The organism is Fibrobacter sp. UWB1 (genome assembly GCF_002210325.1).
In the GTDB taxonomy this organism is placed as follows: Bacteria; Fibrobacterota; Fibrobacteria; order Fibrobacterales; family Fibrobacteraceae; genus Fibrobacter.
On record NZ_MWQL01000011.1, the window covers coordinates 1 to 57,671 of the forward strand.

Consider the following 57,671-nt stretch of genomic DNA (forward strand, 5'->3'; position numbering starts at 1 on the left):
ATTCCAAGAAATCTCTTGGACCCGTCACTAAGCACATCTCCGATTCCTTCAATCTACTCAACAACCTCTCGGGTTGCTGTCCCTTGATCGCGGCTTACTTGGTTCTTCGCGTTTAGCGTTTCGTTTTCGGCCGTCCCTCTCAGGAACGACGCCAATTATAGAATTTTCAGAAACATTTGCAAGGGTGTTTTTGCAGAAAAATTCGCATTTTTTTCTTATTTTCGCAAAAAACGGGAATAACACGACTCTTGCGCAGGGAGTTACCCGAGAATTCACAAACTATTCACAACTTTCTTTAAGCGTTTTTTGAAAGATTGGACAAAATCGCCTCAAAAGGGCCATTTTCCATATCAATAGAAGTGCTATCCATCTGGCCGCGGAACCAGGTGAGCTGTCTTTTGGCGTAATTGCGGGTCTTTTTCTTGACTTCTTCGATAACTTGCGCCATTTCGGAGGCACTTTGCGCCTGCAAAAGTTCGCGGTAGCCCAAACTTTGCCATGCCGGAGCACTAAGCGGCACCACTTTAGAAAGTTCACGGGCTTCTTCGACCCAGCCGTCTTTAATCATCTGGTTGACGCGGGAATCGATTCGTTTGTACAATACATCCCTCTCTCGCTGCAACCAAAAAACAGGCAACGCCCCAATTCCGCCTTCACGTTCCTTCTGATAACCAGATAAAGGGCGTCCTGTTGCCTCAAAGACTTCAAGGATCCGCACAAGGCGTTGCGCATTGTTCGGGTCCACATTCGCAGCCGATTCCGGGTCCACCTCGCAAGCTATTTTATACAAACTAGTAGTCCCTTCGCTTGCGGCCATATTCTCGAACTTTTGACGGACTGTCGGGGGAACGGCAGGAATGTTCGGCAAACCGAGTAGAAGACTTTGTACGTAAAGACCTGTACCGCCGACCAAGATGTATTTCTTGTCGGGATTTTCGTCCAGCAAATTTTTTACCTGGCGGCAGAACTCCCCCGCCGAAAATGTTTCGGTAGGAGGCAAGAAATCGACCAGGTGATGCTTGACGCGCTTAAGGCTAGCCTCGTCCGGCTGCGCCGTGCCTATGGAAAAGCCTTTGTACACCTGCCTGGAATCGACACCGATGATTTCGGCATTAAACGATTCCGCAAGTCGCAGGGACAATTCCGATTTTCCGATTCCGGTCGCTCCGACCAAGGCAAACACAATGGGCATACCGGCAATTTAGTTATATTAGCACCTACCATGGGAAAAATGAAGCACATTCTTGCCATAATTATTGTTTTAGTGATTTTAATCGGAGGGTTCATATTCTTACTTCCGAAACTTCCAGAACTATACAAGACAAAGATACAAGGGCTACTCGGCCAAAAGGAATCTACTGCCGAACAGGCTGTAGAAAAGGACACCCGTCCGTTTGAAGAAAAAATGGACGCAGCCTTGTCGCCGCTGCAGGTCAGCTACTCCAAGCGTAAAAAGCGCCACATTTGGACAATGGGTGGCGGCGAAACGGTCATCATGTATTTGCTGCAGGTTAAGCGTTTTGCCGAAAAGAATGGGGGCAAGATTCTTTACATGGAAGAACTCTACAATCTGGACCCTTCTATTTTCCAGGCCGCAAAGGTCGACCTTTTGAACGACAAAGGCGACACTCTCAAACTGGAACTTCAAGTCTCCCGCAACGAATTCAAGCCGGGGGCTTCGTTACTCGCAGTCGCATTCCAGGTGACAAACCTGACGCCCGAACTGATTGTCGCACTCAAGAAACTCGACTACCCGTACGACTTGCTGATTCCGCCATTCGGCTTAAGCGAAGCTGACTACGCGAATTTAGACAACATAAACAACAAGAGCGAAACCCTTTGGCTCACGCTTGAATCGACCAAACTGAACAAGGCTCACAACAAATTAAGACCCTTGCGCATCCACCACACTGAAGAACAAATCGAGACCGTGATTGGAGATGCACATGCCAAGTTCCCGGAAGCAAGGGGCATTGTCTCGCGTTATGGCGAGCAGGCCGTAGAACACAAGCAACTTTTGCAGGCCATTTTGACACCCGCCAAGGACCGAGGTCTTTGGTTTTTGGATATTTCGGCGAACAAGCGTTCCATCGTGATGCAAACCTGCAAAGAAATCGGAATGAGATGCAAGACCGCCACGGCCTACAACCCGGAAAACAGCTCGCTTGACGACTATTCCAAGGCAAAAATCAGGGAAGCAAAGCGCAACGGCCTCGCCGTGATGATTCTTCCCTTGAGCATGAGCTCTATCGAAAAATTGAACGATTTGCCGGCAAAAGCGAAAGCCCAGGGTACCACTCTAATAAATTTATCTACTTTTATGAAGAAATGACAAGGAGCCTTGTATGACCGTAAAACTTGGATTTAACGTTGATCATATCGCCACCATCCGTGAAGCCCGCAAGATTTGCGAACCGGATCCGATTGCAGCGGCGGTACTTGCAGAAATCGCAGGCGCCGCGGGTATCACCATGCATTTGCGCGAAGACAAGCAGCATATCCAGGACCGCGACGTACAGCTTTTGCGCCGCACGGTTACGACCAAGATGAACTTGGAAATCAGCCCCACGCAAGAAATGCTCCAGGTGGCAATCAACAACCAGCCCGACACGGTGACGCTTGTCCCCGAAACCCATACGGAACTTTCGACCGAAGACGGTCTGAACGTTGCCGCCAAGGCAAACGACCTCGTGAAGCCGATCATGACGCTCAAGAACAACGACATTTCCGTGGGCGTGTTCATTGACGCCGAAACCGAACAGGTCAAGGCAGCCAAGAAGATTGGCGCAGACTTTGTCGAATTCAATACCGGCAAGTACGCTACCAGTTTCACTCTCGGAAGCAACGAAGAAGTGGAACGCGAAATTTCGGCACTCGAAGACATGACGGTCCTTGCCCGCAAATACGGTCTCAAGGTGAAGGCCGGTCGCGGACTCAACTACAGAAACGTCGGCGCAATCGCCGCTATCGAAGGCATCGACGAAATTATTGTCGGCCATAGCATTGTAAGCAAGGCTGTAATGATTGGCATTGACCGCGCCGTGCGCGACATGATCGATGCGATTAAGGGCTAGTAGTCCTTATACTCCACATTCTGAAGTACAAGCCCCTGGGGCGGCGCCCATGTGCGTTCGCCCTTAAATTTTTTTTCAAAAATAGTTTGTACGGTTCCCAGCGGAAGCTTGCCGCGACCGACATCGAACAGCGTGCCGACCATGGCCCTCACTTGGCGGTGCAAGAACCGGTTACCCTTGATGTGGAACATGCAGCTCCAGTCATTCAGGCGTTCCAGTCGAAATTCCGTGAGTATGCAATCTGTGGGCTTGCCGTCGTTACGGGGAATACAGAAATCAATAAAATCGTGATGTCCGAGGAAGGACCTGGCCTCTTGCTCCATGGCTTCAAGATCGAGATTCAAGGAGCCGCACTCCCAACCGAAGTCGCGCATAAGGGCGACCGGACGCGTAAAAATCGTGTATTGATAATAGCGGCACAAGGCATCGTAGCGAGAATGGAAATCCGGCGCACAAGGTTCAAGGTCGCGAATGCGGATAAGCCTTTGGGTAAGTCCGTTAATGGAGCGGACAATTTTTGCGCAATCGATTTCGCCGTCGAAATCAAAATGCACGCACTGTCCGCGGGCATGCACGCCCGTATCGGTACGACCAGAGCCGGTTATGCGCACTGGCGTACGAAGAGCGACGCTAAAAGCCTGTTCTAGCGCAGACTGGACTGTAACGAACTTGGTTTTTCCGCCCTCGTTCTGGGCCTGCCAGCCGTAAAAGGCCGACCCCAGGTATTCACAGCGGAAACGATAACGCATTAGCCCATAGCTTCCTTGATGACCGCTTCCACCTTTTCCTGGGAAATCTTCAGGCTAGAGGCGATAGCCGAGGCGGGGAACCCGCGGCGGGACATCTGGAGAATCTTCGTCTTTTCGTTGGATTCGCGATCGAAGCGAGTGATTTCGAGCGGACTTTTGAGGTTCGGGTCGCCGGTGAGGTTGCGGCTCTGGGCTCGCAATTTCATGGTGCGTTCACGAGAAAGGCCGCGAGGGGCGCGCAATACGTCAGACAGATTCTGCATAGCAGAAGTGATACGTTCCTTGGCCGTAGGTCTGAGAGTCGGCTTGTTGTCGGGGATGCCCGTCAAAATCTTGTTTTCGGGGACACCATTTTCGTCTTCGAATTCAACCTTCGGTTCTTCTTCGGGCTTGGGAGCCAGCTTTGCAGCGGCTTCCTGGGCGAGCGTTTCACGCTTTTGAGCGGCATACGCTTCGGCGTCCGCAATAATGGAACGCTTTTCGCGGCGCGGGCGCGGCGGAATCGTCGCATCGTCGAGGACGGCCTTGGGCTCCTTGAATCGTTCGGCCTTGATAGCCTCCATACGGCGGGTAATGATTTCCTGACGCTTTCTGAGAACGAACACCAAAACGACAACGCAGACGGCGATAGCCAAAACGCCACCGAGGATCCACTTGACAATATCGGACGTGTGGGACTGACCTTCGACCGAGGCCCCCTCCGCAGAGGCGGACACAGGAGCGGAACGCATGGAGGAGAGTTCTTCCCATGCAGAATCCAACTGCAAACGGATGTTTACCTGAAGGTCCGGATTCGCTTTTGCATTCCAAAGTTCAAGTTCCAGCGAATCAATTTTAGAGCGTGCTACAAGGTAAGCTTCTGCATCAAAGGAATTTCCCGAACCGGAGAAATCCATCAAAAGGTACACAGCCAAAGCGGATGCCAGGACAAGCAGCACGATGGGAGCTAAAAATTTTTTCATATCCTAAAAATAGTAAAAAAAAGAAAATATGCCCAATGAGAATCATTGAGAATGTTGAAGAATCCTCAACGCTTTTCAACACCATCTAACGAAAAGCCCTACTCTTTTCCCCTCCAAATTCTATCTTAATGCTCAAGAACTCTTTGTTCTCCTCCTAACCCCCAAAAAGCTCAGTTAACGCAAGTTAGCTGAGTTTTTTTATTTCTAGCCTATTCCGGGGACATCGGGCCTTATAATAAAAAGCCTGCAAAGCAGAATTCACTTTACAGACAAATTAATTCAAAAAAAACGTTTACCCGTTTATTTCTTGGGGGGCAGGGCCTCGGCAAGAATCACACGGTTGCCGCCGGACTGGACTGCCATCTGCATCGATTCGCCTGCCGCCTGCAGGAGTCCGCGGGCATCGCCAGCGTGCGCCGGCATGACCGCCACGCCCATACTGAGGGTTGTCTCGAGAACGCTTTCGCCATAGGCAATCTTGAGTTGGGAAATCTCGTTTCGGATCCGTTCGGCACGGGCACGCGTAATCTTGAGGTCTGCACCCGGCAGAATCACACAGAACACGTCGCCTTCGTAGCGGCACGGAATATCTTCGTTGCGGACATAGCCCGGCAGGCGCTGGCCCAATTCCCACAAAAGCTGCTCGACCGCATGACGACCGCGCTGTTCCTGGATCTGGGCCACGGAATCCGGGTAAATCATGACAAGACCGATCGGCGAGCGGTGGCGGGTAGCCGCAGAAACTTCGCGGATCAGGGACTCTTCCATATAGCGGCGATTGAACAGGCCCGTAAGGCCATCGCGAATGCTATGCTGCTTGTAGCGGGCATTCAGGTTTTGGGTCGCAATATAAAGACCAAACGTTGCAGAAACCGCACTCACCTTGGCATGCCAGTCATCCATGGTTTCGTTGTCGGGCAGGGCGTCGGTCTGCAAAGAGAAAATACCGAAATGTTCTTCAACACCTTCGATCGGGGCGCAGAACGAAATTCCGTGCGGGTGGAGGTGCAAGTGCGTGCAACCGCCGTTCACGCTCGGGTTCGAATAATCGGTAATAACGATATCGCCGGCATCGAAGCTTGCGCATTCAACCGGGCGAATCACATCGTCGCTAATGACCGTTTCACCGAAGGAAAGCACCTTGTGCAAATCGGTCTGGGTGCCGGCATACATGTACAGGATACCGGAGGCATTCGGGAACAGCTGCGGAAGCAAATCCTGGAGAGCCTGGATTACTTCGGGAACCGGACGATCCTTCAAGAGGCAGCGAGCATACTTTTTCCAAGCTGCAAGAGGGAACTTCACGCAAATTTCATCCACCTTTTTAGCAAGGGCTTCCTTCGAAGAGATTGCCCCAGTCGGGAGAGGCATGTCTTCGGGTTCCGGCGACGAGGCCAGAGGATCAGGGTCCGGCGTCGAAAGGCCAGACGACATGGACAGCTTAGAGTCCTTGATGGAATAGAGAGCTTCGTTGAAGTCCTCTTCGGCAATATCGAGCTTACGCTTGCACACGTTGTAGAGTACCAGGCCAAGGACCGCGCCCCAAGCCCCGATAAAGACGAACTTGCCACCAATGGGGACCGTCGTTTCGGGCACAAAGAATGCGACGACGACACCCGCGACAAACGTAACCAGCCAGAAGAAATATGTTAGCATGCTCATGTTCTTAAATGTAATTAAAAGGACGCCTTCGGCGCAATAAACTGATTCTAGTTTCTAGTATTTTTTTATTACAAAATGCCGATTACACAAGCTTTTCTAGTAACTTGGAACTCAGAACTGGCTATTCAACCTATTTAAGGCTCTATTTTCTACATTTTGCCCTATGACCATTCTTGAAAAAATTGCGTTAGCTCTCCCTGCCGTCGAATCCCCTGCTAGATACATGGGCGGCGAAGCCAACAGTGTCGTCAAAGACCACAGCCAGATGCTTTGCAACATGGCGTTTGTGTTCCCCGACAAGTACGAAATCGGCATGAGCAATAACGGAATCCGTATTCTGTACCATGTGATCAACCGCGAGAGCGACCTGCTGTGCGAAGTTTCGTTTGCGCCGTGGGACGACATGGCGAAAGAAATGGAGAAGTACGACATTCCGCTGTACAGCTACGCAAGCTACACGCCCGTGCGTGATTTCGAGGTGGTCGGCATGACGCTCCAGACGGAGCTCAACTTTACGAACGTGCCCTACGTACTCGACATTGCACGTATCCCCGTTTGGCAGAAGGATCGCAAGGAAGAAGACCCGATTCTTGTGGCTGGCGGCCCCGCCATGGCAAACCCCGAACCGGTTGCCGACTTCTTTGACGCCTTCATGATCGGCGACGGCGAAGACATGATTGTGAAGTTTTTGCGTTGCGTTGGCGAAGGCCGAAAGGCGAAACTCCCCCGCGCAAAGATTCTAGAGAATTTGTCCAAAATCGACGGCGTATACGTACCGAGCCTACGTCCCGTCATCACCAACGAATTTGGCGACATCGTTCCGGCTGAACCGGCCAAGGGCAGCTACCAGAACACAAACGGCGTTCGCAGACAGTTCATTCCGGTGATGGACCCGAAGAACTACCCCATCAAGAACCTGATTGCGAACATGCAGCTGGTGCATAACCGCTTCAGTGTAGAAGTGATGCGCGGTTGCGCCCAGGGTTGTAGGTTCTGCCAGGCAGGAATCTGGTACAGACCTTGCCGCGAACTCGACCCCGATGATGTTTTGGATATCGCCAAGGCTGGCATCAAGGCGACCGGCGAACGCGAACTGGGACTCCTGAGTCTTTCGACCGCCGACTACAAGCCCGTGGAAGGCCTGACCGACTCCATCATTGACGACCCGTTTTTTGATACCGTGGACGTGAGCCTTCCGAGCATTCGCGTGAACGCTTTCGGCGAAACGCTCGCCCAGAAAATTTCAGCTTTGAAGGGCGGCCGTAGCGCGACCTTCGCTCCCGAAACAGGCTCCGAACGAATCCGCAAGATGATTAACAAGACCATCAGCGACCAGGACATGTACAACGCCGCCGAGCACGCCTTCAGTAGCGGGTTCAACAAAATTAAGTTGTACACAATGATCGGTTTCCCGACAGAAAATGAGCAGGACATGGAAGCGTTCTGCAACCTAATCGAGAACCTCGTAAAAATCGGTCGTAAGTACCTGCGCGGCTGCCAGATTGCCGTGAGTATGGGCATCCTGATTCCGAAATCGTTTACGGGCCTGCAATGGGCGCCCTTCATGGACAAGGAAACCGCCCTCAAGCACATCCGCTACGTGCGCGAAAGATTCTTTAGGCACCCGAACGTGAAGGTGAACTGGGCCGGTTGGGAAACCAGTTTCCTCGAAGCCATCTACAGCCGCGGCGACCGCAGGCTCGGCCCCGTCATTTACGCGGCTTACAAGAAGGGCATTACCTTCGAAAGCGATTCCTACCGTTTCGATTTTGACAAGTGGTTGCAGGTCTGGGACGAATGCGGCTACGACACCAGCTGGGTGTACCGCACACGTGAAAAAGACGAAGTATTCCCCTGGGATTTTATTCACGCTGGCACAAGCAAGCAGTACCTGCGCGGCGAATGGGAAAAGGCCTTCAAGGAAGATTCCGCACCGGTGCCCAACTGCAAATGGGGCGACTGCCAGAAATGCGGCATCCCCGGATTCGGCGCCGAAATCAAGCTCGCGAACGACCCGGTGCGACACAAGGCCCCGAGCCGCACGCCCGAAGAAATCAAGAAACTTGTCGCCGAACGCCGCCCCACGCAAAAGAGCTGCCACAGCTACAAGATTACCTTCAAAAAAACTGGCCTCAGCAGATTCCTGCCGCACCAGAACATGCTCAGTTTCTTCGAGCGAACCTTCCTTTGCGCAGGCATTCCCATCAAGTTCAGCGAAGGATTCAGCCCGAAACCGCGCATTTCGAACATGGGCGCACTGCCGCTCGGTCTTGAAACTTATTGCGAAGTGATTAGCGTTGATTTGCTGCAGCCGCTCGACATTTCCAAGGAAAACTTGCCGAAGATTATGGCCGAGCTTTCAAGGCCGTTCCCGCGCGGCATGGAAATCGTGAACATCGAGCCGCTCAAGGAAAAGCTCAGCAAGCACATGCCGACGGCGATGATTTATTCGTTCACGCCCGACGCAATTCCCGAAGGCATCATGGAAAAGTTCGAAAGCAAGACCTTACCCGTAGTGCTCAACCACCGCGGTCAGGAAATCAACTTGAACGAACATATCCTGGGAATACAAATTGAAGGCGGCGCCATCGTGCTTAAAATCAAGTGCAACAACATGGGCACCACCGCAAGCCCCTTCAATATTTACGCGGCCTTGATGGGCGTCAATTTCGACCCCAAGAAGCTTGATGAGGCGTCAAGACGCTTCCTTATCAAGAAAATCGCGATGGAATGGTAAAACTTTCGCAAAAGTTATAACACTTTTTGACTTTTTTTATTAGTATTCCTAGTGAATTTTAAAATCACCTATTTAAGGAGTACTACATGAAAAAAATGTTTCTTGCAGCGGTAACGGCACTTGCCTTGTGCTCTTACAGCTACGCACAGGACGATGAATACGAAGATGAATACGAAGACGACGCCCCAGCTCGCGAAGAAGCCCCGGCGATTGAAGAAGATGGCGCTCCGGTTGCAAAAACAGAACAGAAAGCCAAGTCCTCTTCTGGAGACGCTTTCCTGGGCCTCGGTATGGGCCTCACTGACAGTTTCCAACAAATTCACATCAAGTATAAGATTAGCAGCACGTTGACCGCTACCGGTATTTTGCTGTTGAACCACCACGGTGAAACCACCTATGAAGCAGGCGGCGTCGAAGTGGACATGGGCGACGATTACACCGCATTCGGCATCGGTGCAGGAATCGACTACTACCTTGACACTCCGGTGCTCCCGACTTCCGTGGGCGCAGAACTCGCCTACATCAGCAACGGCGAACAGCTCCTGTCTAACGACGGGGTGACCAAAACCACCTTATCTTCGGGCAGCCTGAATATTAACTTGATGTTCGGCGTTCACGCAGAACTCGTCAAGAACTTTGAGCTTTCGGGAAAGGCTGGCCTTGGTTTGGAATACAATTTCTCCGAAACGAATTCCTCCAACGCCAATTCCAGCGTCAAGACGGAAACATCTTATCTTAGCTTCGGTTTGAAAGCCGGCGTTTACGCCACTTGGTTCTTCCTATAAGACCGCTCGGCTCTATCGCATCAACAAGAATGTGATATCCCCTCGCTCTCGTAACCACGCCTCGTTAAATAAACCTAAGCCGAATACAGCAGAAACAAGTTTACTTGTTTCTATTGTTGAGGCGCCGGTTTATGCAATCATATTGCAATACGAGGCGTTTGTTACTCACAAAGACCGCTCGGCTCTGTCGCACAAACAAAAAAATTTAGACCGTCCATTTCACCTGGGCGGTCTTTTTATATATAACGATCAGCAAAATTATTCCGCTGGCAAGATAATCTCGATGTGGCTGGTGCTCACATTCAAGAAGTGCGTACGGAACAGATCCTTTTCGCTCCTGTCACTCACGCGCACTTGCGTGACGGCAATAAAGTCCTTGTTTTCACGGATGTAGTCTGTGAGACGTTCGTCGCGGAGCGTATCGATTTCGCCCGTGATGATAAAGCTGTCGGTCCAAATTTTTACTAGCATGTTATAAATATAAAGTTTTTTTTTGTTTGCAAGTAGAAAAAAAGCGTTTTTTTGTTGCTTTTTGGCATTTTGAGTGTATTTTAGGGATATAATACAGATGTTGGCGTACCCAACCAAGGAGTTTACCATGGCAACGAAAAAGGCAATCAAACTGACCCCCGGCAAAATGATTTACCACAATCTGGAATTTATCGATAGCGATGTCGGACGCCCGATCAGAATTCTTTCCGAATTCATGGGTCCTTACCAGATTTTTGCACAAGAAGGTATCAAGAACACCATCGTGTTCTTCGGTTCCGCCCGCATACTCCCCATGGCCGAACTCAAGAAACGCCAAAAGAGCTGCAAGAACAAGACCGAACTTGCGCGACTCAAACGACTGGAAGCCGTCGCCGAATACTATGACGCCGCACGCGAACTGGGCGCAAAACTCGGCCGCTGGGCAAACAAGCAACACGACCACGGTTTTGCGGTGATGACCGGTGGCGGTCCGGGCATTATGGAAGCGGGCAACCGTGGCGCAAACGACGTAGGAACCTCTTCGATCGGTTTAAACATCAAGCTTCCCTTTGAGCAGCACCCGAACCCCTACATCGATGACGATCTGAACCTGCAATTCCGTTACTTCTTTATCCGTAAGTACTGGTTCATGAAGATGGCAAGAGCACTCGTCGTATTCCCGGGAGGCTTCGGAACGCTCGACGAAATGTTTGAACTCCTGACGCTGATTCAGACTAAAAAATACGGCGACAAGATGCCCGTCGTGATTTACGGCAGCAAATACTGGAACAAAGTCATCAACTGGAACTACATCGCCGACACAGGAATGATCGACAAGGAAGACCTCAAGTTGTTCCATTTCTGCGACACCGTTGAAGATGCTTACAATGTCATTACGACGGCACTCGAAAAAACGATGGAATAAGAATATTTCAGAATTCGGAATTCGGATTTCAGATTTATTTAAAATATCAACTCTGAATTCTGAACTCTGAATTCCGAAATAGCTATCTTTGGGGCATGATTCGAAACATTCTGGCAGAAACTTTAGATCGAGTATCTAGAAATTTGGCTCTCCGCCCGAACTACACCATGGAAGAATACCAGCGGTGGTTCGACCAGAATCCCGAATACATGCACAACGGTGCCATGCAGCACATTCAGCTGATAGAGCCCCTGACACTCGAAGGCACCAACAACCTTTATCGCGCCCAGTACTGGCTGGAACACCCGAACGACCCCAGCCGCTACGTGGAACAAGAAATTGTCGTCAAAATTTGCAAGTTTTGGGCCAGCCCCGGCAAGAACAGGCTCCACCGCCTGAACAGCCTCTTGAGCGCGTTCCAAGATGAAATCCGCATCAACAACCTGATTCACGCCACCAATATCGAAGGCGTGGTCCAGAGCATGGGCGGCGGCATTGCCGGCAGACACCCTTACCTCAAGATGGAGTTTATTAAGGGTTGCTCTCTGGATAGGCTATTCAAGAAAGAACTAAGTGACGACGAAATTTTGCACCGAGTCGCCCAACTCGCCTACCTGGCCAACACGATTAGCCAGCTGCATTACTACCAGGTAGTGCACAAGGATTTAAAGCCCAAGAACCTTTTGCTTTGCCAGAATCCGCAGCACAAGAACAACCACAAAATTCTCGTGTGCGACTTCGGTTACGCCCAGGCGAAAATGCGTGACACCATTACCGAATACGGCGGACAGATGACGCCTTGCTACAGCGCGCCCGAACAGGCAATCATGGGCGAAAACCTGTCGGCATCGGTGGACTACTTCAGTTTCGGAATCATCGTGCACGAATACCTGACTGGCGAAAAACTGTTCCCGCACGCCATGGATATTTTCATTGAAGACGGCTACCGCATTACCGACCGTTACCTGGAATACCTGAAGACCGGCCGCGAGAACCGCTTTAGCGATCCGAGGTTTCCGGAACTTGCGCAATGGATTGACAGTCTCACCATTTTTGACAGCTTTGAACGCATGCAAAGTTGCCCGAACTTATTTGATATTGCTCACAAATTGCGCGAACGTGTAAACGCCCAAGGCTACCGCGACGTGAACACGGACTTCTTGTGGAATCAGCTGCGCGAATACAACCGCTTTTAAGAAAAATAAAATTTTCATTTTCATATTCATTAGTATATATTCAGGATATGAATAAGTCCTCTATCTCGAATATTACTGCTCTTTTGAAGAAAATTAAGCCAGTTCATTACTTGGTGGTTTTGGCAATTATAGGCATTGGCATTTTTAACGCCGTCACCGGAATCATGCCGCAAATCAAGCAAAGCCGCTACGAAAAGGGAATCGAAAAATCCTTTGACAAGTGGTGGGAAGAAGAGGGCGCAAACCAGTTCAAAATCGTCGGAATCGAACCGACCGAAAAAGTCCGTCAAGAAGAATTCGAACAATTCCGCAACAGGGCCTTTGCCTTGAAGCCGTCTTACATTGTCGAAGACCGCATCGAAATCATGAAAAAGGATTTCCGCGAGTGGTGGGAAATCAGGGGCGGCAAAGAAGAATTTATAGCAAAGCACAACCGCTACCCGGGCGAATCAGACTTTAGAAGCGAACTTGCCGAATGGATCGACAACTACACCGACAAATTCCCTCGCTACAACATGGCGTTTGTCCCCAAGAAAGAACAGTACGACCGACTACTCACCAGCTGGATTCTGTTCCCGAGCGCGTGGAGCTACATTCTGTTCGCGGTACTTTTCATGTTTACGCTTATACGTTTGGAAAAGCGTTGGCAATGGTTTATTCTGTGGGGCTGCATTGTCGGCTGGACCCTCTGTGGCGGCATCTTGGTAAGCATCATGACCGGCACGAGTTTCTTTGACCACTACAGCGGTGAACGCTACATGGGCATGAGCCTGACGATTGCGTTCTTGCTCGGAGCGACTGCATTTGCCCCACGCAAGGAACTGACATCGCAGTCGGTTTCAGCCGTTTGTATTACCGGACTCTTGCTCGACATGGCGGTCAACTGGTTTATCAATCCGAATATTTTCGGCGCCGTCACCGTACTTTCGCCGATTGCCTTTGGCGCAGGCGCATTTGCCGGATTAAAAATCGAAACCCGCCGCAAGACCCGTTATGAACTCAAGCAAGAGGCTTTGCAAGAAAGAGCCCGTCGCATTGAAAAGCGCAACCCCATGGCCGAGTTGAAGAACAAGACTCGAACCATGATTCAGTCGGGCATTGAAAACGCCAAGGGCGGTCGCCCCGAACAGGCTTTCAGCCTACTCACGCAATCGATGGTCCAACTCTTGCAGGAACACCCTGTCGACAAGGCTACAGTACTTTCTCTGGCCGACAGCATGAACAAGCTCTACATCGAAATCTCGAGCAACCAGTGGCTTGAATGGGGCGAAATCGCCAAGGCGAAAAACGCGCCCGAAGCGGCAATCATGCTTTTGAAGAAAGGACTTTCGCTCGAGAAAGACAAGAACTTCGCAAGGCGCGCCCTTTATATTTTGGGCGAGACTTGCGTCACGAATAAGATCGAGCTGGAAGACGGAATCAAGCGCTTGCAGAAAGTAATTGAAATGAATTCGACCGACATTCTCGCAAAGCAGGCGCAAAGAATCATGGACAATGTCAAGAAGCAATAATTACCGATTCTTTTCGTTGTTCGTTATATCTTATTGTATGTAGCGGTGCTTGATGGCGCCGCTCTTTGTATATTCCACCACCATCACATGCGCAGCAGGCATCTTGGCAGGCTTCTGATTGCCCGAGAATAGCGGGCGGCCTTGCAAGTCGAAGATGCGGTAGAAGGCCGTTTCTACCTCGTTGCCGAGATTCATGCGCTGGGCAATTGCGGTCGTGCTACTGCTAGATCCTTCGACTTCGCTCAGGATGACACTGGAGGAAGATTCTGCAACGCTCGACGAAGATTCTACACTCGACGACGATTCCGCGACTTCGGACGAAGACGATTCGGACTCAACCGTTCCCTCGACCGTAAAGGTGACGTATTCCGACATCCAGGTGAGCCCGGAGTTGTCCGTCACGACAGCAACGGCAGAATGCATACCCGGAGCAAGGCCCTCGGCATTCACCTGGTAAGGCGATGCCGTTGCTGAACCGACTAAAGTCGTTCCGACATAAAAATCAACCTTCTTGACAGAACCGTCGTTATCCTTGGCGGTGGCACTCAAGGTGACAGCCTTGCCGGCATCGAACTTGGCCCCTGCAGAAGGTGCTGTCATAGAAACACTTGCCGCCTTGTTGCTCTGGCCAAAGCCCTGGTTGTATTCGGGCATCTTGCCGTAGCGGCCTCCCACACCTGCTAGGCTCGGGATTTCTTTCGGGAGATTTGCAACGGTGCGTTTTTCGAAACTGTAGCTCGGGTTGAAAGTTTGCGCCTGCGGAACGCCCTGCGTCACCGTACCGTTGTAGCGGTGCTGCTGTTTGGTTCCGCTCCCGAACGTGACTCCGCTAAAGTAAACGTAGCCGTTGTCGCCCCATTCGGCGAGGTAACCGTTGCCGTTATCGATATAGCTGTTCTCGTAGCGCACGTAGGCCTTCGCGCTTGCACTATGGCCGTTTGCACCCGCCACAAAGAATCGGTTGTAGTCCACATACTGGTTGTACAAATGCACCTGCGAACCGTTGTTTTCGCCCGTCACCTTCGGCACGCGGCCATAAGTATTGTGCCAGTAGTTATTTGCATAAGTCAGGTGGGCATCTTCGACAAGTGCCATGTAAGGATCGGTTCCCCAGCAGTTGAAATCGTTTGCGCCGTCAAAATCCAGGTAACTGATGGTGGCGTCGTCCACGAATTCCATGTCCATACCGTCGCTAATCCACTTGTAGCTGATGTGGTCGGCCCAGAAGCCCTTCACATGCTTCGACGCGGTGCCTACCGTTTCAAGGCCGTCACCGCCTTCGATCAAGTGCGGGTTCACGTCATAAATGGCAAGGTTGCGGTAAATGTGGTTGTACGAGCCTTCGTTACTGCGCACCACTATGGATGCGCCACGCAGGTTCGCGCCGCGACCCATGCCCACGAGGCTCTTGTTCGGCTTGGTGGTAATCCAGTTGCTCCACGCCTGCAGATTGTCCGACTCCTTCACGATTTCAAGTCCGGATTCGCCGAGGCTTGCGCAACTGTTCTTTTCGAAGGCGATGCGGTAAAACTTGTTCGTCTTGCCCGTCACGCGGTTCTTCTCGCTGCAAGTCGTGCGGCACCAGGTACGCCCCTGCTTGTTCGCCTCGGTTACCGCATTGCGCATCTGCCTAAAATCGTAAGTACCTTCGGGCACAAGGATTGTCACCGCATCGTTACTCTGCAGGTACTTGCGGATGGTTGCCGAATCGCTCGCGATGACGATGTTTCCTGCATCGCCGCCCGTCGTAGAAGCACCGAAACCTTCGGCCTTCACGTTGAATGTGAAAAGGAGCACGGCAGTCGGATCCGTTTCGGCAGAAGTCCAAATCCACTTGGCCTGCGTATTTGCGGCAAAACCATTCAAGGTTGCACCGCTCGGAAGCTTGTTGCTTGCGTAGTTAAGGGTTGTCGCACCGCCCCACTGGCTAAGGTCGCGGCCCTTGTTTTTCCACGAGTTGTTGCTCACTGCAGGCTTTGATTTCCAACCACTGCCGGAATAGTAAGACTTGTCCAGGTCGTCAATCTGCACCATGACGCCCGGGGCACCCTTGCCGTTCACGCCCACGACCGAAATTGCATTTTCACCGGGAAGGAACGTCATCGGCACAAAGCGCACGCGGCCCGCCTGGTTGTCCTGCGCAAGGAGAGCGCCATTGTGGTAGAGCCTGTAGCCGCCATCGGCTACGATCCAGATACCCGGACCTTCGCCCGCATTATACGTCGCGGCCACCAGCTGCGAGCCCACCTTGTCACCGCCACCGTAAGCCACTTCAGAAGGGAGTTGAACCACTTCTGTCGCAGGGACAGCGGCATGCACCGCAGAAATTCCAAAAAGCGAGACAAAGCCCGCTAAAGCCAACCCAACATCCTTTTTGACTCCCATTTTTTCCTCTTTTTGTAATATTGCCTTTTATAATCTAATTTTGGCACTTTTGTTTTCAAAACGTTATCCACCAAGCCCATTAATATGTGTTTGGTTGTTGACAACGATTGTAAAAGCTCCTTTTACGCAAAAAAATACACTCCTATCGGAGTGCTGGGTAGTTTTTTTGAAATTTAGGGTTGTCCGTAGACTACGGCCAAAAAACGCCGACATGTTTCCATTTTTAATGTATTTTATATACCATAATAATAAAATTTTACTTTACATTTGCAAATATTTATCTAACTTTTGCAACATGAACAATGTTTCCACAATTAGTGTATTTATGTATTTTGATTACCGGGATTATATCCGGGCCGTTGTGGAAGCATTGCAATCCAGAGGGCAGTCCATCCGTTCCATTCAAGAAAGCGCCGGAGTCTCGGGTTCCGCCTTTTTCAACCGCATTCTAGACGGATCCCGCCCGCTTTCTGCTGCAAACGCAAAGACGCTCGCCAAAGCCTGGGGGCTTTCCGATGAAGAATCCGAATACTTTCTGACGCTTGTCCGCTTCGGCAACGAAAAGAACGTGGACGAGCGCGAAAACTTGCTCAAGAAACTCCTCACCGTACGCGCCAACAAGCAGGAATACGAGCTCCAGGATTCCGCCCTCAAGTTCTTTTCGAAGTGGTACTACCCCGTCTTGCGCGACCTGTTGCCGCTCCTCCCCGCAAACACCCCTGCCGAAAAAATCGGCCGGATGTTCACGCCCGCGCTTCGCGCCCCGCAAGTGCAAAGCGGAATCAAGTACCTAAAGGAAGCCGGATTCGTTTCTTTGAACGATAACGGAACCTACCATGTCGAGCAACCCACCATCTCGACGCCGCCCCGCGTGCGCTCTACCATTCTGCGCAAATACCATTTAAAGAACCTCGAAGTCAATAGCGAAGTTTACGACCTGTTCTCGAGCGATGACCGCAGCATCACCAGCGTAACCTGCAGCCTTTCCAAGGAAAGTTTCGAAAAGGTTCGCGAAGAAATCGCCAAGCTTCGCGAAAAGATTTTGGCCATGTCCCGCGAAGAAAAGAACCCTGACCGCGTCTGTCATGTCGGATTCCAGCTCGTGAACCGCGCCAAGGTGAAGGAGGGCAAATAATGAAGGTTATTCTCGCCCTTTCGCTTTTCGCAGCCAGCCTCGGCACCGCATTCACCGCCTGCAGCACAAGTGAAAATTCCGTCACAAACGGCACAGGCAGCAACGCCGGCGAAACCGAAATTGCCGGCATCGTTACAGCCACCAATCACGGAATGCCCCTCAAAAACGCCGTCGCCCGTGTATGGATTTTAAACGAGGATTCCATGCTTGTCGCCTACGAAGACACCCTTGACGACAACGGCATTCTCAAGATTAACTCCGCCGCCTTGAGCGAAAAGAAGGCCCCCGTCCAGTTGCTCGAAATGCGCTCCGGCGACTCGCTCTCCATTATGCGCTGGGTCGACTTCGAACGCAGTCCGGAGCAGAATCTCGCCATCGCCCAAAGCGAAAGCCTGAAAGGCATCATCACCAATAACGGTACCGCCGTCGAAAACGCAACCGTAAGCATTCTAGACCAAACTGCCACCACGGATGTACAAGGATACTTTGAATTCAGCGGCTTGCCTGCAGGCGTGCACTACGCCTTCGTTGAAGGGTATTTCGGCAAATTCTCTTACCAGATGGAAACCGGCCTAAGCGATGGCGCCACGACAAATCACATCAACATCGCCGACAGCATTTTCACCGTTGTCGAAGACTTTGAAAATTGGAAACACAGGCAGACCTTTATCGGCAAGAGTTTTGGGCAAGGCTGGTGGTTTATTTGCACCGACTCCCTGCAAGGCGGGAACAGCCGCGTCGCCGAAGGCATCGATAGCGACAAGATTCTCGTTACCGGCGACAGCGCCAAGAGCGGAAGCAGCCTGCACCTGATTTTCAATATCGATCAGGAAACTAAAGGCCATTACGGCGTCGCAGGGTTCTCTATCGGCGACGATTTTGACGAAGACGACTTGTTCGCGTTCTACGACTTGCGAAGCGCCACCGCCATTTCGTTCGACGCCAAGGGCAGCGGAAAGATTTCGTTGCAAATCACCAAGCGCGGCAACGACGGCAAACGAGACTTCCACCAGACAGCCTTCGTGACGCTCGGCGACGAATGGGAACACTTCACTTTTACCGCCGACGATTTCGACACGGAACTTATCGCCGTCAACACCATCAACATCTTGGTGACCGAAGACGCAGAGATTTTCTTGGACAACATCCGCTTTGACGGCATTTCGCCGAGCATGTGGCCAAGCCTCGGAATGCGATTCTAGAATTTTCACATATAGGAGTGTGCTTTATGAAAAAGACAAATATAGGCATAGTAGCCTTGTGCGCTCTCGCTTTTACAAGCAGCGCGTTCGCCACCATTCAACCCACGCGCGTCGGCCCCGTTAGCCAATACGGCGCTTTGCAAAGCGGCAAGAATTCCGCTGGCGAAGGCCGCATTTATGGCAGCGTGCAAGGCGTCAAGGACGGTGCCGAAGTCCAGGTTCGCGGAATGAGCCTCACTTGGAGTCAGTACTGGCCGTACGGCAGTAGCTTTTACGGAAGTTCCTTTATCGATACTCTGGTCGGCTCCTGGAACGTTGAACTTGTCCGCTCTGCCATGGGCGTCGTGCCGCCTTGGGGACACGGAAGCTACATGACCCGCCCCGAATATTTCGAATCGCAAATGGACACCGTGGTTCAAGCCGCTATTCAAAACGACATTTACGTTTTGATTGACTGGCACAGCGAAGGCGGCTACTACAACTGCATCCATAAGGGAACAAAGCCAAAGTACGAATTCAACGACAACAAGACCTGCTTTACCGCAAACGATGCCGCCGCCTTCTTCGGACGCATGGCTGAACGCTACGGCAAGTACCCGCATGTCATTTTCGAAATCTACAACGAACCCGTGAGTGAATCCTGGGCAGACCTGAAAGCCTACGCCGACACGGTCATCAGCGCTATCCGCAAACATTCGAAAAACCTGGTAATCGTCGGAACCCCGATGTGGTCTTCTATGGCAGGCGATGCCGTAGCCGCCCCCGTACAAGACGATAACGTCGCCTATACTTACCATTTCTACGCCAACCTGCACCAGACTTCTAGCCACTTGTCCAGTTCCAACAAGGCGATGGAAGCCGGCCTTAGCGTATTCGTAACGGAATGGGGCGGCATTGACGAAATCTTCACCAAGGAAGCCCACAAGACCGAACTCGAGAAATTCCTCGCATGGACCAACGAGAAGAAAATTTCTTGCGCCAAGTGGGATGTCGAAAAGCCCTTCCTCGAAAACAACGATGTCGACAATTATATCAAAGAAAACATTTTGCCCGCAAAGACCACTTACCAGAAAAATCTGAACTGGGAAACCGAAATCAGCGACAAGTTGCCCAACTTGATTACATACGGCGCCGGCACCGATATTCCGGGCAAGTGGAGCAGCACCAGCGACATTGACGACTACGGCGACGAACAGGGCGACAAGGGAAACTCCACCTTTACCGACAACTCTACCGAAACTACCGTGAAAATGGACAACATGAAGCTAGACACCGTCGGCACCGGCTTTGATTACGCCCCGTACATTCGCGCAGAATACACGTTCGACGGCGAGCCCGATTTGTCCAAGTGCAAAATGGTTAGCTACCGCTACAAAGGAGCGAACCACCAGTTTATCCTCTACTACGATTGGAACGCCAGTATCGATGTCTTTGGCGAAGGCGCCTGGGACTACCCCTTTGTCGAAATGCCGTATGCACCCGAATGGGAAACGGTCTACGTGGATTTAGGCTGGATGATGAGCAACGGCTGGCAGGCAGCACTCCCGCTGACCCCGGTTCTTTCGGCGGCGACCGCGTTCCGCTTTAATGTAACAAACGACTTTTTTGACACCTCGCTTTGGGTCGAAAACATCAAGTGCATCGAAAGCGTCGAAGGTTACACGCCTGTAAAAATCCCCACAAACACAGACGCCGTCCAAACGCAGACTGCAAAGGCGAATTACCGCATAAACACCAACGGTTTGAACATTGTCGCCACCGGCATCAAGAACGGCACGCATTACTCGCTTTCGAACATCCTCGGACAAACACTACGTTCCGGCACCGCAAACGCAAGCAGCATTAAGCTGAGCGCACCGCAGGCAGGCCGCTACATTCTCCGCCTCGGCAATTCCGTCCACCCGATTTCAATCAAGTAAGCAAAAGCCTTTCCCCGAAACAAAAGGGAGCAAGAGCAAAAGCGCCTCGGCATCCGCCGAGGCATCTTTATTTAGTTAATCGATAATTTGAATTCCTTCGAATACGATTTCGTCTATATCGAGGCGAGAGCCTTCGGATATGAAGACGCTGAATATGCCAATCTCTGTCGAAATTTCGTCCCAAGCGACCTGGTAATTTTTGTCGTCCAGAAGCTCGTCACCGGGCCGAAGGACCAATTCCGTCCATTCGTCGTTCGCCGTCGCAATCCACAACGCCTTGTTATAGTTGTTGTTTTCAAGTTGACGGTAATGTTCAAGCGCAACGGCAAACCGACAGTCCCCGCGAACCTTCATTCGAACCGCAGAAAGCGCACTCAAATCGTAGTAACCGGAATCAAGCCCAAGATGCGTCCCGAGCATGACATAGGCCGTATCTTGAATGGCATACTTTAACGAGAGATACTTCCCGCCGGCACCGTCATCTACAAGCGCGCCCGCAAAACCGCCGGCACTGTCAGGACTTTCAAAGGTCGCCCCCTTGTGCGGCATGTAGTACCAACCATAATTCGGGTATTTCTTTGCCAAATTGTTCAGGTTGTCGCCATCGTCGAAATCTTCGAAGACGTATTCGCGGGTAACATTTGAAATACGGATGAGCGTATCTACAGAAGCACCGGCATCAAGCGAAACATCGGCAACAGGCTGATCATCCGCAAGAAGCGTATATAGGCCCGCAGGAACATGCGAGAAGACAAACTCGCTTCCATCATTTTTTGCCCAATAGGGAGTCGCATCAAGCATCACGACACTGCGCGAAACTACAGAATCAGAGGCCGCAGCCCCGGTACGCACCGTAAGCGACACAGACGGCAGAAGCTCAATTTCATCGGCCATGGAATCTACCGCATCGAGTTTTGACCACACCATGAGCGAGGAGTCCTCGCCGGCAATCCCTTCGACATAGCACCTTGCGTTCTGGCACTGGTCAGGTTCAGTCTCGAACTGCACCATTCCGGAATCATCCGCAGTAGCGGTTTCCAACGCAGAAACATAGGACGGGAGGAACTGCGTCACATCCTGGATATTCACGTCTTCGGACGGACTTTCCGCAGGAGTGAAATCAGCACGCTGATACAAGGTGACGCGCGCCTGCGGTATAGGCATGTGCGCCCCATCGAATGCAACGATGGCGATTCCGTTTGTCGTTTCGCTCGTGGCTCCGGCAGTTTCAGGGCCGCTGTCGGAACAGCCCGAAAACATCGTCAGAATTAGGCCGAGCGCGAAATAAAATAATTTTTGGATCCTAAACACCTGGAGCATTTTTACCGTTCTTCCTTTTTCATCATCGGGAACAACTGAAAATTTAATTGATAAACGCTATCGCATATTTGCGCGGGCATCGCATTGACCACATTTACGATGGATTTTCGCGTTTCGGCAAGAATATCGCGGATTTTTTGGATTTGATTCGAGTCAAGCGCCATGGTAAGCGTACTGATATCGCGCTTTTCCTTCGGGGTATTGGCAATCGAATCGCGAGCCAATTCCGCGATACAGCCCTGGTAGTCGCTAATGGTTGCACTCAGCCAATGTTCCTGCGTACGGAGGTGTGCCTCGGTGGGTTCCACGCGGCCATCCTTGCGTTGGCGGGCAAGTCCCAACTGCAACAGCGCCTCAACGGCTTTCTCGACCTGAGAGGCGGTGAGTTTCGGAATGCATGCCTCAGCGAGTGCTGCAGCATCTTGCGGACCACGATAATCAAAGACATCGAGCGCCGAACGGATCATCGGGTAGTACCACTGCTGAAAATAGCGGTAACGAGCCTCGTCTAGCTCACGGCAGACGGCCGGGCGCATTTTCTGAAGCATTTCAAAATGCTTGCGGACATCTTCGTCGGTCTTTGCCTTGCCGTAAGCGACCATTTCGCGGAAGTATTCCGCCTTCGCCTCCTTGAAACGGAAAAATTCAACGAACGGTTCAATGCCTTTAGAAGACACATGGCGCTTTCCCTGTAAAATTTTTACAAGAAGACTTGCGTCAACGTCCACAGCAGCGGCAAAAACCCGATAGCTGAAGGTCGGATCAAGCGACTTTTCGAGTTCGTAAAAATCCTGCAGAAATTTACGGTAGTCGGTGTAGTCGTATATGTTGATTTTATTTCTTGCGAACATGGTTGGCCAGCCCCAATAATATAGATTCTATTATTGAAATATTCAATTTTTTTCAATCAATTTTTATCAAAATTTTAAAGACATGTTGACATTTTTGTCCACACACAGCCGAAAAAAAACTTACTGAAACTCTTTCATGAACATAAATTTAAGGCACAATGGTGTATCAAGGAGTTTGAATGTTTAAAAGAAATACAGTCGCAATTCTTGCGGCAACCCTCGCAACAACAGCTTTCGCCACCAAGTACGAAGCCGAATCGGCAACCGTATCTAGCGAAGCAAAAATTGTCAACAGCAGCGGCGTCTCTGGCACAGGGTACGCAAGCCTCCAAGAAGGCTCGATCACCTTCACGGGAGTCACCGCAGAAACCGCAGGCAAGTACACGCTCACCATCCATTACAAGGCGGGCGACTTCAAGGCAAATTACCTCAAGGTAAACGGAGCGACCGCAGGCACAATCGACTTTGCAGCAACGACCGGATGGGCAGACATCACAACGGCCGTCACGCTCAAGGCGGGCGCAAACAGTATCGCCATCGAAAAATACTGGGGATGGATCGACGTGGACTACATCGACATTTCTGCCTACGAATCAAAGCCCTTCAAGCTCTCTGCAAGCCCGGTCACCCCGAACGCAACCGAAAGCGCCGTGAAGCTCTACAGTTTCTTACGAGAAAACTTCGGCAAGAAGACGATTAGCGGAATCATGACCGGCGACATGAGCGGCTACACGCTGGGAGCCGACTTCAAGACTCACGACGATGTGAAGTACATCTACACGCGTACGGGCAAGTACCCGGCGCTCGTCGGTCTCGACTTCCTGTTCGCAACTGGCCCGAACGCGTCTCAAGGCTGGAACATGGAATACACCGACAAGGCGATTTCCATTGCAAAAGGCCTTTGGAAGGCTGGCGGCATCCCCGCATTCACTTGGCACTGGAAAGACCCGCTCGACAAGAAGGACGCCTTCTACATCCAGAGCGCAGCCGGCACCAACGAATATACGGACTTCGACTTCTCTACCGGATTCAAGAGCGGCACCACCGAATGGAACACCGAAAGTGCCGCCTACAAGGGAATTGTCGCCGACATCGACCATATCGCCGACTACTTCCTCGAACTGCAGAAAGAAGGCGTTGCAGGCATATTCCGCCCCCTGCACGAAGCGGGCGGCAAGTGGTTCTGGTGGAGCATCAATTCGGGCGAGCAGTTCGCGGCCCTTTACCGCCTGGTATTTGACCGCATGGTCAAAGTCAAGGGCGTGAAGAACATGATTTGGGTGTTCAACCCCGAAGGTTCTACCGTCACCTCCTGGGATCCGGGCAGCGAATACTACGACGTGCTTTCCATTGACATCTATAACAGCGCAAATGACCACTCCAGCAACGCGAGTTCCTTCGACAAGTTCAAGAGTGCATCGAACGGAACGAAGATCCTCGCTCTCAGCGAAAACGGGCCCATTCCCGACGTGAACAACATGCACACCGACGAGGCCGTATGGAGCTGGTGGATGCCGTGGTACAGCACCTGGAGCGGAACCTGGCCCGGCCAGACGAAGGATGCCGTGTGGAAGAGCAACATGGGTGACGAACGTGTTATTTCGCTCGAGGACATGCCCGGCTGGGACAAATACAAGCCCAACCAGGATACCTCTACGACACGTCTTGCAAAGGTATCGCCGTTCTACGGCCCTGCAACAACAATCGGCATCTTTGACATGAACGGCCACTATGTGGGACTCACTACGCAGGGACTTCCGCAGGGGCGATACATCGTGCGTCAAAGAATCCAGGGACGCAACTTGAATGCGGTATACATCAAAAAATAACTATTGAGTCGGTTTCAACGAATTTTAAAGGCGACGCGAAAAAAATGAATACACAACGGGGGTTGGAGTTTATTTTTAGAGCGTCGCTTATTTGAATTGGAGTGTTTATGGGTTGTTTTACTTTAAAAATGGCGAACACAACCGCAGCTTTTTTGTTATGCGGAATGTGCGCCTCTTACGGGATTACCCCGAACAAGTTGGTTTCTGGCGGTTTGCCGGCTCATACAGGAGCCACAACGACAGATTACCTGACGGACGGTTACTTGACCAACTGGAAGAGTAGCAGCGCCAAGGAAATCGCGTTGAACGTGGGCGAAGGCCCCCAAAAGCTCTTGATCAACTGGGAATCGTTCGGCGATTGTGCCTGGGCGACCGATTTCACGAGCGGTTGTGGGCATAGCGGCGTCGCACTCTCGAATTTCAAGATTTTGACCTCCGCAAATTCCACTGACGGTAGCGACGGCGATTGGGAAATTGCAGCCACAATTGTGAATAACCCCGTAATGGCACGCGGTGTAACTATTGACTTTGCGGGCAAATCCTGGTTCAAGTTCGCAAGCGAAGGCGATGTGGGCCAGATTCTTGAAATTGAAGCCTTCGACATGAGCGCAGGCGGAACCGACACCTGGTTCTTTATGGGCACGAGCATCAGCCAGATGGGAATCAAGCAACAGGATACCGATTCGACCACGGCGCAGCTCATTCACGCAAGATTCCCCGAATACACGCCCGCCATGTTGCGCGGAGGCATCGGCTGCATCAACAGCACCGAAGTCGTGGAACACCTGAACGAATACCTGGAATATGCCGGCAACGTCAAATTCTGGGCCATCGAAATGGGCACGAACGACGCCTGGGGCGGTGGCGATTGGAACCTCGAAACATACAAGAAGAACATGCAGACGATTATCGACTCTGCAAAGGCTCACGGAATCACGCCCGTGATTGCACGGATTATAGCAACCGATTCTGCAAAGGCGGGCTGGCAAATCAATCCGGCATTTTTGACAGCCGTAGATAAGCTTGTCGAAGACAACAATCTGCCTGCAGGCCCCGATTTTTACGCCTACTTCAAAGAGCATCCGGAACAGCTCGCCAGCGACGGTGTTCACCCGAATGGCGACACGAAGGGCGGGCAAGCCATGCACCACTTGTGGGCCGAAGCACTCGCTCCCTTGTACGCTGCAGGCGATACCGCAACCACAAAGCCTGACTCCACCACGGCTTTAAAAGTTGCAAGCAAGTTTGCCGCACCTCGAATTTACGCGCAAGGCAAGAACATCGTTGTCGAGGGCAGTTCCCATAACGCAACCTCCGTCACCCTTGTTTCTGCAACGGGGCAACTCATTTCCCAAAAGGCCCTTTCTAAGAATTACGGACAAGTGCAATTCGAAAACCTTCCGACGGGCCAGTACATAGCCATCATCCGAGGCCAAAACGCAGTCCAGACAAGTACCGTACAGGTAAAGTAAAAGCACAAATCTTCTTAAACCAAACAAAGAGGCACTCCGAACGGAGTGCTTCTTTTTTAAAGCGCAGACATAGGTGTTGACATATTTGTCCACAGTAAAAGAATAAATACAGTCTTTTCCTTTTAGTTTAAGTTTATATTAGAACCGGTTAAGGATGTAGACTCGATGGGGGTGCGTATGCACAAGTTTTCCTCGGGTGTTATAGCGGTTACCATTATCGCTGGGATGTTTGGAGGTTGCTCGGAATCGCCCGAAAGTGGGTTAACTCCCCCCACCGAGGGCGATTCCTCAGCAACGAATTTTCCGGATTCGTCAAACGCTGATTCTCTTCAGGAAATCAGCTCCGAAACCGCTTTCAGCGCAGGCGATACCCATTCTTCGAGCGGACTCACTGCAACAAGTTCATCGGACGTCTTGTTTATTAGCTCCTCCTCGTCTGGTGAACTTGTAGCCTCTCCAAGTTCTTCAAGCGAAACCGGATTTTCATATATTGCACCCGCAAATTTTACCGATACCGTAAACGGCGTCTTATTTGACATGGTTCATGTTCCGGGAGGTTCGTACACACGCGGGTGCGACAACTGCGCCGAACAAGACAAAATTTACGAGACTCCCGCGCACAAGGTAACCGTCAGCGATTACTTTATCGCCAAAACCGAAGTCACGGTCAGCCAATGGAACGCTGTCATGGGCGGCAAGAAAAACGCATGGGAATCGGGGAATGCCCCCAAAATAGGCGTAAATTGGTTTGACGCGAACAATTTCGCTTGTAAATTAGGGCAATTGACAGGCAGGCAATACCGCCTGCTTACCGATGCCGAATGGGAATTTGCAGCTCGCGGAGGTAAGGATGGGATTGCCGACGGCTTCAAATTCTCAGGAGGCAACGCCATTGACGATGTCGCCTGGTACTCCGAAAACAGCGGCGGCAAGGCACACGATGTCGCCACCAAAAAGCCTAACAAGCTCGGGCTCCACGACATGAGCGGAAATTCCTGGGAATGGGTGTATGACTGGCTCGTGGGCTATACCGCAGGCGACAAAGTCAACCCGGTTCAACTCACGGGGTCTGGCAACAAGACGCGACGTGGCGGCAGTTACGGCGAGCCCGCCGAATTCGCTCGGGTGAGCCGCAGGGCTATCCGTAGCCGCGATGGCGCCGCCGACATGGGATTTAGGCTAGGGGCCTCTACCGAACTTCCGCCGGGAATGATTAGCGCCTGCGAAGCGGCGAACCCGAGCGTCGCGGTTTGTGTCGGAGACAAAAACCGCGACTGCCGCCTCATTACCGCAGCCGACGAAGCCTGGATCAGCGATGACTACACCGTTGTCATCGGCGAAGACGGAATTGCAGCCGTTTCAGGATTCCCGAACGTTTCTGGACAATGGTACACGCTCAACAACCGCAGCTTTAACGTGGTCACCAAAACCGGGACCAAGACGTACGCCTACTACGTATTCAGTCAAGATGAGCTCACCATGATCAGTGACGACGGCATTCCGTACCGCCTGTACCGCCGTGCTGCAAGCGAAGCTAAGAACAAGGTAAGCCTTACGACCGTAAGCAACCCGAAAACATTGGAACAGTTGATCGCCGCCGTTGAGCCCGAGCGCCTCGTGACAGACGAACAGCTCGCCCACCCCGACACAAGCGTGCGCGACCCGCGTATTGCTGCCGCAAGTGGATACACCTGGTTCTTTGACGGGCGCTGTTGCGGAGGCAACCACAAATACCGATTCCACCTCGACAAGAATGGTGATGCCGAATTCGTAGTCATGGATTACGACGATACGCACCACGAGAATATTCTCGCAAAAGGCCGCTGGTTCACTGTGGGTAACATCGGGCTACACATCGTGCTGAACGGGAAATACTTCAACTACCTCTACACCGCTGGCGAACGCACCATGAGCTATAGCGAATACATGCCTGCAGGCCCCATTTTCTGCCACATTTCATTCCAAAGCTACGAACGAGGCGACTTCCGCATATTCAACAAGACCCTTTTCGATGACAAAATCAAACGTCCCCGCGGCTTCAACGGCGAAAATCCCGTTTACGAACCAGGAGATTATCAGTGGGGGTCATAATGCGCACGTACATTTTCATCTTTGCCACAGCATGTATTGCAGCACTCACGGCATGCAACGACAAAGTATCTAACCCCGATATTGAATCAAGCTCGTCCGACAAAGCCTCCAATCACTCCTGGATACCCGTGCCGTCGTCCGAGCAAGATTCCCCGGAATGGTCGTCCTCGGCAATGCCTTCTCTGGCAATGTCATCCTCGGCCATTCCGGCATACTCTTCTAGCGAACATATTCCACACGCTCTGTCTTCGTCCGCAGAACCATATGTCGACTATTCCTCTTCAATCGAGGAATCTTCTTCGTCAGAAGTCATTGAACCCTCTCCGGAAATCGTCTTGGACAAAGACGGATTCGCCACGGTCGCCGACGTCTACAAGAGTCTTGCCCCCGACGAAAAGGCCGTTTTTATCATCCGCCATTCCGAACGTGAAGACGATGTGGCTTTGGAAACTGAACTCACCGCAAACGGAATCCAGATGGCGCAGGATCTAGGGGCAACCCTCAAGAGCGAAGAAGAATTCTCGTACGTCACTTCGGGATTCGTGCGCACGAACGAAACCGCAAACCAAATCTCAAAAGGACGCGGCGAAGCGACGTCCCCGAAACTCATCACGAATTACGACATTACCGGCAATTGGTTTTTGAAAATTTCGGCCGATTCCCTCGCAAAGCAAGCGACCGCGCTCGGCCTAAAGGGCAGTTCAGTCGAACTGATGGCACGCTGGGCATACGAAGGCGGATACCCGGAAACATTTTACGAAATGGAGCCCCGCGCACAAGAATTCATGCAAGCGGTCATCCTGAAAAATTTATCCAAGTGGAAACGCATCACCATCATGGTATCGCACGACATCTTTGTGATGCCACTCGCCGTTTTCGGTTCACAGAAAAAGGTCGCCCTCAAGTATCACGAGGATTACCATTGGATTAACTTCATCGCGGGGCTAGCCGTTATTGCCGATGCGCAAAACAACCTGCGCTATATTCCTGTAAAAGGCGCCGATTCCGGCGTCATAGACTATCTGGCCCTCTACATGGCCGAGCATAAGATTTACACCAAATAGAACCTAGAACATTACCCTGTAGGGAATCTGCCTGTCGAAGCGACGTCCCTTCAGGTCGCGGTATTCCTTATGCGTAGCCCCGCGCATGTCGGCAGGGTGTGCACGACGAAGGCCCCGTATCACGGTTGTCGAATCCGTCGCCGTAGAATCACCCGCGACAACAGATGACGAGTCCTGCGGCAGCACAGTCGAAGTATCTGCGCCGGCGGATTTTTCCACCAGCACCTCGACGCGGCCCGTATATTCGGTATTGTCGTTACCCTTCACGGTGTACTTGAACGAGGCAAGCCCGCTGAAATTCGCCCTAGGCGCAAACCTTGCCGTATAGCCGTCACCCGCAAGTTCCACTGTCCCATTCTCCGCAGCCGACACGCTGTAGGTCGGCGATACATCCTTGAACCCGCGCGTAATCGTGCGCAGGTCAAAATCGAGAGTGCCGCCCGCAGCCGTCGCATGCATGGCGCCCAGCCAGTTGATATACTTCTCAATACGCACGTAGCCATCGCTTTCCTTGGTCATCGCGTCATCTTTTGACTTGTCATAACCAAGAGCCTCTTCGAAGTAATCCGGCATGCCATCCTTGTCGGAATCGGTCGCGGCCTTCCCCGCAATCACCTCGCCCCAGCCGTTGTTGGTCTTGAGCCCCATCGCGCCCACGCTCTTCACGAGCGCACCGGCCGTTCCAAGCGTATTCACCTGGTACCACACCAGCGAATCGATGTCGTCGTACGGAAGCACGCCGCTCTGCGACGTCACATAGCGCCACGCACTTGCTGCACTGAGCATCGGGCCCGATGTCGTAAGTTCGCTCCAGGGTTTCGCAAGTTCCTCGCCCACGCCCTGATAATAATAAATGCTCGAAGGCCCGCCGTTCAGTTTTCCATCGCGGTCCGTATCTATCATGTTGCCGCTCGCGTAGATACTCTGGTTCTTGTCCACCTGGAACCACGGGTTACTCCCCTTCGGGCCATAGACAAAGTAATTGTTCACGATATCGTGATTGAAGTGCGTGCTAGTGTGCGTCGTGTAGCCCGCCTCGAAGTTGTAGAGGATGTTGTTCACGAACACGTCGTTAATCTTGTCAAGCGGGTTTCGGTTGTGCGTGTTTACGAAGGCGTTGTAGTACCAAGCCCAAGTGCCATCCACCGATTCGATGTGCGCCCCAAACTGCTGCCCGATGGGGTTTGCAATCAGCGAGTTCTGCACCGTAATGCCCGTAACGCGGTAGCTTGCATTGTCCGAAGAACCGCCGAAGTTGTTCCACGGTGCAAGTTCCACCGAGCAGTGGTCCACAATTACGTTCTTGGAATCGTAAAGGTTGAGCGCATCGTCCTTTTCGGAGGCGGTATTTTCGCCCGGACGAATTCGCAGGTAGCGGATAATGATATTACTCTGCTTGCCGGTACTGAGCTTGCCGCCGTGAATGGCGATTCCCTCGCCCGGGGCCGTCTGCCCCGCGATGGTAATGTTACTCTTGATGGAAACTGCCGTCTTGATGTTGATGATGCCACCCACGTCAAAAACCACGATGCGGTTACCCTGGCTCACCGCATCGCGGAAAGAACCCGCACCGTCATCGTTCAGGTTCGTCACGTGATAAACGCTGCCGCCACGGCCACCCGTGACCTGCGCGCCAAAACCCAGCGCCTCAGGGAAAGCCAGCGGCTCGGCACCTGCCCCGATAAAACCAAACACTGTTAGGCAAAGCGCCGAAACTGTCGTTTTTGTACCAAACATTCCCATAATCGACCATCTTTTCATCTTATTATACTAAAAATTTATCGCGTCAGGTAAAAGCCCCTATGTTTTCGCTGCTTCAAGAGGCGTCCCTGCGTGTCGTAGATGCGTCCAAGGCCATTTACATGCTTTCTCTGCGCACGCGGCCTTAACGATGTTGTCGTAGAATCTCCTGTCGCAGTCGTATCGCCCGCAACAACAGATGTCGTGTCGTTTTCGTCTTGTCCGCCCTGCGAAGCGTTTACGGCAAGTCCCTGCGTCACGCCGATGTAGCGGCTAAAGGTATCGCCCGCGTTGTCCTTCAGCGTAAATTGCACGTAGCCCGCACCTGCAAAGCTGTCGGCGAGTTTCACCGTCAACCTGGAACCGTTCACGGTCGCCGTCACGCCCGTCGGGGCAGAAACGGTATAGGTTCCATTATCATAACCCGCAGTAAACTGGGAAAGGTCTATTACTTGGGTTTCGCCCTTCGCGAAGGTGTAGTGCGCACGGGCCATCCATTCGAGATAACGTTCGAGTTCTGTCCAACCGTCACCCAGGCGATCCTTGTTCGCATCGCTAAAGTCACCGCTCTTCGACTTCGGATTGTACCCGTACATATTTTCCCACCAGTCAGGGAGCCCGTCCAAATCACTGTCGTAGTCGTCGGCCCGGATTTCGCTCGGGTAAGGCTCCCATCCCTTGATGTTCGCCGTATCCTTCACGTCGGTTTCGCGGTCGGGAATGCCCGCCATGCCACCCACGGACCCCTTCATGCTGTAGGTTCCGTTCTTGGTCTCGTTTATCACGCGGGTGTCGTGATTGTCAAGTACCGGCATGCGCTGGCCCACATCGCTCAGCACATCCTTGTAGGCGGCCTTCGCGCTCTGGACAGTCGCATACGAGGCAAAGAAGGGCTTGCTGTTCCAGGGTTCCCAATCCAGCACCTGCCCGCCGGAAAGCGAATACTCGCGACCGCAATTGTCGTTGGTGCCATCGCAAGTGAACTTGCCGCCCGCAGCCTCGAGAATATTGTTGTGGTAATAATACGCCTGCGAGCCTTTGCCCGTACCTTCGAGCTGCGCACGCAATGTATAGCCGTGCAAGGTAGTGGCGGCGCCCTCCTTGTAGTAATTGCCCACGAAGTTCACCTCGTGCGCACCGCCATCGGTCACGCGGCTCACCCAGTTATAGACAACGTTGTTGAATATGTCAAGGCGACCCGCGTAGTAGCCGTTCCCGTCGAGGCCACCGCCCAGGCTCCAGTTGCGGCCCGCATTGTGTGCAAGCAGGTTGTGGTGGAAACTGCCGATATCGCCGCCGATAGTCGCCGCATACCCGTGTCCCGTCCCGACGGGGTAATTCTGGTGGTCCGCAATGTTCAACGCTTCCGAAATCAGCGTGCGCTGCAGCGTAAGGTTCTTGCCGCCTCGGCTACTGAAGGCTTCGTCAATCGTCCAGCTGATACTCGCATGGTCCAATATGCTGTGGTCGCCACCGGTGAGCCCCATACCGTCGTAGGTGGCGCCGTAGCCCAGGCGCACGCGCATGAAGCGGATGACCATGTCCTTGCCCGTGAACCCGATGGGGGCGCTCTTGATGGTAATACCCTTGCCGGGAGCCGTCTGCCCCGCAATCGTCACGTAATCCTGATTGCAGACCAGGCGCGATTTCAGCTGGATCATTCCCGACACCTTGAACACGATGGTACGCGGGCCAATTTCTGCCGTGCACGCCTCGCGCAAGGAGCCCGCGCCGTCGTCGTTCAGGTTCGTCACGTACACTACCTTGCCGCCGCGCCCGCCGACCGCATTGCGGCCATAACCTTCGGCACCCTCGAACGCGACGCGGCCCGGCTTGAACGACCAGACATTCCCTGCCGTGACCGTTCCGTTCGCATCGACCTCATCTACGCGCCAGTAGTATGTCTGAAGCGGAGTCGTACCGCTCACCTTATACGAACTGCCGGATTGTTCACCCATGTAAACCGCAGTGTTCGAGGGCGTTGCCGCAAGCACAGCCGCCGAATCCGTCCCGAAATAGACGCGATGCTTTACGGCCGACTTCGCCGCCGTCCACGAAAGCGTCAGCGTGCCGTTTTCGTGCGGAGCGTGATAATCCAGATCCGCAGGCGAAGGCCCTGTCGCCTGTGCCGCCGCATTGGGCACGTTCAGCTCAAAGCCGTTCAGGGTAACCGTGCCCGTATTCAACTTTATCGCGGTCGAGGCACCCGTACCGCTTACATTAAAAGTCACGTAGGCAATCGCCGCCTCGCCTGTCGAGAGCGCACGATTCGTGGGCTTGACCGACGTCTGCTTCGAATTGTTCACGTAGACATCGATGCTGTTGCTTGCCGCCGTCCCATCGACATTGTTCAGGTACAAAAGGAGGCTGTGCGTCCCTGCCGCAAGATTCGAGAAGGTGAGCGTAATCGCCCCACCGCCTTCGACCATCACGCCGTCGCACACAAGGCGCGCATAGCTCGGGGACTGCACCCCGGCCTTGTACCAGTTGGCCTTGAGGTTAGCATTTCCGGCGACATTCACCTTCACGCCCGAAAGCGTCGTGTCCTTCGAAGAAACACCCGAAACCACCCAGGGCACGTAATTCGGTTCCGTAACCTCGCTCGAATTGCGGCCGCTCATGTCAAAATCGACCTTGATGACGGGCGATGCGGCAAAGGCAAGCGCCGCCGAGAGGCCCAATACGCGAATAGAGTTCAAACATCCCATACAAAACTCCTTTCTGCCCACAAAAATACCCTCGGATTTGCTCCGGGGGTAGGGTAAAAGAAATTTCCAGTTGTCCGCGGACTACGGCGGGCACCTGCGGTGGCATGAGACTAGGGAGGGCTCCATCCTCCCTAAGACCCTCCCTGCACTCGAAACAAGTTTCTTCGTGAGCACCTGCGGTGCAAAAAAACGCCCCGGCTTCCGCCGGGACGTATCGTTTAGTTAGGAAACTACCGTTCTACTCTTACCTGCACCGCATTCTGCATCGTGCGACCATTGAACTTGACACGGACCATGTAGACGCCCTCGGGGAGAGCCCTGATTTCGCGGGACAAGTCAGACGCTCCTGCCGGAACATTTCTTGCAAGGCGCGCCACCTGGTGGCCAGTCATGTCAAAGAAATCCACCTGGGCATACCCCGATTCGCGGGCAATCAGCGTACCATCTGCAAGATTCAGGTGTATTCCGGCAGCAACGCGAATGTTACCTGCAAAGTCGTCTTCTGCGGTGTAATCGCCACGGGTAAGTCCCGTCGTTCCCGAAGAGTCTCCCGCGACTTCAGCGCTCAAGGTGTCTATCGCCGAGAGTTGCGTTGAATCCTCAAAAAGCACCACGCCTTCGACATCAAAACCGATCTGATCGATGTTCGGTGCACCCGCCTCTTCCAGCGATTTCAGATAAAGCACATTCAACCCCTTCTGGAGCGAAACACCCACCGAGACGCTATCCCAGGTATCCCAATCGGCAGTGGGCTTGAACGTCAGCGAACCGACCAGGTTTTCATTCATCTTCACCATAATGCGACGCGTATCCGTTTTGCCGTGGGCGTAGCGCAGCACCATCGTTGCATTCTTGTATTCCTTCGGCGAAACCAGGTGGTAAATGCCGTAACTATCGAGACTGTTTTCGAAATCGTAGAATCCCGTGCCGCGGAAATTCTCGTGGTTGTCGGCAAAGGCTCCCTTTGCATCGGTCGGTACCGCCGCCTCGATATCGCTCCGAACCATAAGAGGAGCAGGTCCCGATTCCACGACACTCAGAATGGTGAATTTTCCGTTGCGAGTCGCTTCGCCAAAGTCAGCATTCCCGCCTTTCGTCGTAATCGTATAGGTAAACTCGCCCTCGACAACGGGGGTCCCGCTAAAATAGAGCGATGATGTCGTCGCATTCCACACGGCCGTCACGCCTGCCGGGAGCCCGTCAACATTCGCCCCATCCGCATGCTGGATCGCGAAGGTGAACGGGACAATCGAATCACCCTTCACAATCACCTGGCTCGAACTACCTGCGCCCTGCTTGACAATCGCGGCCGCCTTCGGCGTGTTGTCGCCTATCAGCACGATGTCCGGCTTCGGGAACTTGCCCTTGTTGCCATGCAGCCAAAAACCCAGATGCGGCGGCTGGTTGTAGGCGGTATTCTGCCAGCTCATGCCATTGCGATAAACCGGGTCGTGCGCAAGCGTGTACATGCGATGTTCGGTAGGCGTGGTCGTCGTGTAAATGTAAAGCTTGGAGGCTCCATCGTGCAAGATGACTTCCTCGCGCCAGTCGCCCAGAATGTCACCGCTGAAATTCGGTGTCGCCTTGGTGGTATTGCAACTGTTGCCCTGCATTTGGAAAAGCGTATTGCTCTGTTGCTTTGCATGGTCCCACTTGCTGATAGTCGTATTGTCCAAAAGTTCGTCAAGCAGGTCACCATCCCAGTAGATACGGAAGTTGTAGGCGGGGCGCTTGTCGGCCTTCCAGATTTTTCCCTTAGCCGTATAGGTGTTCCAGTTTGCAGCAGACCAGAGCTCATGTCCGCGGCTGTTGGAATCGACGTCGCCTGCGACACCGCGCCCGTTATCGCCCGAACTCGTTTCGTTAAAAAGTAGCTTGCCGGTACGGGCATCGTGCAAATCGTAGCCGTAGGGCTTTTCTTCGTGAACTTGCCAAACTTCAAGACCGGGATTATCGGGGTCGAGATCGCTCAAGTGCATGGCATCGCCGTGGCCCTTGCCTGTGCGGTACATGAATTTTCCATCGTGGTCAACGGCGCAACTTCCTTCAATAATTTCATCAAAGCCGTCGCCATCCACGTCGCCTGCGGAAATGTTGTGATTGCCTTGCCCGTAACATTCCTGTCCGCTCGTGGCTGCGTTGTAATACCAGCGTTGTGAAAGTGTCTTGCCATCCCAATCGTAGGCGGTAATTGCCATTCGGGTGTAGTAGCCACGCTGGAAAACCATGCTCGGTTTCTTGCCGTCGAGATAGGCATTTGTCGCAAGGAAGCGGTCGACGCGGTTCCCGTAACTGTCGCCCCAGTTCTTTACCGTACCGCGCCCTGGATTATAGGCGACGGTCGCCATTTCAAGTCCCGTTTCGCCGTTGAAAACCGTGAGGTATTCGTCACCGGTCAGAATGTATCCACTCGAATTGCGGTAATCGCTGGTATGTGCCGCATTGGCCGCTGCGCCCTTGCTCAGGTACTTTCCGCTGGCATCCTTCGTTCCCGGCGCTGTCTTTACGGCAAGTTCCGCCTTGCCGTCGCCATCGTAGTCACCCACGAGCATCTGCGTGTAGTGCGCCCCCGCACGGATGTTTACGCCCAGATCAATGCGCCAAAGTTTTTTGCCGCTCATCTTGTAACAGTCAATGATGACGTTGCCCGTCTTTCCCTTCTGGGAATTGTCCTTGGAATTGCTCGGATCCCACTTGAGAACCAACTCGAACTCGCCATCACCATCCACATCGCCCACGGCAATATCGTTGGGACTGTAGGTGTAGTCGCTACCGCCTGCAGGCCTGTCCAGGTTCACTGTCAAGAACTGCTCGCCCCACACGGGTACGGCATCGTCAGATGCAAGTTCCTTGCCGTTTATGACAGCCTTTACGGAATACCTGCTCGAGGTTGTCCCTTTCGCGTCGGTATAGTTGCTCGCCTGTGTCCCGCTGAGGCTCGAGATTTTCTCGCCATCGCGGTACAGGTTAAAACCGGTCGTATTACCGTCTGTTCCGAGAACTCGCCAACTGAGGAAAACTCCGTTAGTCGTCTTTACGGCGACCAAGCCGCGGTTCAGCCATTCCATCTGGCGAGCCGCCTGCGACATACCCACTCCAAGCGCGAGCGAAAGCCCAAACATCCACAACTTTTTCATCATCCAATCCTTTCTTTGAATTACAGGCCCCCGCACCACCGGGAACCTGCACCTATAATATATCTCCGGCACTCCAAATAGTACCTTCACCACCACACTTCCGGTTGTCCATAGACAACGGCGGGAACACAACAAAAAACTTCGGCAAGCAACGCTTGCCTCGCGCATACGCGAGCGTATGCGTTAAAACAAGTTTCTTCGTGGGCACCTGCGGTGCTTTTGTTACTTCGCAAAAACGGGCTGTCGGGCCTTGCGCAAACGCATTTCCTTTACCCGCGGGCTGTCCGCAGTTCCCAGAAGGCGACCGCGAACATCGTAAACCTTCGCACCACGCATATCCTGCAGGCTGCGTCCCGTTTCAACGCCATTGCGAACCGCAAACGACGTGGTCGAAGAATCTGGATCTTCCACCTGGATTTGCGTGCTGTCGCCCGCCACGCTATTCACGGAAACTGAAAGCAGGTCGACCACACTCTTCTCACAAGTAAACCCGAGCGACATCTCGGCAGTCGATGCGCCCCTGTTTACCGCCTTGTAGTGATACGCCTTGCCATTTTGCGCCGTGATGCGGGCCGAGTAGGTAACGACATCCTTTTCGCGCGAGACATCCATCACCACTTCGGCGTTGCGCATGATGCCAGCGAAATCGTCCCAGTTCCAGTCGAAATCGTAATCGAACGTCCCCGCGTTATCCATCGCAAAGGCATCGGCACGCAACAGCGTCGTCGCCCCGCCGGCAGTCGCACGCACAATGTAATTGTCCCAGTTGTTCACCTTGTTCGCATCGGCAAGCCCGTAAACCGGCTTGTTTCCGTAATTCATAAAGCGGAATGTTGCGCTAAAGTCGCCCGAGACCTTGTATTCAGTCGTCTTCTGCGCATTGAACGCTACATTGTATTCGCCACCGTCGTTTATCGTACCCGCCACGATGCGGTTTTCAAGTACTCCGTAGGCAACGCGGCTCAACTCGAGCGACGCCGCGTCGGCACCGAGCAAGATTTCGTAATCGCCAACCGGTGTCCCCGTAGCCGTAACCGCATACACTAGCGAGTCGGATCCATCCTTCGCCGCACCGCGCAAGAACGCATACACATTTATCAGGTAGCCGTCCTTTTCTGCACGCAGGCGGACTTTTGCACCGTCGTACATCTTCTTGAAGGCATCCCAGTTTTCACCCCAGGCATTCCAGTAGTGCACCGTATTTTCGCCACCGAGCGTTTCCACGGAATAGCCGTCGGCACGCAGGTACCACATGTCGCCACCGTTCCTAAAGACGAGCACCCAGTTGTTCCAGTTTTCGGCTCCGCTCTTTACCTTGTTCCTGAATTCAAATTCCGTGACAAAGTTCCCGCTTACCTTCACAGACTCAAATTCGTCATAGGCATCCCATGCCGTGCTAAAGTCCTTTTTCCCAACGACCTTCACGCTGTCGCCGTAATAGCGGGCATCCTGCAGCACTTCGGTTTTCGGCACACGGTAACCCCAGAAGGCACGGTTTCCCGCCTTGTTCATCGCCGAGAACGTAAGCGTCCGCTCGCTCATATCGTTCTGCAACTGGTCAAGCACCACGCCCTCGTAGACAGTTCCACCCAGAGTAAGCGTCACGTAGCTCCGACCCTTCGCATAGTCGTAATCCCAGGTTCCCGTGTAGGCGCCTGTCACCGTACCGTCGGCATTGAGCTGCATGTTCTGTTCCTGGTTCACCGCCACGGAATCTTCCCAGGTCTGCGGGTTGTTCCTGGGCGGGTTATGCATAATCACCTTGTACGGGCCAGCAACATCGCTGCGGTCGAGCGCACGCGCCGGTAGCCCGTAACCCTCATGATACTCAAAAGGTGCCGCCACAATCCAGCCCATCCTGTTAAAGAACAGCTGGTGAGTCTCGACATTGTGCCAACCCGTATGGTTGTTGAACTTGCGGTGATAAACCAGATACATGCCGCCATCGTCGTCGCGCAACAGCGAATTGTGCCCATCCGCAATTTCGGCCCGGTCTTCGGCCCAGAAACTCCAGCGGTAATTCGCGACAATCGGGAATCCGCGGTCGGTATTGCCCCAATAGTTCAGGATAAACTTTTCAAAAATCGCAGGAGTCCCATCCACATCGACATAAGGCCCCTTCACGTCCTTGCTGCGGAACACGCGCATGGTGTAGCCGCCCTCGGGTGAATAGAACCCGTAACTCACGAACAGGTAGTAGTAGCCATTGCCGTCCGCATCCTTGAAATACTGGATGTACGAACCCTCGCCACTCACATAATAACCGCCACCCACGTGGATGCCCATGTAAGGGTCCTCGAGCATCGAAGTCCCGCTCCACTTGGCAGCGCCGTTGTTCCCGTACTTGTACGAATAGTCCCTGAGACCGGTAGACTCATCGAGCTTGACCAAGAAAAGCCCGCCGCTCCACGAACCGTACAGGAGCCACAGGTTTCCATCCTCGTCGTAGAACACGTTCGGGTCGATGCAGCTGGAACCATAGCCGCCATCCCACTTGCCCAAATTAGTGACACCGTTGTTTGCGATATAGTAACGCTCGTCGATTGTCGAAGAACCCGTCACCTTCGCGTAGTCGGCATTGGCGGCAGAACCCGCCGTCTGCTTGTCCATCCCGCCGTAGACGACCGCACCCTTGTACTCGTACGGCCCCTCGATCTTGTCGGATGTCAGGAGCACAATGGAACTTTTCCAGTCCTCGCCCGCCATCGAAAAGTACAGGCACCACTTTTTCAGCTTCTTGTTCCACACGATATCGGGCGCCCACAGGTTCCCCTTGGCGGTCGCGGAATTCGTATGTTCCGCATAGTCGGCTTCCGCCTTGAACACGCTGTAGTAATCGTCCCTGGCCTCGTTGCCAGTGACATACACCGTGCCGCCCCTCGAAAGCTGCGGCGTAAACGGGGTCCAGTCCAGCATATCGCGGGAATATGCCGCCCCGTTCATGGTCCCGAATATGTAATAATACTTCGTCCGCGACTTGGCCGCATCGTTTTCAGGATACGAATTCCCGCCCGCGTCCTTATAGACCACAATGACGGAAGGATCGTGAACGGCGACCGAGGCCGCAAATGCGGCAACAGCCGCGAGAGATAAGGCGACACACGCCGCCCTGAATGTTTCCAATACACCCATACCACACTCCTTTCCAGAGAATATATAAAAAATCTACACTTTTTGCAATTAAAAGTCAATAGTTTTTACACTATTTAAGGAAAAATGATGCTATTTCTACAATATTCCACTAAAAAAAGTCCACATTTTACAAAAAAAAGAAGCCTTTCAAAAAAAAAGCTCTGTGCCTCGTCAATGTAAAAGCACCCCGGCATTCGCCGGGGCGCCTTTGTTTGGTATCATCGATTTATCGGAAAATGTTTATTGATTTCGCTTCGCGGTAGCTGCCGGTTGTCACCTTCACGATATAGGATCCCGCCGGCATTTGACTTAGGTCAAAAGAATGCGTATGCGCACCTGCGTTCTGCACGCCAACCATTTCTTGGGCAATTAAAGCACCAAATCCCGTAAACAGGCTGATTTTCACATTGTCGCGCTGTGGAAGCATGTAACGGACCTCGATTTGTCCGCGACGAAGCGCAAGGTCAACATGATTCGAAAGCCCCTCGAGTCCATACATCAACGCCGTTGTCGCATCTCCACTCCCTTTTTCGTTGGTGATAGTCACATTTACCTTGAACAGCACCGACTTTCCGTTGTACGAAAGCCCCTGCGTAAAGCTGTACTTTTCGCCGTCCTTCACGCTGTTCGGATAATGTCCGACGGCAAGCGTCCCCTTCGACAAGTCGGCTTCGCTGAACACGTAGGCGGACTCACCCCATTCCACCACCTTGCCGTCTTTACCGAACCAGTGACCCGGAGCGGTGGCGGTGCTGTTGGTGACGATGTTTCCATCGCTTTCCTGGGCAAAGAAGGTCGCCTGGGAAAGAGTCGCCGCAGTAAGTCCAAGCTTTTGCGCGATTTCATTTACATCAAATTTTGCCGCAACCGTCGCATAATTGTCGTCAATCGGCAGCGTCACCGTGATGGTGTACGTCGTGGCATTGTCCGCGACAACCTTTTCGGAACTGCTGGATGCCGGCACGCTGCTAGAACTTGCTGGTGCGACAGAGCTGCTCGACGCAAAGGAACTACTGGACGCAACCGGGGTTTCGCCGATTTCGGGCCACTTGTAATCCAATTTGAAGTCGTTGTAGTACTTGACGTTTGCAGCCCCTGCGCCACTTACGCCCGTTTCCAGTTTCAACTTATAATCGTAATGCAGCTTGCGAATTCCCGTATTGCCGGTGTACTGGTAATCGGTATTCACGATGACCGCGAAAACCATCTGCGTGCCATTCGTCGAAGAAGGCGTCTTGTCCAAGCGAAGCGTCGCGGAGCCTTCACCCGTAATGGGTTCACTGTACACAGGCGTACCGTCGGTCGCGCGATAGCACAGCAAGAAATTCATGTTACTGTTATTGGAATTCGCGCCGTTCGGGTAGAAGCTCACGGTTACTTCCTTTGCGCCGTTTTGCACCTTCAGCGGAACCACGTTCGAGCCAGACCAACCCGGAGTTGTTTCCTGATTCGGTACAAGGTAACCGTTGCTTTCCGTTACCGTCTGGTAAGGCGTCATGGTCCAGGTGTAGCTTTTCCTGTTATTGTCCCACATGTCCTGTTCCCAGTAGGTGTCGCTTCCAAAATGCTGGTTCAGCAAATTCTTGATTTCGCCGGACCATTTTTTCATGTCAAGCATCGCAAGCCTTGCGCGGAATTCGGTAATGAGCCTGCGCACGCCCGCATCGCCAAGGCCCTTGTCAAGGCCGTAGGTTTCAAGCAGGTATTTGGTCTTGCCGTAAGCGTTTCCGTAAATCCAGCGAACCGCACCCGTTCCAATCCATGTGCCGATAAACGTCGGGAAGATGTTGCTGTACTGCGAGCCCCCCAGCAGATAACGCTGATTCTTGCCGGTCACACCACCGTCATCGGCACCGCCACCAGGACCACCGAAGGTACCGTCAATCAGCCAGCCCGAATAAGTTTCAATCGGCATAAAGGGGGCAATAACCGTCGCTGCATTCAGAAATCCCATACCGCTGTATACACCATCGCGGTGGCTGAACATATCCTGCTGAATCCAGGTGTTGCCCGCTTCTTGGAACCAGTGCGCATCCTTTGCACCGGGGTAACCGTTCGTCATCGAGTGGATTCCCTCGTGAATCATCGCATCCATCTGCGCCACACGATCACGGTAAGGGCAACTTGTATTGAAACTGTAGAGCGGATAGAACGAAGCCGCCACCGCCGTGTAGCCCGCCACCCATGTCTGCCAACCACCCGTGGTATCGTCCTTCGCACCACCGGCACAAGTACCCGAGCCATAGTAATAAACGGCACTGTACTGGCCTTCTTGCGCCTGGGCATCCGGCGCCCATCCCATCTCATTGTACAGGTACTCGAAATCGGTATCGTACTTCTTGAGAATCGAATCAATTGTCACGTCGGTAATGCGGCTGTCGCGATCCTTGCCCCAATAAAACGCCCACCATTTACCGGCCTTCTTTCCGGTAACGCCCGAACAATTGTTGTTGAACTTGGTCGGCGGCTGAATGTCGCCCAGATTAGACTTCGTGTCGTAATCCAGGTCGCTGCGGTAACCGGGCCATGTGTAAGCATCACCCGACGCAGCGTATGTGTGAACACCTAAGGCAGCCGACAAAACGGCGCCTGGAATCAATCCCAAACAACTTTTTTGCATAACACACTCCAACTTTTATGCTGATATAAAAAATACTCCCTAGCAAGCTAAGGAGTATCGAAAACTTTGTTTACGTGTTGTCTACAGACAACGATTGCTCCACTACCTTAAAGACGAGAGCATTTTCTTCGGGACTGGAATATTAATGTTTGGTGAAGCCCTCGCACAATGTAGTGGCCTTGCGGGAGGCTAGACTTCAATTGTTCCCATTCGCTGTAAAAGCCCTGCTTGATCAGTTTTCCTGTCAAGGAGAAAATTTGCACCTTGGTCATAGGCGAAATGGTGAACTCGACATCGGTTGCAATCAACCGCGTTGTGTTTTCGGAGCTACTTGAAGAATTCGTAACGCTACTAGAACTTACTTCGGCGACAGAACTTGAGCTAACAATCACCGGGTCGATTTTCGTTCCTTTTTCATATTCGCTGATATCAATTTTACCAATGCCAGAATAATTTGTCACCAAGCCCTTCACATCGCCTACGGGATCTGCACTATAGCTGTAGACGCTCTTGGGATTGAAAGTTCCCTTAGGGATTTCCGTATCGTAAGTGACCCATGCGGTATCCTTGGAAGTAAGCGAAGTACCGGGATTTACGGAAATCTTCATTTTTTTGCTGTTACAGCCACTACTCTGGAAGTTGGCGCAGCCTTCGTAATAGTTTCCAACAATGGTAGCCACGCCATCATCACCAGCGAAAATCGCCTTGCTGAGGCCCGCATAGTGATTATTTTCAAAGTAGTCGTCAGAACCATAGCGAACATTCGGGCCGTTGCCTGTTCCCTGACCGAGAACATAGTTGTTATAAAGGTGAATTTTAGTATGGCGCATCATGGGAGTACGCGCATCCAGGTCCTTATAAAAGTTATGGTGGATAGTTATTTCATGACGAAGACTATCTCCGTTGCTATTGCCAATGAGGCTTCCCTTATGATGGTTGTGGAAATAATTCCAGCTAAAAGTCGCATTGTAAATGTTGTTCTTGGCATCCAGCAGACCATCGTAGCGGTCCTTGTTGCTGGTGTAGGCATTATAGAATTCGCAGTGATCGATCCAAATGTTATGGCTTCCCTGCTTATTCTTGTCAGCCCAGTTAGTGGCAGCAGAGTCCGCAGAAATCGCGATGCAGTCCGGGTCATTGAGGACAACTTCTGTCCCATTGCGGAAAGCGATCACCTTGTTTTCGTCGGTCTTGCTAATGGGAACATCGCTCATGGTGAACTTGATGTTACGAATGATGATGTTATGTTTATTCTGAATCATCAGGCCCACTCGATTAAGGAACGCCGATTCGCCTTTACCGATGATCGTCTTGTTATTGCCGACCAAGACCAATTCGCCATAAGTCGTTGCCGTACCCGAAGAGGCCACATGGCCATTTTCATCGATAAACGTCTTGATACCGGTATTGATTTCACCCTTCACGATAATGACGTAAGGAGTTTCCAAATCTTCGGCGTACTGCTTAAATTCTGCAAAGTTGGAGACTTCCACAACCTTGCCCCCGTTACCGCCGGTAGTGCCCCCTTCCAAAGTGGCATACCCCACCATATCGAAGTTAGGGGTAGCCGCAAAGAGCCCCACATTCATCAAGAGAATTGCCAAATATTTTGCTTTCATTTTTCCTCCTCTTTATTAAAACCAACTGACGCTCCAACGGAAAGGTTCCGCGGATTTTACCGAACGCCCCAATGCATTGAACCTCGGAGCAACTTTACGCCTGTCAGCAGGGGCCACCCTGCGGCGAATAACAGTCGTTGCAGCACTGCTAGAAGACACTTCCGAAGAACTGGATTCTGCTGCAATTTCGCCATATTCGTAAGGTCCAAGATCCGGTGCCGAGCCAACATAATCAAAGCCAATTTCCGTCCCCTTGTCAATCAAGACGCTCCCTTTTTTCAGGCGGAACAACTTTGTGTACGGGAGCAGTCCATCCGCATTTCGGGCAATCGTCGCAAGGCTTGTGTCCAACGACTCAAAGTCATCGTCACTCACAGTCACCGAAATGTTCCAGGAATTCGTTTTCTGTTCGCTAGACGAACCAAAAGAGTCGGCATTTTTGCCCTTATAAGAGATATTGTTCCGCAGGTGATGCTTTTGCCCCGCATTCAGCGCCCCACCCATTCCATAATTGGCGGCACCACTGCTTCCGTTGCGGTAAGCAAGGCTCTGTTCCACCGTAATGCCACCCGTATTGTTGTTCTGGTCAAAGCCCTTTACCGGATTGTCAAACGCAATACAACGCGTGCAACGGTGATTCGCTTGGGCTTTATTGCCGCCCATCTTAAAGCCATTGCCGTTTCCATCAAAGAGCTCGGCCGCATAGCCAAAAACATTGACCCCATTCCGGAACGCCCAGGAATCATAGACAATGACACTGTCGGGTGAATCAAAAAAGTCAAAACCGTCGTCGGAATTTTCCCAAGCACGGCAGTTGATGAACACATTTCCTGCTCCCTGAGTCTGCTTGCTCGCAAAGCCGTCAGCCATGCCGCCCTTTTTCTTGGGGTCATAATTACGGTACGCATCTACGTTGACCACCAGCGTATGATTCCCGCCCTTGTTAATTTCTAAACCGGAATTGCGGTTTTCGAAAAACGACATGTTGTAGAACTTGTTGTACGACCCTGTCACATAGGCTCCCTGGTATCCCGCACGGGTAATGGCGAGACCGTGAAGTTCGTAATAACTGCCGGTCATGCTCAGCCCCACGCCCTTGTCGACATAGGTGAGTTCCGGGAACTGGAAGTCTATCACGGCAGTCGCATGGCCCGCCGCATAGAACACAATGGGCTTGTCCGCCATTCCTGACTTAGAAAGTGTAATCGTATTCGCCTGACCCTCTGTATAGGGCACCTGGTATGTTCCCGCTTCAAAAAAGACGGTATCTCCGGCGGAGGCCTTAGTCATGGCCGAAATAAAATCGTCGCCAGGCTTTACATGGGTATTCCCGGCAAGCGCCAAAACGGCAAAAGCTGCCGTCAAAATTTCCACCAAGCGGATATTCTTCAAATAATTCATCCCAAGTACATCCTTTGATATTCCGACAAACATTCATTCCTGTTCTCAAAGATGTTCTCAAAATATCAAAACAGAATATAAGTTATTCTTTTCGCAAAGTCAATAGATACAGCGATTTTTTGTAAAAATGTTCTCATTTTTACAAAAAAAACAATTATTTATGGATTACGCCTAGCGGGCCGAAAGGGCTGGCCAGTAATTTTCGGGACGCTGGTTCAGGTAGGTAAGGCGTGTCCAGTCGTCATCGCGGAAACAGCTACCGAGCATGAGTTCGTCAATCGTACCGGTAAAGCCGCCGACTTCAAAGTCTGCGATATCACGGACGCCCGTCCAAGCGATTTGTTCCGGCTCCGTTTCAATCTTGCGGTCGTTCACGTAGAAATTGGACTGCGATATCGTGTGGCGGCTGAAGGCGACATACACCCACTCGCCCGCCTTGATATCTGACATTCCCGACAACCAAGCATATTTCACAGAATCAGAACTTGAATCGGGAACCCAGAGGTCCACGACAAAACCTTTCTCTGGAACATAGCGCAATGCATATTCCTTGGACTTTTTGAAAATGGTCTGCTCCGATTCAAGACTTTCGAGCTTTACCCATACAGAGAAGCAGAAATATCCGCTTCCGTCATAATTCAAGTTCACCTTGCGCGAGGAATCAGCCGCACTCGAATTCTCGACGACAATAACATCGCCTTCATCAAGTTCCACTCCCCTACCAACAACACCGTCGGCAGCCACGACCCCTGTCGGCAGACCTTCGAAGTATCCCTTTTCCGCTCCATCGTCCACAGGTGCAAGGCCGCTATCGAAATGCCACACCAAAGAATAGCTGCGGTTCGTGGGGAACACATCCTTTGCGTATGCGGGGTTCATGGTGTTGTCAAAATGGAGTTCCAGGGAATCTGAAACATTCAGCGAATCGACACTCACCCAGAACACGGCCTCCTTGGCAGAAGCGTCAAAGTAAGTCTGCGTAATGGGGAGTTTCTTGCTGCGATTTCCGTCCTGCGAAATGCGCACGGCCTCCCAACGGCCGTTCACCACCTCCGCGGAATCGAAGGTAATTTCATTTTTCGTCAAGCGGATGGCCAGCGGGAAATCGCTCACGACGGTACCGAGCGAATCGATTCCTTCGGGGAGTACGAGCGGAGCTTTCAATGTGTACGTCACCGAATCGCCCCAGACTGTAGTCTCTTCAGGCTTTACGGAAACATCCTTAAATCCAAACGGGCTCATGCCATCCATGTAAACAATAAGTTCAAACGTGTCTGCCGGGAGGCTATCGACCACGATTTTCCCGTTCTGCACGGAGACACTTCTGCGAATGGTCGTCCCGATGACAATCGCCTCGCCGCTTTGGTTTTCGCGGAAAGCGCCCGATACGAGAAGTTTGACCGTACCCGGACCTTGCAAGGTGTCATTTACAGCAAGGGGCTCGTCCTCTTCGGCATTCAGGTTCTGCAGCAGGAGCATCTGGCCGGATTCCTGGTGGAAAGCCTCCAAGGAGAAACTGCCCGACGGGATGGAGTCAAACTCATAATTTCCGTTTTCATCCGTTTCGGTTTCGAACGCAGATGGCAGAGTCTGTTCTGCGTTGCTCGCCGCAAGAATGTTGTAGTCGCCCGGCACGCACTGAACCTTAGCATATGCGGCCGGCTTGCCGCCGTCCAACATCAAGACACCCGCGAGTTCCGGGGAACCCGTTTCAGCACTATTGCCCGCCACTTGGCTGTTCGAAGAACAACCCACAAAAAGGGCAACGAAACCCGCTAAAAAGTATTTCAAAGTATCCATCACCACTAATATAAATATAGTTTCGCTAAAAAGGAAAACAAATATTCCCTATTATAAGGCGTTGTTTCTAGACAACGGGAAAATACCGCCAATCCCCCTCTACTCAGACATTTTTCTTACATTTAGGGTATGGGCGAAAAGAAACCGACAAAAAGAATCTTCGAATACCTGGATTACCGGGAATTTTTGAAAGATTACTACAACGCAAAGAAAGAGGCGAACCCCGCCTTTTCGCTCCGCGTGTTTTCGGACAAGATCGGTTTCAAGGCCAAGGACTTTATTAGCCGCGTCATGAACGGCGACAAAAACCTTTCGAGCCAAAGCATTCCCAAAGTGGCTTCGGGGCTTCGCCTCGGCAAGCACGAAACCGAATTTTTCGTAGCGCTTGTCAAGTTCAACCAGGCCGAAACAACCGACGAACGCAACGTCGCCTTCGAACAAATGCAGGCCGTGCTCAAAGTCGTACGATTCGCCGAGAAGCAGCATTTGCTCGGGCATGCACAGTACATGGTGTATTCCGACTGGCGACATCTCACAATCCGTAGCCTGATTGGCATGTTCGGTTTTGACGGCAACTACGAGGCGCTCGCCAAGCAAGTTCGTCCGAACATCACTGTCGAACAGGCGAAACAGTCCGTAAAGCTACTCGAAGAATGTCAACTCATCAAGAAAGATGAATCGGGCAAGTACGTGCTGACCGAAAGCGCCATTACCACCGGTGATCGCACCTCGAAACTCGCACTCCGCGGCTATCACCAGAATTGCCTAAAGCTCGCTGCAGATTCCATTGACCGCGACGCTCCTGGCACGCGCCATGTTTCGGGCCTTACGCTTGGAATCAGCCAAGAAGGCTACGAACGCATTGTAGAGCGAATCAACGCCTTCCGTAAAGAAATCGCGCTCCTCGCCGAAGAAGACGAAGGGAGCGATAAAGTTTTCCAACTGGAATTTGCCCTGTTCCCCGTCGGCGGGAAATAATTTTCCATAATTTTTATACAAAAACGCCCCGACATTCGTCGGGACGCCTTGTTTGGTATTGAAAACTACTTTGCGAATGTGGGCTGCACTGCCTTGCGGTCACCTGCACGTAGCGCGTTCACCGAGCGGCCGTTCACGTAGAACAGGCGGCCCGGCTGCTGCATGTTCGACCTGCGTTGCGGAAGCGGGCGCACAAACGTCGTCGAATCACCCACAGAAACTTCCGTAGAATCCGCAGTCGTATCGACCGGCGCAACCGACGTATCGACCGGAACGACAATCGGCGTTACAGCAGTATCCTTCGGCGTGGTATCGACCGGCACTATAACAGGCGACACATAGCCGTATTCGTACGCACCCAAATCCGGAGCCTTGCCCTCGTACTTGAGCCCCACATTCACGCCCTTGTCAATCATCTGGCTATTTTTCGCGAGCTTCAGGAAGTCAATATCCGGAAGGCTACCGTCGGCCTGGCGCGGGCCGAATGCACCGCCGAGAGGTCCGAGTTCCTTGCCCGTCACGGTCATGCTCGGGTCTGAGACACTCACGAAATCCGATTCCTTCGGGGTGATGTTCAGGTTCCAGGTATTGTATTCACCCGCCGCATATTCGCCGCCAATGTAGGCCGTCTTGTTCGGGAAGGCGATATTGTTTTTCATCACGTGAGCCTTGCTCCCCTTGAGCACGACACCGTCGGTGCGGTTGTCATTTGCATCCCAGGTGCTCGCCCACATGTTGAACGCAGTGCCGTTCATATAGGCCGTATTGTTGAACCAATCGTTACCACCGCTGCTGTGGTTTGCATAGAAACCAGACGCCTTGTTTTTCCAGGCGACGCAGTTGCGGATGGTATGGCGCACACCCGTCTTGCTGCTCCCTGCCTTGAAACCGTTGCCGTTGCCATCCTTCGGCTTGCCGGTCCCGTAGTTGCTGTAGCCGTGGCCCATTGCCCAGCTGTTCTCGACAACCACCGGGAACTCCTGGCTAATAAAATCCCAGCCGTCGTCGCTGTTCCACCAAGCACGGCAACCGATGAACTTCGTCGTATCGCCGCCAGTCTGGTAATGCACGCCGAAGCCATCGGCATTCTGGCCGTCGCCCTGGCGTCCGTTGGGGTCGTAGTTGTCGTGACTGTCGCAGTTCAAGAACAAATGTCCGCCGCCGCTTCCCGAGCCCTTCTCGTTTACGAAGAATCCCGAGCCGCCGTTGTGGTGGCTATCGATCAACTCCAAGAAGATATGCTTGCTGCGGGACACGTACACGCCCACATTCGATTCGCCCTTCATAGGAACGTTCTTGACTTCGAGCCCCTTCAGGTGCAGGTACTGCGCCTGGATAAGGATACCCGAAGTGTACCTTACGTTGTTCGAACCATCGGCAATCGGCATCTTGCTGAAGTCGATGACCGGCTTTTCGCCCGGATACGCGAGGTAATGAATTCGCTTGTTGTCACTTGAACCGCTCTTGGTCAGGTGAATGCCCGCGAACATGTTGTCGTTTTTCACATAGTTTGTGTCCATATGCAGGTAGGTTCCGCCGCGAATCCACACGGTATCGCCCGCGTTCACCACGGAATTCGCCTTGTTGAGGGTCGCAAACGGGCTATCCTTCGTTCCCTTGTTCGTATTCTTGCCAGCGGGGGCCACATAGTAGGTCGCCCCGAAAGTTTCCGCAGCAGCCAAGGCAATCACGGCCGCACACAACACGCGCTTCATTTTCATACCTCGCCTCATCCTGTTACTTTGTATACACCCTGATTCTTGACGCGCGGTTCTTCAATGCACCCACAGAACGCCCGTTCACTAGGAAGTTCCGGCCACCGTTACGGAGCGTATTGCTACGCACAGGGATCCGCTGGAGCACCGTCGTGCCGCTGTCGCCCACCGCCGAGTCGCCAGGATTGACAGGGACCACCGCATTTTTATCCACGAACTCGATGCGGTCGATATTCGGGCCGCCATCCTTCGTGAGTGAGGCGATGGTGATGGCGCTTGCCCCCGCAGGCAACCTGAGCGTCACCGTACTCGAATCCCACGATTCCCAGGCACCCGTCGATTCGAAGTCCACCGATTCCACCTGCACCTTGCCGTTCACCACGACACTTACCGGGCGGTTTGCCGTAGAGCCGTTCGCAAAGACAATCTTCACGTCCTTATCGCCCTCGCTTGCAGTAACCACGGAAAGCGTCACCGAAGACCCCACCTCGTTATCGAGATTCGCGTAGCCCTTGCCCGAAAAGCCCTCGTGCGTCGATTCGAGAACCGCCTTGTTGAACACGCCGTTTTCTGCTTCGTACTTGAGCGAATCCTTGCCCACGAACTTGAAGGTCGCGCCCAGGTTCACATCCTTGCCGAGACTTGCCACCGTGTATTCCTTGCCGTTACCCGTGTTGTCGCCGGTCCACGCCACGAATTCCCAGCCCTCCTGCGGAACGGCCGTAAAGGTCACCTTGCTCCCTTCCGCAATTTCACTACCCTCGATGCTCTGCGCAATCGAACCGCCGTAAGCGACCGTCGTCTTCACGTTGTACTTCTTTACGGCCTTGCCGTTCTGCACCCAGTCCGGGAGCGTCGCGTTGTATTTTTTCGCTATATCGCGCAGTTCCCTAAGGCGCGCATTCGCCGTATATTTCTGGCCGTCGCGATCAAACATCGGCTTGTTGCTGTAGCGGGTCGGCTCCCACACGAAGGTTCCCCAGCCCAGGTCACCAAATTCATAGAACACCGAGTTCACGAGGGCCGTGCGTTCGCCCGTATATTCGCAGCTCAGCACCGCCTTCTTGTTCTTGACCACCAAGCCGAACATATCGCGCCAATCCTGCCCGTTGTTCGTGGTGCCGTAGGTGGAACCGCAAATGGCATCGTAGTCGATGTTCGCGTGAATCTTGTTGTACCAATCCGCGAAGCCCTTCTCGGGACGCGGCTGTCCATGCTGCATCACAATCTTGATGGAAGGATCCGTCTCGCGCACCGCACGCACGCCCGAATTGATGATGTTCGCGAAGTCCGCCGTCTTGCTCAGCGAAACGCCCGCCACCCTCGAGTTGATTTCATTACCCACCTGCACCATGTCGGGGCGCAGCCCCGCCTTCATGAGCGCATCCATGGTCGTCTTCACGTGGTTATAGGCGAGCTTGCCCATCTCGGCATTGCTCTTGCCCGCCCACGAGGCCGGAACATTCTGGTGGCCGATGGATGCCCACGTGTCGCTCATGTGGAAATCCAGGAAGAATCCCATGTTGTGCGCCTTGATGCGCTTGGCGAGCGCAATGGTATGTTCCAGGTCGCACCAGCACACGTTGGAATTTGCACCGGAGTAACTCTCCTTGGCGTAGCCGATGCACGAATTCACGAAGGTGCGCACGCGGATAAAGTTGATTCCATGATTCTGCAGGATATCAAAGAGATCCTGCTGCTTGCCGTTATCGTAGTACTTTGCCCCTAACGACTCATCTTCGAGCACCCACGAGACATCGACACCCACGATATACGGGCGCGCAAGCGCCGCAACCGCCACGGCACCCAGAACCAGCGCCGTTTTCCTGATGATTTTTCCCAATCCAAACATCCGTCACTCCTTTGATTTTAGTTAATATTTTGTTGTACTATAAATTGTACTACAATTTTCTATAAATATAACTCTTTTTACTACAAAGCGTACTATATTTTTTGAAAAATTTTAAAATTGGCGATTTTGGGCGGAAAACGAGGGTTTTACAACCATTCAGTTATAAAATCGCAATAATAGACGTTTTTTTGTTGAAACATTACTTTTCTACAGAATCGTTTGCTATATTCTACACGACCAGTAAATAGCTGGCCAAGCTCACAAAAGAGCCGTTTTCTATATCGTATTATTTTATATGATGTAGGAACGGCTCTTTTTTGTTTTTAAACCGCGCGGCGCATACCGCGTAAAGGAGCATTATGGATCCAAACCACGTTCCGTTCGAGGAACTGCCCATCACGAACCGCTTCATGTTCGCGCTGGTATTCAGCCATAAGCATATCGCGAAGCCTTTCCTGGAAGCCATTCTCGGAATCAAGATTTTTGACCTGCAGGAACCGGAGCCGGAGAAATCCACCGAAACAAGCCCCTTCAACAAGGGCGTCCGCTACGACGTGTTCGTAAAGGAACAGGGCCCCGATGGCGAGATTACGCGCACCTTCGACATCGAGATGCAGATTGAGGACACCCACGAGCTTCCGAAGCGTGCCCGCTACTACCAGGCACTGTGCGATTCAGAAGCCCTGAACAAGGGCGAATCCTACCGTAACCTCAAGGAACAGTACATCATCTTCATCTGCCCCGACGATATTTTCAAGCAGGGTCGTGCCGTCTACACGTTCAAGAATCTGGAAAAAGGGCATCCCGAACACGAACTGGGTGACCTCTGTTACAAAAATTTTTATATATTCAATAAGTACAGGGATGTCGCCGAGCAGTCGGTCAAGGAGTATCTTGAATACTTTGCGACCAACAAGGCAACATCCAAGGGAACAAAGAACATCGAACTTCAGCGGCAATGGTATCTGTCGGACAACGAAACGAGGAAGCGCTATATGACTTGGCAACAGGAATTGGATGACTTGGTGTACGATGAGCGCCAGCGCACTAAAGCAGCCGAAAAGCGCGCCAGCGAGGCTGAATCCCGTGCTGACGAGGCGGAAACTCGTGCTGACGAAGAAAAGTCTCGTGCCGACAAGTACGAGAAGATTCTCAAGGAACACGGGCTTCTTTAAGTAAGCCCTTTTCAAGAAAATAAGCCCAAAGCCGGTCCGCAGGGGCCGGTTTTCACGGTTTTAGGTCGCTTTTTTGGAACAAAAACGGCAAGTGTCATCTTTTGCCATTCCAAAAATCTATATTTCAAGGCAAATAGAGTTTTCTCTTGTTCTCTATCTGAAACTTCGACACTTTCATACACAGGGAATAAGACGGACGCTCACGTCTGCGACCGGCGCAAGCCTGCCGCATCGTTTTGGTACATGCATATTTGATAAATCTGCCTGTAGGCAAACGGCCATTTTGGGGCGTGAGTTGTTTGCGTTTATTTGTGTAGGGCAGTCGAAGGCCTCAGGTAGGTAAATGCATTCAACTCCACGCCTTTTTTATTTTCGAAAAAGACTGGACAGGTGCGGAACGGGGGTGGACTCGCTGAGTTTTGCTCTTGTCCTCTAACTGAAACTTCGACACTTTCATACACAAGGAATAAGGCAATGACTCGCCATCGCCCGTGGATTGCATGGGCGTAGTGTACCTTGGGCGTATTGTATCCGCTCGGGATTTTGCGGGTGTATTGTATTCTTTTGAAAATGTCGCGCTTTTAGGCGAGGAGTGAGTCGGCTCCCCGCCGTTCTTTTTGCCTGCACCCCGGCCAAACGAATCGGCCAGAACCGCTCCCGCGAGAGTGAACTCGTTCACTTTCAAAATGGAGCGAAAAAATGGCACAGAAAAAAGCCGCAACAACCGAAGCCAAAATCCAAGAATTTCATCTCTTTGCTGGAATTGGTGGTGGTATTTATGGAGGTGAACTATTAGGCCACGAATGTTGTGCAGGTGTTGAAATCAGTGATTTTTGTCAGAAGGTTTTGAAACAACGTCAAAAAGACGGATGGATGAATCCGTTTGAAATTTACGGAGATCTTCGCGCATTAAATGGCAAAGAATTTAAAGGAAAATTTGATGTCCTGTGCGGAGGGTTTCCCTGTCAGGCTTTCAGTACTGCGGCCCATGGTAAAAATATCGCAGAGAAAAACCTTTGGGATGAAATGTTGCGCTTCACCAAAGAATCTGACGCTCCGGTTGTTTTCGGTGAAAATGTTGTATTACGTGCTATTTCAAAAGCAAAGGAAGATTTGGAGTCTATTGGATACAAAGTTCAGTTTTGCCGCTTGAGCTGTTCAAATCTTGGAGCCGATCATCAGCGTAACCGTTTCTGGTTGTTGGCGGTCAAGAATCAGAAAGTTTTTGAAAAGATAAAAGACCACATCATTAGCCTTCCCAAATTTAAAGGTTCTTACTGGAGTAAGAATCCTGATGACCTTGGTGTAGATGTTCCTATTGCGGACCGCCGAGAACAACTGAAAGGAGTCGGAAACGCTCAATCGCCTTTTGTTGCCGCAAGTGCATTTAGGATTTTGGTAAATCGCCACATTGAAAATGGAACGTATACAGAAGATGTTTCGGAAAAAGAAATATCCCAGGTTTTTGAAAAACAGAAAACTTGGATAAGGAAAACCTATGGTGAAGAGATGGGGTTAGTTCATACGCCAACTACGATGGCAAACTACTCAGCCCCATCAATGATGAAACATCAAGGTTGTAGAAATTTCAAAGAGGTTTTTGGAAAACCGGCTCCAAAGAATGCTGAATACTTGATGGGATTCCCGTTGGGTGCAAGTTCCCCTGAACCGCAGAAAAAAGAGAATCTCAAAAAGTGGGGTGCATGATGTTTGGAAAATACGATGCAGATAGATTATTTAGTCAATATGGATTTAATCAAAAACAAAAAAATGATGAGACCATCATCAATACAGCGAAAGCATTTGATTCCAATGAATATATTGGCTCAAGCCGAAACAGATTGAATAGCGGAATTTTACGCAATCAATTTTTACTGCTTTTAGATTCTTTAAATGGCAAACCTTTGTCAAATCAAACTTTTTCAGGAGTTACACAGTTACGAGCTGATCAATATGTATTAGTTCATCAAAATCGTGAAAGCGAATTATGGGAAGTTTATCAAGGAAATTCCCCAAATAATCCCAGAAAGATTTACGACGCAATAACGTTAAAAAATTTTTTCGACAGTATTCAAGAGGTTGTTGACACAACCATCAATGATGTGAAAAAAGATGATTCAGGGACAGATAATGGCCTTGGCTCTAGTTTACCTAATTTCACCCCTTCCCAAATCATCTACTACGGTGTTCCTGGCTGCGGCAAGAGCAATAAAATCAGGGAGCAACTGAAGAACGTTCCTGAGAAGAACAAGGTTCGTGTCGTGTTCCACCCAGAATACACCAACGCCGAGTTCATCGGGCAAATCTTGCCGAAAGTCAACGGCCATGTCACCTATGAATTTACTCCTGGGCCGTTTACGCAAATTATCAAGCGGGCGTATCTCAACCCTAATGAACAATTTTATCTGGTTATCGAAGAAATCAACCGCGGTAATGCGGCCGCCATTTTCGGCGATACCTTCCAGTTGTTGGATAGGCTCAAGGCTGGCGAAACAGACTCTCTCGGCAACGACCCAGCAAATGCTGCTGTAAACACGTTTACAGAAGGCTGGAGCCAGTATTTTGTCCAGAACGATGATGTCAACGCCTATATTCGGGGAAATGAAAATAGCATCCAGATTGGGAATATTCGCTTTGATTCAAATACGGCTATCCGCTTGCCGCCTAACCTTTCCATCTTGGCGACGATGAACACCAGCGACCAGAATGTGTTCACGTTGGATAACGCTTTCCAGCGCCGTTTCGACATGGAACTAGTCCGCAACGAATTCGACCTCACTCAGTCTGCCGTCAATGCTCAGTACAATGCCGAAATTGACGATACCGGTATTAAATGGGGGCAATTCTGGGGATGGATCAATGCCAAAATTACGGCAACCCTGAAAGGACTTTCCAGTACCGAAGACAAGCGGCTTGGAGTCTGGTTCGTGAGCAACGTGGGCGGCATTATCGACGACAAGGTCTTTGCCGAAAAGGTTTTAAAGTTCTTGTGGGATGACGTTTTCAAGTTCAAGCGTCCGCAAGTATTTGCCGAAGGGATTGATACCCTAGAAAAGCTGATTAACTTCTTTGAAAATCCTCCTGAAGGGAAAGAACGCTTTGACGTTTTCAAGGACAAGGAGAATCTTGTCGCATTTGTAGCATCGCCAACGTTATAATCCTTGATGCAAAAGTTGAACGAAATATGTTTCTGCGAATCCAAAGCGAATTCGGAGACCGAGTTCGTCGGCATTCGCTGTGAAAAATCAAAGGAAGATGGTGCACTGGAAACAAGCATCATCTTTCCTTTGGGATATTTCAAGGATGACTCGGCCTTGCGTGAGCTCCCCGAAGAAGAATTACGGGAATGTGTCGTCAATCTTTTTACGGTACTTTCTGACCCTTTGCTACAGGAACAGATTCATCAGGATTCGTCCATTTCCACATTCGCGGAGGAACATGGCGAATCTGAATTTCCGATGGTTTCGTACTTGAATGTTATCCGGAATTTTCTTGATTTCGGCTACCTTGATGAAAAAGAAATCCTGTATAAGAAAGGGGCGAACGGGAAAATCAATTGGGGACGGACAATCAAGGCCGTGCAACCTGCCATTACCGAAGATGCCCAGAATCTTGTGTACCTGGATTTTATCGCCCGTAAAGTCAGTTATAACGAAGATACGCTCATTACGCAGGTCCATAAGTTCTGCGTTCATGACGCTCTTGTGAAACTCGGATTTTTATTCGGCATAGAACCGTCCGAAGAGCCGCATTTGGATTTTGATTATGACCTGTTCTGTAACGCAATTCATTCTAAACTTGCGAAAACGTTTAACGACCGTGATTTACGCTTGCTTGCTGATTTGGCACGAATTGTGGAGTATCTTGCCGGGCATAAAACTGAAGACGGAAAGATTGCAAACGGATTCTATTTTGGGGTAAAGAAGTTCGCTCCCGTGTGGGAAGCGATGGTGGATAAGATTTTCGGAAGGTTGCCGCAGGGAGTTGCCAAGGATAAATTTAATCCGCATTTGAGATGGAATGACGGATGCCGCGATGAAAAACTTGATGAATCTGAAGAAGAAATAGTCCTGAACGACTCGAAACGTTCCACACTCCGGCCTGATACGATTATGGTTATGGGGGAGAGAGTGTATATCCTTGATTCCAAGTACTACAAATATGGCTTGACTGGTTTCAATTCGCATTTGCCGGGGGCCGAATCCGTGTGTAAACAGATGGCTTACGCGGAATATGTGGAAAAGATGTTGGGAGATCCTTCGACTTCGTTACACTTCGCTCAGGATGACACTTTAAGCATTTACAATGCATTCATTATGCCGTACTGTGCGGATGCGGAAGGCGCTTCGGCAAGCTCAGCGACCTTCCAAATGAAACGCGTCGGTTACATCTATGGTGACTGGAAAAACATGAAGGACGAAAACCGACCTTATCACAAAATCCGCTGCATTCTC

General features: G+C 51.8%; 37 protein-coding genes (1 of these 37 running past the window's edge). 19 read left to right on the forward strand and 18 right to left on the reverse strand.

Annotation, left to right across the window (positions count from 1 at the left end):
* Positions 1-295 precede the first annotated feature (295 nt).
* Entirely contained in the window at positions 296-1,192 is an 897-nt protein-coding gene (miaA, locus tag B7988_RS09480) for a tRNA (adenosine(37)-N6)-dimethylallyltransferase MiaA (protein WP_088657703.1), read from the reverse strand.
* 30 nt (positions 1,193-1,222) lie between these two features.
* On the opposite strand from miaA, the gene B7988_RS09485 reads away from it, so the two are divergent.
* Positions 1,223-2,332: a divergent polysaccharide deacetylase family protein gene (locus tag B7988_RS09485; protein WP_073319760.1), complete on the forward strand. Its 1,110-nt coding sequence runs from the start codon at positions 1,223-1,225 to the stop codon at positions 2,330-2,332.
* 13 nt (positions 2,333-2,345) lie between these two features.
* Entirely contained in the window at positions 2,346-3,074 is a 729-nt protein-coding gene (locus tag B7988_RS09490; protein WP_088657704.1) for a pyridoxine 5'-phosphate synthase, read from the forward strand.
* Here the strand turns inward: B7988_RS09490 and truA are convergent.
* The 3 genes from truA to B7988_RS09505 all read right to left on the reverse strand — a co-directional run bounded on the left by truA (position 3,071) and on the right by B7988_RS09505 (position 6,447).
* Complete coding sequence (gene truA, locus B7988_RS09495) at positions 3,071-3,823, reverse strand: tRNA pseudouridine(38-40) synthase TruA (protein ID WP_088657705.1); 753 nt, start codon at positions 3,821-3,823, stop codon at positions 3,071-3,073. The two genes, B7988_RS09490 and truA, sit on opposite strands and share 4 nt — an antisense overlap.
* A complete protein-coding gene (locus B7988_RS09500; protein WP_073319753.1) occupies positions 3,823-4,785 on the reverse strand; it encodes a hypothetical protein in 963 nt (320 codons plus the stop codon). The genes truA and B7988_RS09500 overlap by 1 nt, the downstream gene beginning before the upstream one ends.
* Positions 4,786-5,085: 300 nt before the next feature.
* A complete protein-coding gene (locus B7988_RS09505; RefSeq protein WP_088657706.1) occupies positions 5,086-6,447 on the reverse strand; it encodes a GGDEF domain-containing protein in 1,362 nt (453 codons plus the stop codon).
* Between the two features lie 163 nt (positions 6,448-6,610).
* On the opposite strand from B7988_RS09505, the gene B7988_RS09510 reads away from it, so the two are divergent.
* Both B7988_RS09510 and B7988_RS09515 read left to right on the forward strand, forming a co-directional pair.
* On the forward strand, positions 6,611-9,184 hold the full coding sequence (locus B7988_RS09510; RefSeq protein WP_088657707.1) for a TIGR03960 family B12-binding radical SAM protein: 2,574 nt from the start codon (positions 6,611-6,613) through the stop codon (positions 9,182-9,184).
* Between the two features lie 86 nt (positions 9,185-9,270).
* Positions 9,271-9,969 carry an outer membrane beta-barrel protein gene (locus tag B7988_RS09515; protein WP_088657708.1) on the forward strand — a complete coding sequence of 233 codons (699 nt, stop codon included), beginning with the start codon at positions 9,271-9,273 and terminating at the stop codon, positions 9,967-9,969.
* 258 nt (positions 9,970-10,227) lie between these two features.
* On the opposite strand, the gene B7988_RS14910 is transcribed toward B7988_RS09515, so the two are convergent.
* Positions 10,228-10,440 (reverse strand): hypothetical protein, encoded by a 213-nt coding sequence (locus tag B7988_RS14910; protein ID WP_073319741.1) that lies wholly within the window; start codon positions 10,438-10,440, stop codon positions 10,228-10,230.
* Positions 10,441-10,567: 127 nt separating this feature from the next.
* Between B7988_RS14910 and B7988_RS09525 the strand changes: the two genes are divergently transcribed.
* From B7988_RS09525 to B7988_RS09535, 3 genes are all read left to right on the forward strand, one after another.
* Entirely contained in the window at positions 10,568-11,365 is a 798-nt protein-coding gene (locus tag B7988_RS09525) for a TIGR00730 family Rossman fold protein (RefSeq protein ID WP_073057652.1), read from the forward strand.
* Positions 11,366-11,460: 95 nt separating this feature from the next.
* Entirely contained in the window at positions 11,461-12,561 is a 1,101-nt protein-coding gene (locus tag B7988_RS09530) for a protein kinase (RefSeq protein WP_088657710.1), read from the forward strand.
* A gap of 47 nt (positions 12,562-12,608) precedes the next feature.
* A complete protein-coding gene (locus B7988_RS09535; protein ID WP_141225621.1) occupies positions 12,609-14,072 on the forward strand; it encodes a hypothetical protein in 1,464 nt (487 codons plus the stop codon).
* Positions 14,073-14,102: 30 nt separating this feature from the next.
* On the opposite strand, the gene B7988_RS09540 is transcribed toward B7988_RS09535, so the two are convergent.
* On the reverse strand, positions 14,103-16,457 hold the full coding sequence (locus B7988_RS09540; protein WP_088657712.1) for an Ig-like domain-containing protein: 2,355 nt from the start codon (positions 16,455-16,457) through the stop codon (positions 14,103-14,105).
* Positions 16,458-16,782: 325 nt separating this feature from the next.
* On the opposite strand from B7988_RS09540, the gene B7988_RS09545 reads away from it, so the two are divergent.
* From B7988_RS09545 to B7988_RS09555, 3 genes are read left to right on the forward strand one after another with little or no spacing between them, the layout of a single operon-like run.
* A complete protein-coding gene (locus tag B7988_RS09545) occupies positions 16,783-17,592 on the forward strand; it encodes a TIGR02147 family protein (protein WP_283160533.1) in 810 nt (269 codons plus the stop codon).
* A complete protein-coding gene (locus tag B7988_RS09550; RefSeq protein ID WP_249268940.1) occupies positions 17,592-18,794 on the forward strand; it encodes a carboxypeptidase-like regulatory domain-containing protein in 1,203 nt (400 codons plus the stop codon). The genes B7988_RS09545 and B7988_RS09550 overlap by 1 nt, the downstream gene beginning before the upstream one ends.
* A gap of 26 nt (positions 18,795-18,820) precedes the next feature.
* Positions 18,821-20,713: a glycoside hydrolase family 5 protein gene (locus B7988_RS09555; protein WP_088657714.1), complete on the forward strand. Its 1,893-nt coding sequence runs from the start codon at positions 18,821-18,823 to the stop codon at positions 20,711-20,713.
* 75 nt (positions 20,714-20,788) lie between these two features.
* On the opposite strand, the gene B7988_RS09560 is transcribed toward B7988_RS09555, so the two are convergent.
* Entirely contained in the window at positions 20,789-21,973 is a 1,185-nt protein-coding gene (locus B7988_RS09560) for a CIA30 family protein (RefSeq protein WP_233247967.1), read from the reverse strand.
* A gap of 62 nt (positions 21,974-22,035) precedes the next feature.
* The gene (locus tag B7988_RS09565; protein WP_073319719.1) at positions 22,036-22,884 is read right to left on the reverse strand and encodes a TIGR02147 family protein; all 849 of its coding nucleotides are present in this window, start codon (positions 22,882-22,884) and stop codon (positions 22,036-22,038) included.
* A 179-nt stretch (positions 22,885-23,063) separates the two neighbouring features.
* Here B7988_RS09565 and B7988_RS09570 point away from each other — a divergent pair, with 179 nt between their 5' ends.
* The 4 genes from B7988_RS09570 (at position 23,064) to B7988_RS09585 (ending at position 29,340) form a co-directional block, all read left to right on the forward strand.
* Positions 23,064-24,713, forward strand: a complete 1,650-nt coding sequence (locus B7988_RS09570) for a glycosyl hydrolase (RefSeq protein ID WP_088657715.1) — start codon at positions 23,064-23,066, stop codon at positions 24,711-24,713.
* A 107-nt stretch (positions 24,714-24,820) separates the two neighbouring features.
* Entirely contained in the window at positions 24,821-26,185 is a 1,365-nt protein-coding gene (locus B7988_RS09575) for an SGNH/GDSL hydrolase family protein (RefSeq protein WP_249268941.1), read from the forward strand.
* A gap of 177 nt (positions 26,186-26,362) precedes the next feature.
* Positions 26,363-28,276, forward strand: coding sequence for an SUMF1/EgtB/PvdO family nonheme iron enzyme (locus B7988_RS09580; protein ID WP_088657762.1), 1,914 nt, complete (start codon positions 26,363-26,365; stop codon positions 28,274-28,276).
* Positions 28,276-29,340 (forward strand): histidine phosphatase family protein, encoded by a 1,065-nt coding sequence (locus tag B7988_RS09585; protein ID WP_088657716.1) that lies wholly within the window; start codon positions 28,276-28,278, stop codon positions 29,338-29,340. Before B7988_RS09580 ends, B7988_RS09585 begins: the two co-directional genes overlap by 1 nt.
* A gap of 3 nt (positions 29,341-29,343) precedes the next feature.
* Here the strand turns inward: B7988_RS09585 and B7988_RS09590 are convergent, their stop codons facing one another.
* From B7988_RS09590 to B7988_RS09625, 8 genes are all read right to left on the reverse strand, one after another.
* Positions 29,344-31,077, reverse strand: a complete 1,734-nt coding sequence (locus B7988_RS09590; RefSeq protein WP_249268942.1) for an Ig-like domain-containing protein — start codon at positions 31,075-31,077, stop codon at positions 29,344-29,346.
* Between the two features lie 41 nt (positions 31,078-31,118).
* Complete coding sequence (locus tag B7988_RS09595; protein ID WP_249268943.1) at positions 31,119-33,788, reverse strand: hypothetical protein; 2,670 nt, start codon at positions 33,786-33,788, stop codon at positions 31,119-31,121.
* A 230-nt stretch (positions 33,789-34,018) separates the two neighbouring features.
* On the reverse strand, positions 34,019-36,928 hold the full coding sequence (locus B7988_RS09600) for a carbohydrate-binding protein (protein ID WP_141225622.1): 2,910 nt from the start codon (positions 36,926-36,928) through the stop codon (positions 34,019-34,021).
* Between the two features lie 219 nt (positions 36,929-37,147).
* On the reverse strand, positions 37,148-40,057 hold the full coding sequence (locus B7988_RS09605; RefSeq protein WP_088657719.1) for a glycoside hydrolase family 43 protein: 2,910 nt from the start codon (positions 40,055-40,057) through the stop codon (positions 37,148-37,150).
* A 226-nt stretch (positions 40,058-40,283) separates the two neighbouring features.
* Positions 40,284-42,677 carry a DUF4859 domain-containing protein gene (locus B7988_RS09610; protein WP_088657720.1) on the reverse strand — a complete coding sequence of 798 codons (2,394 nt, stop codon included), beginning with the start codon at positions 42,675-42,677 and terminating at the stop codon, positions 40,284-40,286.
* A gap of 107 nt (positions 42,678-42,784) precedes the next feature.
* Positions 42,785-44,296, reverse strand: a complete 1,512-nt coding sequence (locus B7988_RS09615) for a hypothetical protein (RefSeq protein WP_088657721.1) — start codon at positions 44,294-44,296, stop codon at positions 42,785-42,787.
* Positions 44,297-44,311: 15 nt separating this feature from the next.
* Complete coding sequence (locus B7988_RS09620) at positions 44,312-45,697, reverse strand: right-handed parallel beta-helix repeat-containing protein (RefSeq protein WP_073319665.1); 1,386 nt, start codon at positions 45,695-45,697, stop codon at positions 44,312-44,314.
* Between the two features lie 171 nt (positions 45,698-45,868).
* Entirely contained in the window at positions 45,869-47,497 is a 1,629-nt protein-coding gene (locus B7988_RS09625; protein ID WP_088657722.1) for a LamG-like jellyroll fold domain-containing protein, read from the reverse strand.
* Positions 47,498-47,626: 129 nt separating this feature from the next.
* Here B7988_RS09625 and B7988_RS09630 point away from each other — a divergent pair, with 129 nt between their 5' ends.
* Positions 47,627-48,475: a TIGR02147 family protein gene (locus tag B7988_RS09630; protein ID WP_073319660.1), complete on the forward strand. Its 849-nt coding sequence runs from the start codon at positions 47,627-47,629 to the stop codon at positions 48,473-48,475.
* Positions 48,476-48,540: 65 nt separating this feature from the next.
* On the opposite strand, the gene B7988_RS09635 is transcribed toward B7988_RS09630, so the two are convergent.
* Together B7988_RS09635 and B7988_RS09640 are read right to left on the reverse strand one after the other, a co-directional pair.
* Positions 48,541-50,196 (reverse strand): right-handed parallel beta-helix repeat-containing protein, encoded by a 1,656-nt coding sequence (locus tag B7988_RS09635; protein ID WP_249268944.1) that lies wholly within the window; start codon positions 50,194-50,196, stop codon positions 48,541-48,543.
* A gap of 16 nt (positions 50,197-50,212) precedes the next feature.
* Positions 50,213-52,042, reverse strand: a complete 1,830-nt coding sequence (locus B7988_RS09640) for a glycosyl hydrolase 53 family protein (protein ID WP_088657723.1) — start codon at positions 52,040-52,042, stop codon at positions 50,213-50,215.
* A 359-nt stretch (positions 52,043-52,401) separates the two neighbouring features.
* On the opposite strand from B7988_RS09640, the gene B7988_RS09645 reads away from it, so the two are divergent.
* The 4 genes from B7988_RS09645 to B7988_RS09665 all read left to right on the forward strand — a co-directional run.
* Positions 52,402-53,217, forward strand: a complete 816-nt coding sequence (locus tag B7988_RS09645; protein WP_088657724.1) for an Rpn family recombination-promoting nuclease/putative transposase — start codon at positions 52,402-52,404, stop codon at positions 53,215-53,217.
* Between the two features lie 699 nt (positions 53,218-53,916).
* On the forward strand, positions 53,917-54,924 hold the full coding sequence (locus B7988_RS09655) for a DNA cytosine methyltransferase (protein ID WP_088657726.1): 1,008 nt from the start codon (positions 53,917-53,919) through the stop codon (positions 54,922-54,924).
* The gene (locus B7988_RS09660; protein WP_176495122.1) at positions 54,921-56,375 is read left to right on the forward strand and encodes an AAA family ATPase; all 1,455 of its coding nucleotides are present in this window, start codon (positions 54,921-54,923) and stop codon (positions 56,373-56,375) included. Before B7988_RS09655 ends, B7988_RS09660 begins: the two co-directional genes overlap by 4 nt.
* 6 nt (positions 56,376-56,381) lie before the next feature.
* Positions 56,382-57,671 carry the 5' portion of an LlaJI family restriction endonuclease gene (locus B7988_RS09665; protein ID WP_088657727.1) on the forward strand. The gene runs 81 nt beyond the window's last position, so the window shows 1,290 of its 1,371 coding nt (coding positions 1-1,290); its start codon is at positions 56,382-56,384; its stop codon lies off the right edge, out of view.

Coding starts and splice junctions, on each gene's coding strand:
- B7988_RS09655 (WP_088657726.1), top strand. CDS start 53,917: ATGGCACAGAAAAAAGCCGCAACAACCGAAGCCAAAATCCAAGAATTT.
- B7988_RS09610 (WP_088657720.1), bottom strand. CDS start 42,677: ATGCAAAAAAGTTGTTTGGGATTGATTCCAGGCGCCGTTTTGTCGGCT.
- truA (WP_088657705.1), bottom strand. CDS start 3,823: ATGCGTTATCGTTTCCGCTGTGAATACCTGGGGTCGGCCTTTTACGGC.
- B7988_RS09535 (WP_141225621.1), top strand. CDS start 12,609: ATGAATAAGTCCTCTATCTCGAATATTACTGCTCTTTTGAAGAAAATT.
- B7988_RS09525 (WP_073057652.1), top strand. CDS start 10,568: ATGGCAACGAAAAAGGCAATCAAACTGACCCCCGGCAAAATGATTTAC.
- B7988_RS09620 (WP_073319665.1), bottom strand. CDS start 45,697: ATGAATTATTTGAAGAATATCCGCTTGGTGGAAATTTTGACGGCAGCT.
- B7988_RS09555 (WP_088657714.1), top strand. CDS start 18,821: ATGAAAAAGACAAATATAGGCATAGTAGCCTTGTGCGCTCTCGCTTTT.
- B7988_RS09485 (WP_073319760.1), top strand. CDS start 1,223: ATGGGAAAAATGAAGCACATTCTTGCCATAATTATTGTTTTAGTGATT.
- B7988_RS09565 (WP_073319719.1), bottom strand. CDS start 22,884: ATGTTCGCAAGAAATAAAATCAACATATACGACTACACCGACTACCGT.
- B7988_RS09580 (WP_088657762.1), top strand. CDS start 26,363: ATGCACAAGTTTTCCTCGGGTGTTATAGCGGTTACCATTATCGCTGGG.
- B7988_RS09560 (WP_233247967.1), bottom strand. CDS start 21,973: ATGTTTTCGGGCTGTTCCGACAGCGGCCCTGAAACTGCCGGAGCCACG.
- B7988_RS09590 (WP_249268942.1), bottom strand. CDS start 31,077: ATGTTTGGTACAAAAACGACAGTTTCGGCGCTTTGCCTAACAGTGTTT.
- B7988_RS09645 (WP_088657724.1), top strand. CDS start 52,402: ATGGATCCAAACCACGTTCCGTTCGAGGAACTGCCCATCACGAACCGC.
- B7988_RS09630 (WP_073319660.1), top strand. CDS start 47,627: ATGGGCGAAAAGAAACCGACAAAAAGAATCTTCGAATACCTGGATTAC.
- B7988_RS09530 (WP_088657710.1), top strand. CDS start 11,461: ATGATTCGAAACATTCTGGCAGAAACTTTAGATCGAGTATCTAGAAAT.
- B7988_RS09575 (WP_249268941.1), top strand. CDS start 24,821: ATGGGTTGTTTTACTTTAAAAATGGCGAACACAACCGCAGCTTTTTTG.
- B7988_RS09595 (WP_249268943.1), bottom strand. CDS start 33,788: ATGGGATGTTTGAACTCTATTCGCGTATTGGGCCTCTCGGCGGCGCTT.
- B7988_RS09505 (WP_088657706.1), bottom strand. CDS start 6,447: ATGAGCATGCTAACATATTTCTTCTGGCTGGTTACGTTTGTCGCGGGT.
- B7988_RS09605 (WP_088657719.1), bottom strand. CDS start 40,057: ATGGGTGTATTGGAAACATTCAGGGCGGCGTGTGTCGCCTTATCTCTC.
- B7988_RS09585 (WP_088657716.1), top strand. CDS start 28,276: ATGCGCACGTACATTTTCATCTTTGCCACAGCATGTATTGCAGCACTC.
- B7988_RS09490 (WP_088657704.1), top strand. CDS start 2,346: ATGACCGTAAAACTTGGATTTAACGTTGATCATATCGCCACCATCCGT.
- B7988_RS09500 (WP_073319753.1), bottom strand. CDS start 4,785: ATGAAAAAATTTTTAGCTCCCATCGTGCTGCTTGTCCTGGCATCCGCT.
- B7988_RS09635 (WP_249268944.1), bottom strand. CDS start 50,196: ATGAAAATGAAGCGCGTGTTGTGTGCGGCCGTGATTGCCTTGGCTGCT.
- B7988_RS09615 (WP_088657721.1), bottom strand. CDS start 44,296: ATGAAAGCAAAATATTTGGCAATTCTCTTGATGAATGTGGGGCTCTTT.
- B7988_RS09600 (WP_141225622.1), bottom strand. CDS start 36,928: ATGATGAAAAAGTTGTGGATGTTTGGGCTTTCGCTCGCGCTTGGAGTG.
- B7988_RS09570 (WP_088657715.1), top strand. CDS start 23,064: ATGTTTAAAAGAAATACAGTCGCAATTCTTGCGGCAACCCTCGCAACA.
- B7988_RS09625 (WP_088657722.1), bottom strand. CDS start 47,497: ATGGATACTTTGAAATACTTTTTAGCGGGTTTCGTTGCCCTTTTTGTG.
- B7988_RS09515 (WP_088657708.1), top strand. CDS start 9,271: ATGAAAAAAATGTTTCTTGCAGCGGTAACGGCACTTGCCTTGTGCTCT.
- B7988_RS14910 (WP_073319741.1), bottom strand. CDS start 10,440: ATGCTAGTAAAAATTTGGACCGACAGCTTTATCATCACGGGCGAAATC.
- B7988_RS09510 (WP_088657707.1), top strand. CDS start 6,611: ATGACCATTCTTGAAAAAATTGCGTTAGCTCTCCCTGCCGTCGAATCC.
- B7988_RS09660 (WP_176495122.1), top strand. CDS start 54,921: ATGATGTTTGGAAAATACGATGCAGATAGATTATTTAGTCAATATGGA.
- B7988_RS09550 (WP_249268940.1), top strand. CDS start 17,592: ATGAAGGTTATTCTCGCCCTTTCGCTTTTCGCAGCCAGCCTCGGCACC.
- B7988_RS09640 (WP_088657723.1), bottom strand. CDS start 52,042: ATGTTTGGATTGGGAAAAATCATCAGGAAAACGGCGCTGGTTCTGGGT.
- B7988_RS09540 (WP_088657712.1), bottom strand. CDS start 16,457: ATGGGAGTCAAAAAGGATGTTGGGTTGGCTTTAGCGGGCTTTGTCTCG.
- B7988_RS09545 (WP_283160533.1), top strand. CDS start 16,783: ATGTATTTTGATTACCGGGATTATATCCGGGCCGTTGTGGAAGCATTG.
- miaA (WP_088657703.1), bottom strand. CDS start 1,192: ATGCCCATTGTGTTTGCCTTGGTCGGAGCGACCGGAATCGGAAAATCG.